Genomic DNA, 57,671 nt, shown 5'->3' with positions numbered 1-57,671 from the left:
AATTGCCAATAGTTTGAACGATCCTTTTCTTGTCGCTGTTTTGGATAAGGAAAATCATGACCGTTTGGTTGAAGAGGCGACAGCCTTATCTTTGATGGGTGGGCAACGTGCTGTATGGGTAAGAGATGCATCGGATAATTTAGCTAAAAAACTTGAAATTTTTTGCGCTTCTTATTTGAACAAAGAAAATTTATCTCATTTGGATTCAGTGATTGTTATTGAAGCGGGCAGTCTTTCCACTCGTTCTCCCTTGCGGATCTTGGCTGAAAAACATCCATTAATGGCGGCAATTGCGTGTTATGCAGAGACTGGACGCTCATTGGAAGAAACTGTTCATTCACTATTGGGGAAAAAGAAGATTTCCCCGGATGCATTCCGATATTTATTGGCAATGTTAGGTGGAGATCGAATTCTTATTCGTAATGAGATAGAAAAGCTATTACTTTTTGTTGGAGATGAGGCAGAAATTACAATTGAAGCTGTTGAACAGGTCTTGGGGGATAGTAATGAATATTCTGTAGAGGATATTTTATATGCGGTTATGACGGGGCAAACAATTGTTGCAGATCGTACGTTAAATCGGGGACTTAAGGAAGGGATTACCTTGATTGCGCTTATTCGTGGACTTTTATATTTAAATGATCGTATGATGCAGGTTAGAATTATGATGGAAGAAGATGGATTGTCCCTGAAATCTGCAATGGGAAAATTAAATCCACCAATTTTTTTCAAGCGTGCCAATGATTTTCAAAGGGCAATGACCTATTGGAATAAAGAACGATTATTGGATCTTGCCAGACAAGTTCAGTATCTGGAACTTTTAAACAAGCAAACTGCTGTGCCGGGTGAAACATTATGTCGACAGTTTATGTTGATGATTGCCCAGATGGTTAAGGATAAAAAAATGGTAATGAATTTAAAGGAACTCTTTTCAAATTTATAAAGACAGGGTAAAAGAGGCATAGTGTCTGCGTAGCTCAGCAGGATAGAGCACAGGATTCCTAAATATTGGGCATCTTATTTGGAAACAGTAAGATGAATCCACTCTAATTCGGGGAACGCTTCGATCAAGAACGATCATGCCAATCCCGAGCCAAGTCTGTTTTGAATTTAACAGAAAGGTGTAGAGACTGTACGGGTGGTACCTACGGAAATATTTCTATGGTAAAGAGACAGTCCAGCTTACAAACATTGATTGTAAATTTTACAATCAATGGCGATGAAAATCGTGGTGAGATGAATCCTGGGGCCGTGGGTTCGAATCCCGCCGCGGACACCATTTGAATATGCCAGATGTTGCCAATTCCTGACAAATCCCTTGTTTTTCCTAAAAAAATCCATATTTATCTATCATATTCTTGCCAGTTCATGACAGATTATGCGATAGAAAGTGGGTGCAAAAGTGGGTACAAATTATCTTAACCGATTCAGAACCGTTCAGTTGGATAGAATGGGAATTTATATCCTTGAATATTTTTTGGTTAAATAAAATTGGCAAGATTAGTTTGGTGATAATAATTATTTTATTGCCTAATGACAGCTGGTTATTATATTTTTAAGGGAATCTGTTCTTATCTGGATCAAAAAAGATTTTCTTAATATTTAAATGGAATTAACGTATAATGTAATAGTTTAAAATCAATAAATTTATATTATGCTGCTAAATTACAGAACGTTTTTAATAATCTTATTTTTTTACATAACTATAATAATAGCTATCGTTTTTTTGGATAGTCTCAAAAAGATTGACAATGCTGATTTACTTGTGGTTTTTGGTACCAAAATTCATGAGGATGGTACGCCAAGTGCTGGATTGAAAGCACGTTTAGATGAGACGGTGTTTGTATATCGTAAACATGTGGCCTCTTTAATTTTTGTTAGCGGGGGATTGGGAAAAGAAGGATATAATGAGGCTAAGGTTATGGCAGATTACTTACTTACCCAGAATATACCCCGTGAAGCGGTTATTCTTGATGAAAAAGGGGTTAATACAAGAGCAACTGTCAGAAGTGTGGTTGAATTATGCACCAAGCAACATTTTAAGTCAGTTATTGCAATATCTCAGTATTATCATCTACCCAGAATACAACTGGCTTTTAAACAGGCTGGCATGCCATTGAAAGGTCAATCTGCTCCGCGTTATAATTCATGGCGGGATATTTTTCTTTGAATAGAGAGATAGTAGCCTATTTGTTTTACTGGTTAAAATTAAAATAATTTTTGAAAATTGCGGGTAATGCAATAATGATCATCTGAAAATTTTTATAATAATTGCATTACATTTCTTCCAAACCGTTTTCGGAAGAGAAAAATTACAATAGAGCTTGTATTGTCTTACCGTCCATGATAACGCATCCTCGTGAATTAACTCTCCAATAGTGTAAATCATTAATCCATTTTCATAGCCAATAAAAATGCAGACATCATGTTCTTTTACTGTTTTCCGTGGATGAACAACAATTACATCGCCAACACGGAATAGGGGATACATAGCATGATTGCCGATTATAATTCCAAATGCATCTTTTTCAAGGTTAACCAGATGGGGTCGTGGAATATATTCTACAGGTGTATTTGTAATTAAGAAATAATTGTCAAGTTCCTTGATGGTGGCGAATATAGGAATGTCACTGTTTATTTTTTTCAAATAATTTGATGTCGATTTATGTTCATTTATGACATCATGAATATTTACCGTATTTATATCGCTATTGATATTTTCCTTGTGATTGTTGGAATGGGTCAATTCAAAGGCTCTTTTATTTTGATCTTTGTTAAGATCAGGATCCAGGTCAGCTATATTTACGCCCAATGCGCTGGCGATATATGGCAGATATTTGCTGCGTTTAATTCTGCCTTTTTCAATACTGTTAATTGTTTGCTGTTTACATCCTACAATATCAGCTAGGTTTTCTTGTGTATAGCTGTTTTTCAAACGATACCGTTCTACATTTTTACCTATAATATTTTTGTACCGTTTTTCATTATAATTGATCATAAAGATCAATTTATTTATTTTTCTCTAAAAATCTCTACTTTTTTTATTGTAAAAAACAATTTTATTTGTATTAATTACTATATTTACTATTTAATGTTTTGTAATAATGATAATTATAAATATGTTAATAATTTAAAAGAAATATAATTATAAAAGGATATAAAATGACTGAAAAATTATTTTTAAAAAAAGTATGTATTGATTTTGACCCTTTCCAAAAAAATAACCGTTTGGCAATTGTTCCGTATATTGATGAGGATATTAACGAATTGCAAAAAGAGCTATGGATTGAATTAATGTTAGGATCCTCACCATTATATATTCATTTTAAAAATATATCTTTTTGTAATAATCAGGCTATTTATGAGGCTGATGCTTATACAAATAATCGTCCTAAGACACAGGTTTATTGCGCCTCAACGATTGGTGAATAAATTATAATATTCAAATAAACATTATTTGTATGTATAGCTGTTTTATATCAAAATCTTATACCATTCGTTGGTTGAAATAGTATATATAAAAGGTTTATTGAAAATTTATATATACTATTATTTTAATATAGTAATCTATTCTTTTTATTAAAGAATTATTAATTATAATAAACAAATAATTTATATTTTAATTTATTTTTTATTATTGATAATAATTATATTGAATATAATTTATTATTTATGTATTTTACTCTTATAATTATTACCTCAATTAGTTTATTTACTTTTGTTAAATAATAATTTAATGCCTGAAATTATTGAGTGAATATTTTAATGAATAGACGATCGTTAGTTTTTAACGCTATATTGATCTATTGCTTAAGCTTTTTATGTTTACATAACAAGGCTTACGGTTTTGGTAATAACCAGTATTATAATTCATTGCAATATCAAGGATATCGTCAAAGGCAGGAATTAATGGATATGGAATTGCCTTTATCCAACGATATTTCTGTTAATCAGGGCGAGAAATTCAAGCCTCAGATCAAGGGTTGTGTAAAAATCAATAATATTGATATTGAAAATCCGTACAGTCTTTCAAAAGAAAAAATAGACCATATCATTAAAAAATGGAATCATCGTTGTTTAACTGTTTCGGATATAAATACAATCCTAAATATTTTAAATCAGGCTTATCTTAAAACTAATTTTTTGACGACAAGGGCATACCTGCCACAACAAGATTTATCTTCTGGTCATTTGCGTATTGTTATTATTGAAGGCAGGATTGAAAATTTCAATTTTACAGGAACTCCTGAACGATTTCATGAAATGACGGCTTTTCCATGGATTGCTGGTAATGTTTTGGATCTGAATGATTTGAAACAGGGACTGGATAACATGAATCGTTTACCTAATTGGAAAACCTCATTAAAAATCAATAAAGGTCATCAGGATAATACTTCTATTGTTGAGGTGAAAACTCCAAAAGCGGGTTTAATTCATGGCAAGGTGAGTACTGATAACAATGGGCAAAGCATTTCAGCCAGAACGATAGGTCGATCGAATTTTATTGTTACTGATCTTTTTGGTGTATTAGATATGTGGTCATTTGAATATGATCATTCGTTGAATAATCGACAGAGGTTGGGACATAATTCGTTTTTTTCCATGGAGGGTTCCGTTCCAATGGGTCCGTGGTTATTATGGTGTGGATGGTGGCGTTCAGATGATATGTATCATGATGGACCAAAAATCGCGCTGCATCGTGAAGATGTAACACAGAAGGATTTTCATGTCGGAATTTCCAGGGTTTTAACCAGGGATTTAATTGGTGTAACTTCTTTAATTATTTCCTATCAAACGAAATCTTTCATTAATTATAGAAATCATATTCGTGAAAATTATAAAAGCGCACGTTTGTCGATGCTAAATATAACTTTAAGTGAATATACCAAATTGTGGGATCGGGTATGGTATATTAACTTGGGAACTAAAATTGGATTAAATGGATTAATGACCAAGACCTGGATAAATAATTCAGGAAAATATGCACCACATACGCGATTTGTTAAATTTATCCTGGATATACAGGGAGATCAGCCTATAACAAAATCGCTGACTTGGCACACTTTTGTGCATGGTGAATATAGCGACAAAAGTCAATATGATAACGAGCAGATGCAGATTGGGGGACCATATACAGTAAGGGGATTTATACGTCAGAATTTGGCTGGTAATGCCGGTGTTTATATTCGGAACGATCTTTCTTGGACTTTACCAACGGATGATATGCATTGTGGAGATTATCAGGCTTTTTGCGATTTTTTTCTGGATAAGTCAGAGCTTTACGGTTCTTTGGATGCAGGAATGACACGAGCCGTCTATGCTACCCCTTATCATGTTGACAAGCCAAAAGTCGGTAATATCGGGAGTGGAGGAATAGGGCTAAGAAAAAAAGATGGAATTTTTATGTGGGATGCATCGGTGACGCATGCCTTTACCCCTTCTATTCTTGCCCCAGAAGGATGGATTGCTGGTTTTGCGTTTGGTATAAGCCTTTAAATTTTTTATAGATTAAGAATTTTCTTTAAAATATCATTGTTAAAGATGAATTTAACAAGATAAATGGATAAAGGAAATATATGTCTGCAGCCTTGACCCAGACCGAATTGATTGCTGTGTTGGTATCAATTATAGATTATATGCCTTATGTTATGACAATTCATAAGGGATCAACGCTTCCATCTGGTTCTTTTGAGCCGGGACATCAAAGTTTACAAGCTGGATTGCGCGCTTGGATTCATCAACAAACACGTTATCCCGTCGGTTTTTTGGAACAACTTTATACTTTTGCCGATCAAGACCGCATATATAATCAACCTCAAGTTCGAACCATTTCGATTAGCTATCTTGGACTTGTGCGTCATCAAGATTTCAGTCTAAACGAAACGGAATGGCATGGTTGGTATGAATATTTTCCATGGGAAAATGAATTAAAACCAGCTGTAAAAAATATACGAGAAACAATAATCGGGGCTTTATATGAATGGCAGAGCCGGAAAACGGAAGATACGGAACAAACAAAACGTCGTATTGAATTTTTATTTGGTCTCAATGGATATGTCTGGAATGAAGATCTTATTTTACAGCGCTATGAATTGTTATATGAGGCAGGCATGGTTCCGGAAGCAGGGAATAGATATCTAGAAAGGAAAGATTTTGCTGGTCAGGGTATGTTTGCTGATCATCGACGGATTTTAGCTACAGCAATTGCGCGGTTAAGGGCACAAATAAAATACAAGGCCCTGGTATTTGAACTAATGCCGACAGAATTCACTTTGTTGCAATTGCAAAAAACCATTGAACGTATCATAGGGCGTTCTTTGCACAAGTCTAATTTTAGGCGAATGATTGAACAACAGAATTTGATTGAGGAGACTGGTCATATTACTGACCAGTATCGTGGCAGACCTGCAAAACTTTTTAGGTACCAAAAGTCAATTGTTGATGCCAGAGCAATGTCCGGATCAAAATTGCCATTGGTAAGGAATTGACATTCTTTGTATTTTAAGGATAAAATGGCATATATATACTCAAATTGAGTATAAAAGGAGAGTGACATGCGGCAGGGACTACCTGATTATTTAGAAAATAAACTGGGCAGAATTGCTGCTGCCCCGGAACGAATGAGTTTAACAAAAAAAATTCAACGTGTTAACCAGCTAAAAAAAGAACGTAATGCGGTTATTCTGGCGCATAATTATCAAATTCCAAAAATTTTTCATACGGTTGCTGATATCGTTGGGGATAGTCTTGCTTTGGCACGGGAGGCTGAAAAAATTGACGCGGATGTCATTGTTGTGGCAGGCGTACATTTTATGGCAGAAACGACAAAATTACTCAATCCTGACAAAACAGTTCTTATTCCCGACTTGAAGGCTGGTTGTTCTTTGGCTGAATCTATTACGGCAGAGAATGTCATGGGATTACGTAAGAAATATCCAGGTATTCCTATTATTACGTATGTGAATACTTCAGCGGCGGTTAAAGCGGCTTCGGATATTTGTTGTACATCCGGAAATGCCAAAAAGGTTGTTGAAGCGCTTGGAGTTCCTAGGGTCATCATGATTCCTGATGAACATCTGGCAAAAAATGTTGCAAAACAAACCAACGTCGAGATTCTGACATGGAAGGGGCATTGTGAAGTTCATGAAAGATTTACATCACGGGAAGTCAAGCAGTTGAAAGCTGAATATCCAGAGGCTGCAATTCTGGTGCATCCTGAATCCCCTCCTGAGGTGATTGAAGCGGCTGATTTTTCTGGATCTACGGCTGAGATGTCAGATTTCATCAAGCAAAAAAGATCTGATGAAGTGATTTTGCTGACTGAATGTTCAATGAGTGACAATCTGGCGGTAGTACATCCAGATATCAAATTTATTCGTGTATGTAATCTATGTCCTCATATGCAGCGTATCACATTGGATAATATTTTGACTTCGTTGGAAGAAAATAAATATGAAATCACGATTGATCCATCTATTGCTGATAAGGCACGCCTTTCCATCAAAAGGATGTTAGAAATATGAAAAACATTATGCAGTCACCTGTTGTCGTGATTGGCAGTGGATTGGCTGGATTAATGACGGCATTACAACTTGCGCCATTGCCGGTTTTGCTTTTGACGCAGGGAAAGATAGGACAGGAGACATCCAGTATTTATGCGCAAGGTGGAATTGCGGCGGCCAGTCATGAAGAGAAAGACAGCTCCGCGCATATAGAGGATACTTTAAGGGCTGGAGCGGGATTATGTGATCAAAAAGCTGTCGCCACCATATTGGACGATGGAAGAAAGGCAATTGAAGTATTGGAGAAATATGGTGTTGTTTTTGATCATGATCGCCATGGCAGGCCTAGGCTCGGGTTAGAGGGTGCACATAGTCATCGGAGAATTTTTCATATTGATGGAGACGCTTCCGGGCGGGGCATTATCAAAGCGTTGACAGAGACGGTCTTGCGAACCCCCTCAATAACTGTAATGGAAAACACCATTGCGGTTCGTCTTCTAAAGGATAAAAATAAAATAAGGGGAGTAATAACCCAAATAGAAGGTCAATTCAGGTCAATCGTGACATCCACTATTGTGTTGGCCACCGGTGGTATTGGCGGGTTATTTGAGGAAAGTACAAATCCTCTGCAAAATTATGGTCAAGGTCTGATTTTGGCGGCTGATATTGGTGCTGTATTAGCTGATCTGGAATTTATTCAGTTTCATCCAACCGCACTTGATGTAAATATTTTTCCAAAGACTTTAATCAGCGAGGCGGTTCGTGGGGAAGGGGCTGTTTTGGTTAATAGTGATAACCAACGGTTTCTGGCCAATACAGAAGGACAGGAATTGGCATCCCGTGATGTTGTGGCAAGAGCAATTTATCATCAGACTATTCAGGGTAAAAAAGTTTATCTTGATGCCAGAAAGGCTTTAGGCAAAGGTTTCAAGACACGTTTTCCAACCATTGCACAGTTATGTCATCAAGTCGGTATTGACCCTTCAATGGATTTGATTCCTGTCAAACCCGTTGAACATTTTCATATGGGAGGCATTAAGACAAATTTGAATGGAGAAACAACGATAAAAGGTTTGTGGGCAGTGGGTGAGGTTGCTTCTACGGGTTTACATGGAGCAAATCGTTTGGCCAGTAATTCATTGCTGGAAGCTACAGTTATGGCCATGCGGGCAGCCAAGGCAATTTTGGATAATCATCCTTCCATTCAAAGTAATGATAATGAGATAGGTGAAACTGGGATTGTGATTTCTGACCGTTTACCTATTGTAAAAAAGATAATGCAGAAAGATTTAAATATCATTCGAGATGAGGATACTTTGAGATCGGCAATTCGGCAGTTTCTTACCCTGGTTAATGAATATGATGATCAATATGTCCTTAATCCAGAACAAATTGCCCTGATGATAGCAGTGAGTGCGTTCTTGCGGAAAGAATCTCGAGGGGCACACTATCGACAGGATTATCCTGCTACGCTTGAAAAAGCCAATCGATCTTTCATCAGTTTTGATCAGGCATATCAGTATGCCAAGACATTGTGATGTTATTATATGAAATTAGTTTGTATATTATAGATTTATCAGAATATAGAGGTGACTATGACGATTCCAGCTTTGCCCCATATCCTAATTGAACCCATTATTCGCAATGCGTTATTGGAAGATCTAGGGTTGGCTGGGGATATAACCACTAATGCAGTTATTGATGAAAATCACCACTCCAAAGTGGCGATGGTTTCAAGAGAGACTGGTATATTGTCAGGAGTGGATATCGCTTCAATGGCTTTTACCTTAATTAATCCATTAGTTAATGTAGATTTGAAGAAAAAGGATGGAGATATATTAAAGCCGGGAGATGTGATAGCAATTATTGAAGGGTCATCCCGTGCAATTCTGACAGGTGAGAGAACTGCCTTGAATTTCATGAGCCATCTATCTGGAATTGCCTCGGTAACTCATAAGATTGTCAAATCTATTGAAGGAACCAAAACACAAGTTGTTTGTACGAGAAAAACAACACCAGGCTTACGCCTGATGGAAAAATATGCTGTGCGGTGTGGTGGTGGAATGAACCATCGTTTTGCCTTATATGATGCAGTTTTGATTAAAGACAATCATATTGCAATCGCGGGTGGAATACGTAAGACGCTTGAACAGGCTAAAAAAAATGCAGGGCATATGGTTAAAATTGAAATAGAAGTGGATACGCTGGATCAATTAAAAGAAGCCATGGCATTGGGTGTTGATGCCGTTTTGCTAGATAATATGGATCCTGAAACTTTAAAAGAGGCGGTTGCGATTGTTAATCAACGTGCCATCATAGAAGCTTCGGGGCGTATCAATCCCGATACGGCTCGGACAATTGCTGAAAGCGGTGTTGACTTGATTTCTGTAGGTTGGATAACCCATAGTGCACCTATTCTCGATATAGGACTTGATTTTATTTCGTGATAGATGAACTAACAAAAGCTTTCCAGTAATAGAAAAGGATCATTTTATGCAAATGGAGGAATTCATTACATACTGTCAGGCCGGACATTCCATTTCCACTAACGAAAAAGAATTGATGCAGCTGTTATACCAATGTGCCTTTGAAGCGCAAAAAATAATAATGGAATTAAACAATAGCTTTCATACGCAAAAAGAAATCGTTGATATTTTCAGTAGTCTGACAGGAAAAACTGTAGATTCATCTTTTGTTTGTTTTCCTCCTTTTTATACTGATTTCGGTAAAAACATTCATATTGGTAAAAATGTATTTTTTAATACAGGATGTTCTTTTCAGGATAGGGGAGGAATCTTTATTGGTGATCACAGTGCTATAGGCATGAATGTTACGATTGCTACATTAAATCATGGTTTGGATATAAGAGATCGTGGTACGACATATCCATCTCCTGTTAAGATTGGAAAATATGTTTGGATAGGCTCGAACGTCACAATTTTGCCTGGTGTTACTATTCATGATTTTTCAATAATCGGTGCCGGTGCTGTTGTAACTAAAAATGTACCCTCTAAAAGTGTTTATGCAGGTGTGCCGGCAAAATGGATAAAAAGTATATAGAAAGATATATATGATGCATCTACCGCCATTGACCATAAAATTATTGAACAAATTCAAAATAACTGAAAATTACAATTTTGTATTATTGAACAGGAACACAATTCATTCTTTTTATTTTTAGCAAATTACAAGCCTGTAAGGCTGTTGCATAGCTTAATCCTCCTAATTTGGCTCGGTATAATGTTTTTCCGTTTTTCTGAACGGTTTCAATATTTGGATACGCCAGGACCAGTAAACTGGCGGCTTTTTGTTTTGCGATTGCAATTGCGTGATTAGCTAAATCTGCAGATGTAAAAGCTCCAACCTGAATATTCCAGTTACCTTTTGTTGATATATAATAATGTCTACTGCTAGGAGAGGTTCGAATAATAGAAGGGGCTTTGGGTTTTGTTGAATAATAAGCATTGGATGAAGTTGAATTGTTATGGACATTTGCATCATATGCAGGATGATAATTGGATGGAACAATCATGATTGGAGGTTCATTGGCATTATCTGATGCAATTGCATGTTCATTATCTTTGACAATGAATTTTTTAAGTTCGTTTTTACTTTCAGAAGGCATAACCTGTGCTGTTGTAACCATTTGAACGGGGCTATAGGTTTTCGGTGAATAATAAGCCTCAAGTGGTAATGGGGTACGAGTATTTTTTTTGGCGTAAGGTCCGCCAAAAATCGCAAAAGGTCCACTCATAGGTACTGAATTCCCCAGATTGGGAGTGACGGAAATCATGTAGTTTTTGGTTGCCTTTGGCAATGCGGTTCCTCTTTTTAGATAGGCATCCAAAGTTCCAGGTCCACCATGGTAAGCTGCAACAAAGCCGGGAGCACCGTATTTATTATACAAGGTGCGGATATATCCCGTTCCAGCCATGATATTATCATGCGGATCATATACGTCATTTCCCAAATTATAGCGTTTTGCTAAATCTTTATAAGTTGTTGACTTGATTTGCATCAATCCCTTTGCTCCATGAGGTGAAGTGACTGGCCGTTTGTTATAATATTGATATCCTCTCGTTTCTTGTAAAATGATGGCCCGTATCCATTGATCAGGAACATTGAAACGTTGTGAGGATTGATTGATATATGGACCCCACGGATCAAGAGGGGGACCCGGAGGGTTCCATTTTTTAGGATAGCCAGGCATGTAATTGCTATATCGTGAAGAAATGCCTCCTTTTCCATTATAAGAATGCTTTCCTCCACCACAGGCAGAGAGGCAAAGCAAAGAAAACAAAAGCAAAAATTGGATTGGAACATAAAAATTTTTGCAAATTGTTTCCTGCATGGTTTTTTGATTTCTTTGAAAAATACCGACTATAAAATTTAAGTTTCAGATGGTAACAGATATAATCATTTTTGTTAAAAACTATTCTATGATATTTGGTCAGAAATTGGAGATTATACAGTTTATTTTGAGTATTTCAGGTCGACATTGGAAAGGATATTTGTTTGGATAGCTGAATAAAAGCATCGAGATAATTAGTTAATTGGTCGGCCTTGCGTATTCCAATAAATAACTGTTTTGGAATTCCTTTTTTTCCCAGTTTGACAGGAAAGATTTCAAAGCGTTCTTTGTTTTCCTGTACCAACCAATGTGGTAGAGCCGTTACGCCTCGATTATTTTCAACCATTTGTAAAATTATATCCGTTGTTTCAATTGTTTTATGACGACGTGGCATTATACCCTTTGGTGCCATAAAGAGACTATATATGTCCAGTCGAGTTGGTTCTACAGGATAAGTTAAAAGAGTTTCTGAGGACATTTGTTCTGGAGTGATATACGGTAAATTTCGGAAGGGATGTGAAGGTCCAACAATTAAGATCTGTTCATAATTAAAGACAGGTTCAAAATGGAGGTCAGACTTAATAATCGGGTCAGGGGTTATTAAGATGTCTATTTCATAATTCAGTAGCGCCCCTAAACCACCGAATTTAAATTTTTGTTTGACATCGAGTTCAACTTGAGGCCACTGTTTTAAGTAGGGTGAGGTTACTTTAAGCAGCCATTGATAACAGGGATGACATTCCATGCCAATCTTTAGACTGCCAATACTCCCCTGCGCATATTGTTTCAATTTTGATTCATTATGTTCGATCTGAGGTAATATGCGATGGGCCAGCGTCAATAATTCCTGTCCCGCCTGAGTTAGCTGCATGTATTTTCCCTCCCGTCGCCATAGGCTGACCTGCAAATTTTGTTCGAGTTTCCGAATGGCGTGGCTTAAGGCGGATTGTGTCAAACACAAATTGACAGCCGCGGCAGTCATTGATTTTTGCGTTTCGATTTCCTGAATGATTTTTAAATGAATGATCTCAATCATGAATGCAAGATTATATCCTATGAATAAAGTTAATGGATCGATGAAATAATATCATTTTATTTTATGCTGTTATCTGAATAGGGTGTTTAGAGCAAAATCCGATGTTGAATAGGCAAGTAAAGGAATAAAAAATGGTAACAGTACATAATCTAGGATTTCCTCGAATTGGTGTAAAGCGAGAATTGAAATTTGCGCTTGAAGCGTACTGGCAAGGAAATATTTCCTCAGGTGAATTGGAACAAACAGTCCAAAATTTACGGCAGTGTCATTGGCAGAATCAAAGTAAACTCGATCTTGTTCCTGTTGGGGATTTTTCCTATTATGACCATGTTCTGGATACAAGTTTTCTTTTTGGTAATATTCCATCACGTATTCAACAACAGCAAGGGGAGAAATTAGATCATTATTTTCAGGTTGCACGTGGACGTTCCGGTGGAAAAAATTCTTGCCTTTGTCACGTTGCGGCAGGTGAGATGACTAAATGGTTTGATACAAATTATCATTACATTGTACCGGAATTTACCAAGGATACACGGTTTGTTTTAAATAGCCAGATTTTGCTAGATCAATTGAAGGAAGCGAAAAAGAAAGGTTTAAAAACAAAAGTTGTATTGTTAGGACCAGTTACCTATTTATGGTTGGGAAAAGAGCAGGATAAAAGCGACAAACTAGCTTTGTTACCTGCACTTTTGGAACAATATCAAGCATTATTGCAAGAGTTGGCAGAACAGGGGGAAAGCTGGGTTCAACTTGATGAACCAATTTTGATGACAGAGCTTGCAGAAGAGTGGAAAAAGGCACTTGTTTCTGCCTACAGGGTTTTGAAACAGGCACCAATCTATATTTTGTTAGCAACATATTTTGGAAAGTTAAAAGAAAATATAGCTTTATTGCCAGAATTGGGGGTGCAGGGGTTTCATATTGATGCCATAAATGCGCGTGATGAAATTCCTGCCATAATTAAACAGCTAAAAGATAAACAAGTCCTTTCATTGGGAGTTGTTAATGGGCGTAATATCTGGAAGACGGATTTGAATGCTACGCTTGAATGGCTAGAGCCTATCTATGCTATATTAAAAAAACGATTGTGGCTGGCCCCCTCATGTTCATTATTACATGTTCCTGTTGACCTGGAACGTGAAAGTAAAATGGATGCGGAAATTCGTTCATGGCTTTCTTTTGCAATACAAAAGCTTGATGAAATTACTGTTTTGGCTAAAGCTCTAAATGAAGGAAGAGAGTCAGTAAAAGAGGCATTATCTAGTAACCAGGCTTGTCTGAATAACAGGCGTCAGTCAAATAGAGTTCATAATGATAAAATTAAAAAACTATGTCAATCGATAACATCGGAATTGGGAAACCGAAAAAGTGCCTATGCCGATCGTATGGAATTACAGCAAAAAATCTTGAATTTGCCATTGTTGCCAACAACTACAATTGGTTCATTCCCACAAACTCAGAATATACGCCAGATCAGAAGTCAATTTCGTAAGGGTGAACTTTCTTTGAATGATTATGGCAATCGTATGAAAGAGGCGATTGCTTATTGTGTCGAACAGCAGGAATCACTGGGATTGGATGTTTTGGTTCATGGCGAGCCAGAACGGAATGATATGGTGGAATATTTTGGTGAATTGTTAAAAGGATATGTTTTTAGCCAACAAGGTTGGGTTCAATCTTACGGTTCCAGATGTGTAAAACCCCCGATTATCTTTGGAGACATTAGTCGTCCTGAACCAATGACGGTTGAATGGATTACTTACGCCCAATCTTTAACGGCACAACCGATGAAGGGCATGTTGACGGGACCTGTAACCATGTTGAACTGGTCATTTGTAAGAGATGACCAGCCACGTTCGGAAACCTGTTATCAATTGGCTATGGCGATACGTCAAGAAGTGTTGGATTTAGAAAAGGCAGGTATTCGCATTATTCAAATTGATGAGGCGGCTTTACGGGAAGGATTACCCTTGCGTCGTTCAGAATGGCAAAAATATCTGGACTGGGCAATTCGGTCTTTCAGAATAACAGCGAATGGAGTAAAGGATCAAACGCAGATTCATACCCATATGTGTTACTCGGAATTCAATGATATTATTGCTGCTATTGCCCAGATGGATGCTGATGTCATTACAATTGAAACCTCACGTTCTCACATGGAGCTGTTAAAAGCGTTTGAGAAATTTGAATATCCAAACAGCATTGGCCCAGGTGTTTATGATATTCATTCTCCCAATATTCCAACAGTAGAATCAATTGTTCATTTAATTCATCAGGCTGAAAATTATATCCCTGTTCAAAGGTTATGGATTAATCCAGATTGTGGTTTGAAAACACGTCAATGGTCAGAGGTTATTCCTTCATTGAAAAATATGGTACAGGCAGCGCAGATCTTGAGAGAGGAATATAAAAAAACACATTAAATAGTATCGAAAAGGACTGATCAATAAAAGATCAGTCCTTGATTGTTATTTAATATATTTCTAAAAATATATCGGAAGGATTGAAAGTAATTTTTTTGGCGAATTGAATAATAATAGATTTTGTTTTATGATTAACTATATTTAATGGTTCAATGTTATTTTCCTTTTTCAAGGAGGGGAGTAATTATGACTAAATTAACATCAAAACAACGTAAATCTTTACCAGATCAGGAATTTGCATTGCCTGATGAGCGTAAATATCCCTTGGATACAAAAAACAGAGCAAGGAATGCCAAAGCAAGGGCGTCTGAGGAATATCATAAAGGCAATTTAACAAAAGAACAGGAAGAAACCGTTGATCATAAAGCTGATCAGGTTTTGAAAGAGAAATAATATACAGAAGAATAAACCATATAGGGTTATAGATATTGGTTAATTATCGATTTCCTATCCAATAGAATCAATTAATCCTAGAGTTTCCAACTCTTTTCTCAGCTTTTTAGGTAATTCTGCTGATATATTTGTATGGCTTAATGGCAAATCCTTAGGCGCATCAGTGTTTTTAAGATAACGCCATCCCTGGAAAGGGCGAATTGGAATGGAAAAGGTACGAATTATTTCTGAATCAAGAATAATTTGAATGCAGGGATTTCCGTTTTCCCGTTGACCTGGCAGAAAATCAACAATTTTCTGTCGGCAACATAAAGTTCCGTTAATAACCCGGTATAGGGAACCATTTTTTAAGATTTCATCGGCCTGTTTCGGCATAAAACGTGTTAAAGTGTATAAATTTCCATTGTTATTCACTGCCATTTGTTCATTAATAATTTTCAAATGCGCAATATCTTGGATACCAACTGCAACCTTCATCATGTGTAACAAAATAATATTCCTATTTTACCAAGATGTCTAAAATAGCATTTAACCGCATGCTTCCTGTCGGGGTTGTTTTCAACCGTTTTTGGTCCCACAAGATATAATCTTCTTCTACAAGCGCTTCTAAGATTTTCATATCGATTGCATTGGTTAAAGTCATATTGCATTTTTTTTGAAAGGCAATAGAATCAACACCCTCTTTCAAACGTAAACCCATTAATATCATTTCACGGGCTTTGTCGATTGAATTCAAGGCTTCCTTGATAATTAGGGCGTTACCATTTTTTTGCACTAATTCAAGCCAAATTTTAGGATTTTTCTTACGTTCTGTAGCATATAAAACAGCATTTTCCGTAATTCTGCCGTGTGCTCCCGGCCCAATACCAATATAATCCTGATAACGCCAATAGGCAAGATTGTGCCTGCTTTCCGCACCAATTTTAGCATAATTAGAAATTTCGTAATTATACATACCATATTGATGTGTCATTTCTTCCGTGGCAATTAATAATTCACTACTTAATTTTTCATCAGGGAGAGATAATTTCCCCTGTTTTTCATATTTGGCAAAAACTGTTCCTGGTTCTATTGTCAACTGGTAGAGTGATAAATGATCATGAGCCAAATCCAGTGCCATTTTTAATTCTTTCTGCCATTCGGAAAGGGTTTGTTCCTCACGTGCATAGATAAGATCAAAGGAAATGCTCGGAAATAGGCGTTTGGCAAGTGTTAAGGCGTCAATTGCCTGCTTTGCATCATGTTGACGACCTAACCTTTGTAGTGCTTGTTGGTTAAGACTTTGGATACCAAGGGAAATGCGGTTAACACCTGCCTGTTGAAAATCTTTTAACTTTTGGATTTCAACACTGGTTGGATTGGCTTCAAGGGTGATTTCAAGGTCCTCAGTAACAGGTAAATGCTTGATGGCATAATCAATCAATTTATGCACTGTTATAGGATCCATTAAAGAGGGTGTGCCACCACCAAAAAAAATTGAGCTTAACTTATAATTTTCAATATTTGAAATAGCATGACGTAATTCCTGAAGCAAAGCATGTGCATAGGTTTCCTGTGGAATGATTTGGGCAACATGGCTATTGAAATCGCAATAGGGACATTTGGACAGGCAAAAAGGCCAATGGATATAAAGAGCCAAGGGATCAGGCTTATGTTTTCTTGTCTTTTTTTCCAAATTTACTAATTTTATTTCATTCATCAAACAGCAATACGGACTGAAAGTTCAACAACCCGATCAACGGGAATTCTTAAGAAATCGGTAATCGGGCTGGCATTACGTAACATGAACATGAATATATTCATTCGCCATTTACTCATTTTAGAAATAGGGGCTCTTACAATTTGTTCCCTTGTTGTAAAATATGAAGCTTGTAAAGTATCAAAGAATTTCAGGTTGGGTTGAGTTTTCATCAGTTCAAGAGCGCGGGGTAAATTAGGCATTTCCATAAATCCGTATCGAATTATCACTTGATAAATATTGGGTGCGAGTTGTCGCATTGCAATACGGTGCCCACGTTCCGCCTCTGGTTGTTTCAGATTTTCAATAGTTACAAAAAATACATGTTCATGTAAAACTTTGTTGTGCCGAATGTTATGTAATAGGGAACTTGGAACAGAAAGAGGGTCTGGTGTCATGAAAATGGCAATACCAGGAACCCTTGTTAAATGGGATTGAGGTAGGCGGTTTAAAAATGAGGCGATTGGTAAAGCACTTTGTGCCCGTTTATTATAAACCAGGGTGCGTCCTTTATTCCATGTCGTCATGAGGATGGTCAAACAAATTCCCAATAATAATGGGACCCACCCGCCTTGTGGAATCTTCAGGGCATTTGCCGAAAAGAAAGTGATATCAATGATAAAGAAAATTCCAAATGTACATGCGACTTTGTATATCGACCATTTGTAAGAACGGTTAAAAACCACAGAGGAAAGAATAGAGGTACAAGTAAAGGTTCCCGTAACTGCAATTCCGTATGCAGCGGCCAATGCATCAGAGGATTGGAAACTTAAAATCAATAAGAGGGACCCTATCATTAAGGCATTATTGACTTCAGGAATATAAATTTGTCCCTCTTCTCGTGCATTGGTATGTCGAATACGCAGCCTTGGAAAATATCCAAGTTGGGTTAATTGGCGTGCAAGTGAAAATCCTCCTGAAATTCCAGCCTGACTGGCGATAACAGTTGCAAATGTGGAAAGGATAACCAGAGGGATATTAAACCAATGAGGAGCCAAATAGAAAAACGGGTTTTCCAGAAATTTGGCATTGGAAAGAATGAGGGCACCTTGTCCAAGGTAATTTAAAGTCAGACAAGGAAGGACAAAACAGATCCAGCTGTAACGAATTGGACTTCTTCCAAAATGTCCCATATCAGCATATAAAGCTTCAGCACCTGTTACTGCCAAAACGACAGACCCAAGGGCAATAAACGCCATCCAACCGTGATGGATAATAAATAAAATCGCATGATGCGGAGAAAGAGCCAAAAGGATATAGGGATATTTCAGAACCTCATAGGCACCCAGAAAACCTATAGTCGCAAACCATATAAGCATGATTGGACCGAAAATTTTACCTATATGTTCAGTTCCCTTGCTTTGAAAACTGAATAATGCAACCAGGATTATAAGGGCAAGGGGGATGATGAAATTTTTTGTCTCTGGAAGAGAAACTTCCAGACCTTCAATTGCTGACAAAACTGAAATTGCCGGGGTAATCATTCCATCTCCAAAAAAAAGACAGGTTCCTGCAATACCGACAATTCCCAGAAATATTTTTCCTCTGGTTGTTTTTGATACACGTTGAGCCAAGGACATCAAGGCGAGGATTCCACCCTCTCCATTATGATCAGCGCGCATAACCAGCGTTACATATTTAATTGTAACGATTAATATTAATGCCCAGAAAATTAAGCTGACAACACCGAAAACCTCCCAGGACTTAATATTGCTGTGATGATTGGATACAACTAAAATTGTGGAACGTAGGGCGTAAATAGGGCTTGTCCCGATATCACCATAGACAACGCCCAGAACAGTCAACAAAATAGCCAAACTTAATGGTCTGATTTTATGTTCTGGTTGATCGGTTCCGAATTCTGTAACTTGGTTTTCCTGATCCAGAGATGGTAATACCGCAATTGTGTCTTGTTTATAAAGTGTATCTGATGGAGTTTCATCCTCATTTTCTATTTTTGAAGGGGTTTTTCCCTCGATGATATTGATATCATCCGTACTTACACTATCATTCTCTTCTTGGTTTGCTTCATTATCAGGGTTGATGTTTTCCTCATGAGAAGAAAGCATGATATATTACTCCACCTAGGTTGCGATTGCGGTAAATATTAAATTTGCAGCTGTTCATTATTGGAATGAATTATTTTTAGGATTTAAAGGGCGTGTTCCAAATACTCCAGTTCCCACCCTAACATACGTTGCTCCACATGCAATGGCTGTTTCAAAATCATTTGACATTCCCATTGATATTTCATTCAGATCAAATTTTCTGGCAAGATTGGCAAGTTTTCTAAAATGAGGAACAGGGTCTTCATGAACGGGGGGAATACCCATTACACCCTGAATTGAGGATCCAAACCGTTTCCAGCACAATGAAATAAAATGATCCGCATCTTCGGGATAAATTCCTGCCTTTTGCGGTTCTCTTCCTGTATTGATTTGGATGAAAAGGGTGGGGGACCGTCCTGTTTTCTGAATGGCTTTTTCAAGCGGGTCGAGAATTGACAGGCGGTCAACAGTTTCAATTGTATCCGCGATTTTAACGGCATCCAATAATTTATTGCTCTGGATGGGACCTATAATGTGCAGCTTAATATCTGGCTGTTCCGAAAAAATGGGTGCAAATTTCTTTTTTGCCTCTTGAATACGGTTTTCACCAAATATCAACTGTTTATCATTGAAAGCTGCATATATTGATTCCACGGGATGAAATTTTGAAACGGCAACAAGTCGAATATCATTTGGTTTACGTCCAGCTTTACAAGCAGCCTGTTGAATTTTATCCCGTATAGAATTTAAATTTCGGCTTATAATTTTTTGGATTGAATCATGCATTTAATAAATTATATAAAATTAGAAACACATTTTATCATACAGTATCGGTAAGTTATTTCAAATAGGATTATTTTCACTGAAGTATTCAAATTAATCCTCACGAATTGGATTTTATTCCCATTCCCGTTGTCTAAGCTGAAGAATGGAAGTGTTTTTCTTAATATACCTGTTTTTTAAGAAAGAATAAAAGTACCAATCCTTGAGAAAAAAAGGGGTGTATTCATATAGAAACTTTTCCATGCGGCTCCAGCGAATATTTTTATGTTTTGTGCGTCTTTCCGATGGAATACACCAATGTTTTGGAGAGTAATAAACTTTACCAATTTTTAAAAGTCTATGAATAACCTCATGATCTTCAAAGACATAAGGCCATAATTTTTGATCAAATCCCCCAATTTGCTTTAAACTTTTAGTACGAAAAGTCTGTGCATATCCTCCAGCATGACATTGCTTGGGCATTAATTTTGATTTTAAATATATTTTCCGACATCGTTTTTGACTTTTGCGATTTTTAAAGGGCTGATAAATATCACAAGCCATCACGGCAGAATATTCTGGGTGACTTTCAAAGATCTGATTACAAAATTCCAAATAATGTTGAGGATAGTAAGTATCAGCATCCATGGTTGCCACAAAAGGGGTGGTGACATGATTTAATCCAGTATGTAAGGCATTTGTTTTTCCAGGAAGTTTTTCATTGATAAACTGCACTTCAATTGCAGGATAAAAATCCATAAATTTTCTGGCTATCTTTTCAGAATTATCTGTGGAATGATTATTGACTAGTATAAGTTTAAATTTTTGATAATTTTGTAATGCTATACTTTCAAGAGTACCTGGAAGAAAAGTTGCTTCATTATAATACGGTAAAAGAATAGTCCAATTTTTCATTTAAATATAATTTCTGGGTTTATGTTGATAAAGTTTTTAAATATGAATTTAAATTCATTCGGGATTAAATTCTTTTATATTGGATTTATTTTTTTGGATAATTTATAATATTTTACTGTTAGAGTCTAAAGATAAATAATTAGTTAAGGTGAAATCTCGCAATTCTGGTAAAAATTGATTATCAGAAAAATGGAGCAGAGAATGTAGTAATTTTATTTATTGAAAGTGAATATATTTACTATTTAATTCATTTAAAACTATAATGATTTTAAGTAAGAAAAGTTATAATTTTTTGAAAAAAGATATATCAATTAAGAATCATCTGTCATCGAAAGAAAATATCCGATCTGACAGAAATAATGATCCTACTCGACAAATTGCTTTTGATACTGTTTGTCAGATATTTGACTGGAAACATCTTCCGTTAGAAACAGCATTAAAAAATGCTTTACCTGTTGATGTTGATCAAAGGGATAAGGCAGCAGCATATCGATTAATTGTCTGTATCTTGAGAAAAAAAGGAACATTAGAGGCGCTTGTAGAACCTTTTCTGAAACGATCGCCACCACAGCAGGTATTATGTATTATTTTGCTAGGGGTGGCTCAAATTCTTTTTTTGGAAACACCTGTACATGCCGCTATCTATACATCTGTAGAACTTGCGCGTCATAATGGATTTGCGAAGTTTACGGGTCTAGTCAATGCTGTTCTCAGGAGGATTTCTGAAAATGGACCAAGCATACTGAAGGATCTTGATCAAAATCGCTTGAATATCCCTGCATGGCTATGGAAGTCATGGAATCAGGCAGGATTTAATCCTCGTCAGTTGGCAACCCTGTTGGATAGTGAACCCCCTTTGGATATGCATTTTAAAACGAATGCTACTGTTCCAGAAGGAGGTGTGCAATTAATGAATAATCATTGGCGTTATTCTTGTCATGTAAAGGTTGAACAGCTTGACGGTTATCAGGAGGGGCAGTTCTGGATTCAGGATATAGCGGCATCTCTACCTGCCTATCTTTTGAATGTGAAGGAAAATGAAAAAGTTGCTGATTTATGTGCGGCACCCGGTGGTAAGACAGCACAATTAATTCAAGCAGGGGGAAATGTTGTTGCGGTTGAAAAAAAATCAATACGGTTAAAACGGTTGAAAGAAAATCTGAACCGGTTACAGATGGATGCAGTGTTGGTTCTTGGTGATGCTGGAAGTTTAAATTATCAAAATGAATTTGATGCGATATTACTGGATGCCCCCTGTTCTGCCACGGGTATTTTTAGACGACATCCAGATGTTTTGCATTTAAAAAAAGAAAATGAAATTCAAAGTCTTGTTAAGATTCAACGAAAGTTGATTGGTGCAGCGATCGGTTATCTAAAAAAAGGAGGACGATTAGTTTACAGTGTTTGCTCCCTACAGCGCTCCGAGGCAGAAGAGCAGGCAGAATTTTTTAGAAATTTACCTAGTGTTAGGGCTCTACCATTTACACAAAAAGAAATTCCATTTTTAACTGAAGCATTAACAGAAGAGGGATGGATTAGGACGCTTCCTTCTATGTGGCAAGAAAAAGGCGGAATGGATGGTTTTTTTATCGCACGTTTTGTAAAAGAAGACTAATTAAACATTATTTCAAGTGAAATATATCTTTGTATTGGTGGACACGATAAAATCAAATCGTGTTTTTTCTGTTCAATTCATAAATTTTATCATAAACTGCAGTTAATAGTTTGACATAGTATTTGAAAATTTTAGAAAGGCTGTAAATTGGATATAAGGGTTCCCTTGATTGCCCCCAGTGTTCTTTCGGCAGATTTCGCATGTTTGGGAGAGGAAATTAGGGCGGTTGACAAACATGGTGCTGACTGGATACATCTTGATGTTATGGATGGTCATTTTGTTCCCAATATGACTTTTGGCCCAGTAGTTCTCAAATCTTTGCGATCTTATAGCAAGTTGTTTTTTGATGTGCATTTTATGATTGAACCTGTCGATCCTTTTATCGAACCGTTTGTTCAGGCGGGTGCCGATCAAATTTCTTTTCATATCGAGGCGGGGCCTCATGCGCATCGTTCCTTGCAACATATCAAATCGTTTGGAATAAAAGCCGGGATTGTATTATGTCCGGCCACACCTGCCAATGCAATTTCCGAGGTTATAGACCTTGTAGATAATATTCTAATTATGACTGTAAATCCTGGTTTTGGTGGACAGAAATTTTTATCCAGTCAATTGGCGAAAATTCGTGCAATACATGAAATGGTTCAAAAGTCGGGTCGTTCCATTCATATCAGTGTTGATGGCGGGATTAATGTTCAAACTGCACCCCTGGTGATAGAAGCGGGAGCCAATGTTTTGATAGCTGGAACTTCAATTTATGGTCAACCTGATTATGGTCAGGCAATAGATGCATTGCGGGGAACTAAAAAGTAAAAAATTTGTTAAATTATGACTTTCACCCATTAGGAGAAATGATTCAGAGAAATAGGGAGGCTTAGGATGGCTTTTCAAGAAATGGTTAAAAAAATCCGACTTTCTCTGGTACGATTACCTGCCATTGGTTATGGACAGATTCCCGAAGTCCCAGCATATATTTTGCGAGATTTATGGACCGGAAATTCTGTTTATGGCATGCATCTTGTAAAAGGGGAATTTATTTACCAGGATTATGTTATTTCCCTATATCCCGGTCAATGGGGTGATAAAAACCTCTCCTGTGAAATTATTGGCAAACTGCATGGTTTTTCATGGTTACGGGATATGCGAGAGCTAGGGACAGAAAATGCGCGTCTTGCAGCAAGAAATTTGGTGACGGATTGGATTGGCAATTCACCTTCATCTTATGATTCTGTTGTTTACAGACCGATTACCCTTGCAGATCGTATAGTGAATTGGTTGGGGTTCTATGATTTTTTTGCGGCATCAGCAGAAAAATATTTTCATCAACAATTTATGCGTCGAATTATGAAAGAAGGAAGATATGTTGTTGCCATGCTTCCTTTGGACAATCATACACATGAAAATTTTACGTTATTAAAGGCCGCTCTGGCTCTTGCATTATGTATGCCGGAACAATTTGATTTAATACCAAAAATCAGTAAATTCCTGCAAAGTGAACTGGCTGAACAGATTCTTGAAGATGGAATACATATTGAACGAAACCCTGAAATACAACTGTATGTATTGAGAGATCTGACCGAAATTCGTTTGATGTACCAGTTGATCAATATGCGTCCCCCTTCCGAACTTATTCTAGTGCTTGATAATGTCAGTCGTGCTTTAAGGGCATTGAGACATGGTGATGGCAGGCTTGCACTATTTAATGGTTCCAGTGAGAATGAGGCACATTTTATTGATCGTGTTCTGAGTAATTCCACACAAAAACGTGTCGCCATGACGGATATGAAAGCGGGTGGATATATTCGTTGTTTTGCCAATCGTTCAACTCTGTTAATTGACAGTGGTGTTCCACCGAAAAAGGTAGATATAAAATATCTTGGTGCTTTATCCTTTGAATTTTCTGCTGGTAAACAGAGATTAATTGTTAATTGTGGAGCTGGAGGATCATCAGCCTGGCGATCTGCATTGGCGGGAACCGCGGCTCATTCTGTTCTAAAATTATCCAATACAGAAAGTGTTTTACTGGAGGATAATCAATTAAAAGATTTAAATTTTAAAGTTGAATCAATTCATGAAATGACTGAGGGTGCCCATTGGGTGGAATTAAGTCATAATGGCTGGCAAAAAGCATATGGAGTAATTTATCATCGTAAATTTTATCTTTCAGCGGATGGTCAGGATTTAAGAGGGGAGGAAACGCTCGATTTTGATCAGTCTTATCCTTTTACTATTCGTTTTCATCTACATCCTTCGGTTAAAGTTGAAGAAAAATTGGTTGAAATTCGGAAAAATGAGAAGGAAAAAATTTTTGTTTTATCGTTTCAACATCCTCAAGAAGGTAAACAAATTTGGTGGTTCCGTTTTTCCGATGCAGAGGGAAAAGTTGAAAATAGCGTCTACTTTGGTGAAAAAGTTCGACTTGCGACTAAACAGATTGTTTTATATAATCTGCATCAATCAAAAAAAAATGATGTTGAAGAGAATAGAGCTTCTATAACTAAATTTGAGAAACAAGACAAACAATCGGTTTTAAACGAAGAGCAAAAAGAAGAAGGGTCTGATTATGTGGCTATTTTCCATAATCAAAACGATGATGCAAAAATATGGCAAAGAAACACTGCGGATCATGTTTCTGTTGGAATGCCTGAAGATTTGTCGGAAAAAACTTCAGAAATTCAGAGGCAATCAGAAATAAATAGTTCTCTAAATCATTCAAATATTAAGAATCCTCAAAATGATAAAGAAAAAATAACTAAAATTCGATGGGCTCTGCGTCGTAAGGCATAAATGAATTTATGAAAATTTTGGAAATTGCACATGTTGATTTTGCCTTATATCAATTTTTACTTCCCTTAATGCGTAGGTTGCGTTCCTGTCACCATCAAGTCATTGGTGTTTGTGCAGAAGGAAAGTTATTGGAGAAAGTGAGACAAGAGGGATTTCAGATCCGAACCGTTCCTTTTGTCCGTTCTTTTTCGATCATAGGTCAGTTAAAAGCTTTTTGGATCCTTTACCGTATAATCAAGCTTGAAAAACCAGACATCGTTCATGCCCATATGCCCATAAGTGGCGTATTGGCACGTATAGCCGCTTTTTTATGTGGAACGCCTGTAATTATTTATACTTGTCACGGATATCTTTTTAATCAACCCGGGAAAGGTATAAAATCATGGATAAGACGTCTGTTATCCTTTGTTCTTGAATGGGGTTGTGGAAAAATTACGAATTTTTACATGACTGTCTCTCAGGAAGAGGCTCGAGATGCTAAAAGGTTGGGCATTCATTCCAATCCTATTTTTATAGGGAACGGTCGCGATCCAGCAAAATTCTTTTCTGATATTGCCCTGAAACAGAAATTTAGACAGGCAAACAAGATTCCACAGAATCATATAGTTTTTATAATAGTTTCCCGTCTTGTTCAACATAAAGGTTATCCAGAGTTAATCGTCGCTTTTTCTGCAATTGCAGAAAAGCTTCCAGAAGCTGAATTATGGATTGTAGGCGAAAGATTGCCTTCTGATTATGGTTTGGTATTGGATAAAATTTTTAATAAAGCACAAAAAAAATTGGGTAATCAAATACGTTTTTGGGGATATCGTCAAGACATAGATCAGTTGATGAAAGCTGCTGATGTTTTTGTTTTACCCAGTCATTTTGAAGGGTTACCAATGTCCATTATCGAGGCAATGTTAAGTGGTTTACCTGTTATAGGCACTTCAATACGGGGTTCCCGAGAACAAGTTCAGCATTCAGAAACAGGACTATTGATCCCGCCAGGTTCTATATCTTTGCTATCCAGGGCAATGGCCTGGCTTGCTTTTCATCCAGAACAAAGAAAAAAAATGGGAGAAAATGGGCGGGTCAGGGCTTTATCAATGTATACCGAAGCTATCTGTCTGGATCGTGTTATGAGTGTTTTTTCACAGATTGATGGGTTTGATAATCCCTTTTTATCCAAGCCTTGATCAAATCGAGGATAAAATCTTTTTCTGTCTGTGTTAAGGCCTGCCCCTTTTGAATCTTATACCATTTTTCAAGGCAGCTACGACAACAAGTTGCTGTGGCATGTTGGGCAATAAAAACAGGATGTCCTTTCCATGGCGTTTGTTTTCCATCATTTTTTGGAAAAGCAGGAGCCAGACGTTGATTGATGAAATCCGTAGCATGTTCAATTATTTTATCAAGGCCTTTATCGATTAGATATTTTCGTTCTTTTTCATGTAATGTAAATCTAGACCGGAATTTTGAATGATTAAGCCGATCCAAGATTAATTCTGTGGAAGAAGGAACCATTCTTGTGACTTTTTAATAAATAATTATTTCTGTGATTATCATAAATCAAATAAAATGAATATTATAATATTTGACAAAACTGTAAAATACGCATGATGTTATGACAATTAAAAAAAATACACGCAAAAAACGTGAACTCTTATAAATAACCAAGGATGCACCAATTTGTCCGCCTATAAAAGAACCAATACCCATTATAAATGCACTAAAATAGTTGATTTGTCCGCCTGACATGAAGATACTGAGTGCCGTAATATTTCCAGCGATATTTAACGGTTTTGCAATCATTGTCGCAGTGTTAATACGTAATTTGTAAATCTGCATTAATGAAATTGTCCAGATCGCTCCTGTTCCAGGTCCAAAAAAGCCATTATAAAATCCAATTACAGCCCCCATCCATGGCAGTATTTTCGGTTTTATGGGCAACTGTCTTTTTTCGAGATTGAAATGTAGGTTTGGAAATAAATAATAATAAAGCAATATTGCCAATAAAAGCCATGGGACTATTTTGTTCAGGGTCTGATCAGCGCTGTATTGTAATGTAATTGTACCTATGGCAGATCCGATTACAGTGAAAAACAGAGGGATGGCAAGCCCATGAAAACTTAGTTGTCCGCTTTTCCAAAATCGTAATGTGGCTGATAATTCACCAATTGCTGATTGCAATTTATTTGTACCTAATGCAGGAATTATATTAATACCGGTAAAAAGTAGAGCGGGTACGGTTATTAAACCTCCACCACCTGCAAGGGTATCAATTGTCCCGGCTATTAAACCGATGAAAAATAGAAAACAATCATAAAAATAAAAATGCATTTAGAGATGTCTGTTTAATTGATTATAAAAAATCAATAAACTCATGGGGAATATCAAGATAGAGTGAATCAGCGTTATCAGGATCAGGATTAGTGATCAAATAGTCATCCAAGGTTCCTGTGCCAATTTTTGATCTCTGCGATTTTAGAAACCTGATTAGAACATTGTCGGATATTAAATGTGAGGTTCCCAATCCATTTTTAATATCTTCTGGGTTTCTTGGAATTCTGCGTCTGAGTTTTGAACGTTCTAGGAGGTGGTTCTGATCAGCATATTTCAAATGAAACAGCCATAAATCGTGCGCAAAAAGGGTTTCATTTTGACATCGATGAAAACCGGGTTCCCATCGCGTCGGAACTGATGAAACTGAGGGTTTGCATGACCAACTTTTAATGGTGCCCTTGGAACGTTGTTTTAAAATGGGTCTTGACCAATCAACAGGTTTTCCAATCAAAGGATCAATGATTTCCACACCTACACATCGACATGTTTTGGCAGAACATTGTGCAAGATATTCATGTAAGGAAGTCCAACGAGATGGACGGGGGATTATAAATTCGTCTGTGTCAATACAAAGAACCCAGTCATAAAGTTTTAAAAGTTTATGCTGCCATTCGCTCATTATATTGACGCTATCTTGTTCATCCAAATACTTGCGACGTGGAATGTGCTCAACATAAATGTATTGTTCAGCTTTGACAGGCGGATCGCTGCCATCATCAAGTATGAATAAGTTATCTTTTCCTACTAGTCTGGCATAATGCCTGATCCATATGGGAAGCATGGTTGTTTCTTTATAGCATTTTGTAATGGCGGCAATGCGAAGGGGTGATGGAAAATTCATAATAAAATCATATTTAAAAAAAACTATTTTTTTAAAATATCATTTTTCTTTTGAATTGGACAGAATTGAATGTTTGCGTCCGTAATAATAATAGCCAAATACACCGATTACACTATAAATAAACATTAAGAGCAGTGGAAGTGGATTGTGATTAATTAGGGAATAAATCATGTCAATGATCAAGGGAAAAATCATGGTCAGGCAACATAGGATGCCGCAAACGGGAATATAGCCAATCCAGATATTTCTAATCTTGAATCCACCAAAGGGTACTTGAAAGGGTCGATGAATATTGGGATGAACATTCCGCTGCCATATAACCGTGAAACAGACAATACCAAATGCCAGAGAGGTTCCAAGGCTGATTAGGTCACTTATAATATCAATAGGTAAAAAAGCTGTTGTAATGGCGATGCTGAGGCTGAGGATAATGGTTCCTATCCAAGGTGTACAATGTTTAGGATGAAGTTTGCTAAAAATTGGTGGAAGCAATCCGTCCTGTGCCATGATGTAGAAAATGCGGCTTTGAGCATATAGCAAAACGAGCATTACTGAGCAAAGTCCGATAACTGCGCTAGATTTCAAAATCCAGGCCAGATTTGGCATGTTCATATAATCAATTGCCAGGGCCAGTGGATCAGAAATGTTTAATTTTCTATAAGGAACAACCCCGACTAAAATTAGCGCTACACCAATATAGATCATGGTTGAAACGAACAAGGAAGCTATGATTCCAAAGGGGACGTCTTTTTTAGGATTTTTGGCTTCTGATGCGGCTGTGGAAACAGCTTCAAAGCCTATATAGGCAAAAAAAATTGTTGAGGCTGCCCGAAAAATGCCCCTGATTCCAAAATTCATCGGACCTGTTGAGGAGGGGATAAAAGGTGTCAGGTTTTCCAGTTTAATATAGTGAAATCCCAAAATTATAAAAAGAATTAATACTCCGATTTTTAAACTGACGATTATTGCATTAATTGTTGTTGATTCGGAAACCCCATATAAGAGGAAGATGGCTGCGATCAGAACAGATCCTGCTCCAATAAGGTCAAGGGACTTAACAAATACAATTCCTTTTCCATATCCACCAATTGCAGGTTGAATCATGGGATTATGTAGCCATGAAGCGATATGAATATGGAAATCTTTTAGTAGGGATACACTATAACTCGAAAATCCTGAGGCAACTGATACAGCCGATATTCCATATTCCAACAACAGTAACCATCCAACAAGCCAAGCGAATTTTTCACCAAGTGATGTATAGGCATAACTGTAGGCCGATCCTGCAGTCGGCATAGTGGATGCCAGTTCACCATAGGAAAGGGCAGTAAATAAACATGCTATTGAAGCAATAATGAAGGATAAAAGAATTGCTGGTCCAGCAAAATTAGCCGCAGCTGTTCCTGTCATGACAAAAATGCCTGCGCCAATGGTAGAGCCGACCCCAATCATTGTTAAACGCCATGGACCCAAACATTGTTTTAGACCATGTTTTTTTGAATCAAGTGTAAGTTGTTCCAGTGATTTGCGTTTAGAGAAAAAGGCCATATTTTTTGTGTAAAGGGTTAGGTAATAAACCAAAAGAAAGACAACATTTTATGATAAAATAAAATTCAGATATTTTACCTAACATAAAATGTATCTAATTTGGGAAAATTAAAGAGATATAAAAAGAACAACGTTAATCTAAGGTTGATCAGATCTGTTCTTTAAAATTTTCTTAACGTAATTGGTAATTATTTTTTCGATCTGCTCAGTTTGATCGGCAAAAATATGATCGGCATTAGGGATTGTATTATAGGCAACTTTGATGCCTTTTTGAGTGTTAAGTTTTTCAACAAGTTTGTCAATTTCCTGCAATGGGACAATGCTGTCGGATTCTCCTGCGATCATCAAACCGCTGCAAGGGCAAGGTGCAAGAAAATTAAAATCATAGTGGTTTGCCAATGGCGCGATGCTGATCCATCCTTGTATTTCAGGACGACGCATCAAGAGCTGCATTCCAATAAAGGCTCCAAACGAATACCCCGCGATCCATAATTCCCTGGAATTTGTATTCGCCATCTGTAACCAGTCCAGGGCCGCTGCCGCATCGGATATTTCACCAATACCACCATCATATTGTCCCTGAGACCGTCCAACACCACGAGAATTATAACGTAGTACGGAAAAATTCATTTTTTGGAATGCACAATACATTGTATAGGCAATTCGGTTATTCATTGTCCCACCTTGCAGAGGATGGGGATGTAGGATTAAGGCAAGGGGGGCGTTAGGTTGACTGGAATGGTGATAGCGTCCTTCAAGACGACCTGCTGGGCCTGCAAACATTACCTCTGGCATAGAACGATCCGTTTATCTATTAAAACTGGCACAATTTGTAAGATTTAACAATAATATAAGTGAGTGTAGGAAAACAATAAAAACAGTTTATCTCTATAAAGATATTTCTTATAAAGTGAAAGTGTTTTTGTCTTATCTATAAAATATAAATGAAAAATCAATAGCGATATGGTGATCGGACAAGGTTAACATATCCTTTATCTTTGCTTATTTACCAGTAAATCTGTGAAAATATTTCTATTATAAGGTAACAGGGTTCATATTTGTATTTATATATTGTAAATTAAATACAGATTTAATTAAATTATTGTTGTAATGCAATAAATTATGCAGGTTATTTTTGGAATTCATGGTTTAATATAATAAATTGGATTATAAATGAAATGATACGACAATCTATATATCTAGATGCGAATGCCAGTGAGCCCATGCGCTCTTCAGTTATATCTGCAATGGTGGATATCATGCAGCAGACTGGTAATCCAACGTCTGTTCATCAAATGGGACGCAAGATTTATAATCAAATGGAAGATGCAAGAGAAACCTTGGTCGAATTATTCGGGGGGAGCGTTCAAAATTGTATTTTTACCTCTGGTGGGACAGAGGCAGATGTACTGGCTGTGCATGGTCAGATTGGTGAAGGCAATCAACAACGTCCTCTTTGGGTGGGAGCTACGGAACATCCTGCAATCATGCAGATTGACCTTTCAAAAAAAATTTTACCTGTAACACGGCAGGGCATTGTCGATCTTAACTTTTTAGAAGATGCACTAAAAAAAACGTCAATACCTCCCTTAGTGTGTTTAATGCTGGCCAATAATGAGACAGGTGTATTACATCCCATTCAACAGGCAGCAAAAATTTGTCATGATTATGGTGCAATTCTTCATGTAGACGCAGCTCAGGCTGCTGGACGTATAATGTTCAATTTGGAAGATATCGGAGCGGACAGCCTGATTCTTTCAGCTCACAAAATGGGAGGTCCAAAAGGAGTAGGCGCATTGTTATTGGCTGGTCATGAAAGAAATGCGAAAAAGATAAATCCTCTTTTTAGTGGAGGAGGACAGGAACAGGGAAGAAGGGGAGGAACTCTGGCTGTTCCGGCAATTATAGGGTTGATGACTGCCGCAAAAGAGGCCTGTAAAGAAGATCGTTCCAATATTTTAAAATTACGTAATTATTTGGAAAAAGAAGTGAAAAAATATGGAGCCGTCATTTGTGGCGAGGAAGCTGAACGTTTAGATAATACATCCTCTATAGCTTATGCTGGAGTTTCAGCGCAAAAATTATTTATGGCTTTGGATATGGCTGGTTTCTGTGTCTCAACGGGATCGGCATGTTTTTCAGGAAAATTATCGCGTTCACCTGTTTTATCAGCAATGGGGTTGGAAGAATTGGCTGATTGTACGATCCGTGTATCTTTACCATGGAATATCCAGCAAAAAGATGTTGAAACTTTTATTCATGTTTATGGCCAGTTGATTCAAAAGTTAAAGGATTCATAATCTATAGAAAATGGATTTTTCAGGAAAAAACAAGATAAAAGAAAAGGTGATTTACCTTGATTATCAATCGACCACACCGTGTGACGAACGTGTTGTTGAAGCGATGCTACCCTATTTTGTGCATAATTTTGCAAATGCCAATTCAGAGCATATATTGGGTAAATATGTTGCTGAAACCATTGATAAGATTCGTGCCGACATTGCCGAAATGCTCGGGGTGGTTTCTCAAGAAATTATTTTTACCTCTGGTGCGACTGAATCCAATAATATTGCCTTGCAGGGTAGTGTGCGTTATCTAATTGATCATTATCCCAAGACCAAACGGGTTATCACGATTGCGACTGAACATAAATCTGTTCTTGAAACAGTCCAGAATTTACAGTCTATTGGTGCTGATCCTTTTATTTTGCCAGTTCAATCCGATGGATTGATTGATCCTGATAGTTTGAAAGCGGCATTGCAGGTTCCAACAATATTAGTCAGTGTCATGGCCGCTAATAATGAAACAGGAGTTATACAGAACATTCCTTATTTGTCGGCATTGTCTCATGAATATGGCGCTCTTTTTCATTGTGATTTGTCTCAGGCTTGTGGAAAAATATCTGAAAAAATTCAGTTGCGTTCCTGGGGAATTGATCTTGCCTCAATTTCCGGGCATAAAATTTATGGGCCCAAAGGAATTGGCATTTTATATGTAAAACGTAAACCTCGGGTAAGGGTGGAACCTTTATTTTATGGAGGATATCAGGAACGAGGAATTCGATCAGGAACTTTGCCAGTTCCCTTGATTGTTGGTTTGGGTAAGGCATTTTCGCTATTCCAGAATGAGGGAAATGAAGAGATCAGGCGTTTGGCGTCTTATAAACATTTTTTGATAAATGAATTGCAGGCAAGAATTCCACAACTTAAAATTAATGGATCAATCGAATATGCCTTGTCAAATTGTGTTAATCTACAATTTCCAGAGGTTAAGGCCCTTGATCTTTTGGCAAGAATTCCTCATTTATGTTTATCAACAGGTTCAGCATGCAATCATGTTTCTATGCCATCCTATGTTTTACAATCCATGGGATTGTCAGAACAAGAAGTTTTATCTAGTATCCGTTTTTCTTTTGGTCGGATGACAACAAAACAAGAAGTCGTTGAAACCGTTCATGACCTTTATTCAGCATGGTATGATGTAAGAAAAGGGACATGAGTTAAAATCAGAATATTAATTGGTTTTTAAATAAGGAATTCTATAAAATGCCACATATAGTTTTTATTGAACAAGATGGAACACGTCGTGAGGTGGATGCTCCTGTAGGGCTTTCAGTATTGGAAATAGCGCATAAGCATGGAATTGATCTTGAAGGTGCTTGTGAGGGATCATTGGCTTGTGCGACCTGTCATGTAATTGTTGATGAATCATGGTGGGATAAATTAAAGCCCGCCGCAGAAGAGGAGGAGGAGATGCTGGATATGGCTTTTGGGTTGGAAAGAACCTCTCGATTGGGTTGTCAGATTATTATGACAGAAGAATTGGATGGCTTAGTTGTTCGTTTGCCAAAGTTATCCTGAACCAATGCGTATTATGATTGCAATGTCGGGCGGAGTGGACAGTTCCGTTACGGCGGCTCTTTTAAAAGAACAAGGACATGAGGTTTTTGGTGCCACCTTGCAGCTTTATGATGCGCGAGGTGTGGTTAAAAAAGGTGCCTGTTGTGCAGGTCAGGACATCAGGGATGCACGTAGGGTATCAGAAAAGCTGGGTATCCCGCATTACGTTATCGATGCGGAAGACCGTTTTCAAACAACGGTAATTGAACGTTTCGCACAATCTTACCAAAAGGGAGAAACGCCTGTTCCATGTATTGCCTGTAATCAGGGAGTCAAATTTACGGATTTATTGACAATGGCGCGAGAGCTTGGGGCAGAAGCGATGGCAACAGGTCATTATGTGCGTCGAATTGTGGGAAAAAATGGTCCAGAGTTGCATCGTCCAGTTGATTTAAGTCGAGACCAATCATGGTTTTTATTCGCCACCACACTTGAACAGCTTGAATATTTGCGTTTTCCTTTAGGGGACATGCCAAATAAAGATAAAGTTCGGGAAGAAGCCGAACGTTTTCATTTGGCTGTTGCTCAGAAGTCGGATAGCCAGGACATATGTTTCGTTACAGATAATTCTTATATAAAAATTGTTGAGAAATTGGCGCCAGAAGGTGTTATGCCAGGCGAGATAGTTGACGAGCAGGGCGTTGTGATTGGTCATCATGAAGGTATTGCTAAATATACCATTGGTCAAACAAAACGGTTGGGTAATCTTGCCATGCGGGATGGGCAGCGACAAATGGTGTTACGAATTGAATCCGAAAAAAGAAGAATCGTTATTGGTCCAAAACAAAACAATATTTGTCAAACATTCTATTTACGCGATTTGAACTGGCTTATTCCTGTGCCTACTGAATTTTTATATTGTAATGTTCAGATTCGTGCGCGGGATCAGGAACGACCTGCTAAAGTTATAATTGAAAAAAAGGATAGGGTAAGAGTAGAATTGGAAACGGCTGCTAACCCAGCACCTGGTCAGGCATGTGTTTTTTATCAAGGGACACGTGTTTTAGGAGGTGGATTTATTCTGTAAAAATTTAATTTGATATTACTTTAGGTTAAACTTTACTTTTAAAGTGAATTTCAGTTATTAAATCAGATATTATTTTAGTAAGTTAATAAATTATTTAACGTAGCGAGATTTTCCGTTGATGCACTGTTTTTATGTAGGTTCCAAACGATTTTCTTTGATTGTATGGCTGATAGCAATTTTTGCTTTGATATGTTTTTTCAACTTACGAAGTGCTAATGCGGAATTTCGAATTGGATGGAAAAATCAAGCTGATATCGCCAATTTTATTCAATTGGATAAAAAACATCAAAAAGTTGCCAGGGAAACAATAGCCTGGAAAAAATATGACGATGATTTTAAAGCCTTGCATAATTTGTCTATTGGTCAGGTTGATGCCGTTCCAGTAGATATGGTTACTTTTTTGTCAGTTATAACGGTTGGTTTGCAGGGACGTGTAATCGCAATTGATCGGCAATATGGTAAAGAAAGCGCCTTAATCGTAAAAAGCCAGAAACATATAGATACTCCTCAAGATCTGGTTGGTAAAAATATTGCGGTACCTTTCATGACAAGCAGTTATTATAGTCTGTTACGTTATTTGCAGCATAATGATATTCCTGTTGAAAAAATTCATCTAGTAAATATGAATTATAATGAAATTACACAAGCTTGGCAGAAAAATGAAATTGATGGGGCCTATGCTGACGGAACTACAGTTTTACCGTTCGTCAAGGATGGACATGTATTAGTAGATTCATCACAGTTGGCAAAATGGGGGTATCCAACATATCAGGTATGGGTTGTGATGGATGAGATTATTTCAGATCAACCTTTTTGGATGGAAAGTTTTGTAAAAAAAATATTGAAAAATATCGATGATAATAGGCGAAATATAGCCTATTTCACTCCTCAGTCTCCGGAGGTTGGCCAGCTTGCCCAATTATTAGATAAATCACCGGAAGTAGTTTGCAGCTTGTTAAAACAGCAGACTTATCTTGATAAAACTCAGCAATCTTTAATATTGTCACGTTATTTGTCGAAGGAGTTTGATGAAATTGGTTTGTTTATGAAGGCTCAGAAAATTATGCCTGATATTTTACCTGATTACCTGATTTATGTTTATGACAGTTTTATAAAAAATAACAAAAATAATTAATTGATTTTATATTTTTTTTTACATTAAATTGAAAAATATAAAGAAATTAATGTAGGATTAAAAAATTTATTAACTGTTCCAAGTGTAATATTTTAATAATAATTATCTTATTTTTGTTTTTTATCTGAATAAAATTAATAGATTACTAATTTGAATTTCATGTTTAAAAAAGAATATGTTGAGATTTAATGTTTTAAATAATATGAAATCTTTTATTATTGATGTATTTGATTTACGTTGTGATTTCCAGACTGTTATTTCATTGCGTAATGTTTTCTAATTAATTCCTGTTCTTAAACCGGAGAGCCTTTGGGTTATGGAATCTGTCCGTAAGTTTCTCAATAAGTCGACACTGTTCGCTGTTTTAATTTTGCCTGTTTTTTTAACGCACTTACGGGGTATAGCGGATGGGTTAATCAGTTATATAGCAATATGTTTTGTAATTTACTCTTTTATCAACAAACAATGGGACTGGGGAAAACAAAATTGGGTGATTATTGCATTTCTCTGGTGGGGGTGGATTTTATTGTGTACTATTCCCTTTGGATTGTTTCAATATAACATAATGATGATCCAGGCTTTAGTGTTAATTCGTTTTATTTTTTTTGCTGCGGCACTTCAGGTCTGGGTTTTAACTGATGAGAAATACAGGCGATGGCTATCTTATGTTTTGATTGCCTGTGCGATTTATATTATTTTGAATATGCTTTGCCAGCTTATTACAGGATATAATATTTTAGGAGCGCCACGTTATTTCGATGGTACACTGACAGGTCCATATCATCATCCTAGAGCGGCAGGGCCATTGGCCAGGTTACTGTTGCCAATTACTTTAAGTTTGAGTATTTATTGCATTTATCGTTTAAAAGGATGGCGGGGAAATCTGGTCGCTTTATTCATTATCTTATTTGCTACATTAATGATGGCTTTTGCCGGTCAAAGAATGCCATTTATTCTTTTTGTTTTCGGAATAGTTGTATCCTTGTATTGGTTACGTCCCTTACGGACAATCGTTTTGTCAATGTTAATTTGTATTCCATTGATACTGGGTGCAACATCATTTTTATCGCCTAAGAGCTATCATCATTTGGTGACTTTATTTATCCATCAAATGGCACATTTTTCCTCTGATAATTATGGATTGATCTATACACGGGCGATGATTATGGGATTGTCAAATCCCTGGACGGGTTTGGGATATGATGCCTATCGTCATTTTTGTGCCAATCCGATTTATTTTCATGGATTATCCTTTTGGGGAATTGCAATTGGACATGGGGATGGGAAAGGGGCAGAGATTTGTTTGCCCCATCCTCATAATCATTATATTGAAATGTTTGTAAATGCAGGAATTCCCGGATTAATCTTGTTTTGTTACATGGTATTTTTATGGTGGGTTAATTTGGTAAAGGGATTAACGTCCAAATTGCTATCATTGAAAGATGCGGTTGAAAATTCCTGGCGTGTTGGATTATTTGCTGCGGTTTTAGTTCACGAATGGCCATTTGCGGCTGGAGGAAGTTTCGGAAATTTACCCTTGGGAGGATGGTTTTTTCTACTTTTGGGACTAGGTTTATCTTATAGTTGGGATTATGGTAATCATAAGGCAGCATTGAAGGTTTATAATGGAATTGGATCATAAAGAAAAAAATAAAATACCTGTAACTGTTCTGACGGGTTATTTAGGAGCGGGGAAGACAACTTTACTAAACCGTATTCTAACGGAACAGCAAGATAAAAAATATGCCGTTATTGTTAATGAATATGGTGAATTAGGTATTGATAATGATTTAATAGTCGATGCGGATGAAGAAATATTTGAGATGAGCAACGGATGTGTCTGTTGTACAATTCGAGGCGATTTGGTTCGTATTCTTAACAAGCTTATTCAAAGACAAAGAAGTTTCGATGGAATAATTATTGAAACCACAGGGTTAGCTGATCCTGCGCCCGTAGCACAGACTTTTTTTGTTGATGAGGATATTCGTAACAAAACTCGTCTTGACGCGGTGATTGCCGTAATTGATGCGTTTCATGTGATGAAGACATTGGATGAAAGTAAGGAGGCAGTTAATCAAATTGCTTTTGCGGATGTAATCTTGTTGAATAAAGTTGATCTGGTTGATAGGGGATCATTAATTGCTATAAAAAAAAGAATTCGTACAATCAATCCGATGGTTGCTTTATATGAAATGGAAAAAGGGAATATTTCCCTTATGAAAATTCTGGATCTTGGGGGGTTTGATTTAAATAGAGCCTTGACGTTAGAGCCCAAATTCTTATCATCCCATGACCATGACCATGACCATGACCATGACCATGACCATGACCATGACCATGACCATGACCATGACCATGACCATGACCATGACCATGTACAACATTCTCATGGTGATGGTGTGACGAGTATTTCACTTATGGAAGATAAACCATTAGATGGAAAACGTTTTAATTTATGGATGTCCATGGTTCTTCAGAAATTTGGAAAGGATATATTGAGAACCAAAGGAATTATGAATTTTAAGCATGACGATCGATGTTTTGCATTTCAAGCTGTTCATATGATGGCAGAGGGAAATTTCATCCGTTCTTGGAAGACAAATGAGGATCGTTGTTCCAGATTGGTTTTTATTGGCCGGAATTTAGATGAGAAATCTCTACGTGAGGGATTTTTTAAATGTATAGATTAACAAATCTGTGACTGGAAAGTATGGAATGAATCAGCCGTTACAATTAATCGAAAGTCGGGGTTCTTTTAAAAAAGTGGAAGGCACGATTATCGCCTGTGCTACATCTTGGGATGAACAGTATAGTGCTTTTGCAACGGCAGATGGAGATTTATGGATTATTCCTTTGATTCACAATAATGATCCAGATTATTGGTATAAAGTTCAACCTCATGATGGAGGGATTTTATCTTTATCACAAGATTTGACCTTTTCAGGTTTTGTTACTTCTGGTGATGATAATAAACTAATAAGAATCATTCCCGGGAAGGAACCTCAACAATTATTAAAATCCAGACGTTGGATTGATAAAATCGTTTCTTGGACTGATAAGGAAAGGAAACAAAATAAAATCGCTTTTATTACAGGAAAAGAAATTCATTTATATAAAGATAATTTTACAGAGCCATATAGAATTTTTGAACATTCTTCTGGAGTTAGTGATTTGGTTTTCAGTTTGGATGGTGCAAAAATAGCCAGTTCTTATTATAATGGTGCCACTTTATGGTCTGCTGATTATAAAAATCCTGTAAAAATTAAGGATTTTACATGGAAAGGTAGTCATACAGGGATCACTTTACATCCTAAAGAAGAGGCGTTGGTAACATCAATGCAAGATCATGATTTACATGGTTGGCGTATTTCAGACGGACACAATATGCGAATGAGTGGATACCCAACCAAAGTAAAATCTCTAAATTTTTCATCTGATGGAAAATGGTTGGCAACCAGTGGAGCTGAACCGGTGGTTTTATGGCAGTTTTTTGGAGGCGGTCCAATGGGAAAACCTCCTGTGGAATTGCCTGGTATTCCTGGAAGTTGTTGTATGGTAGTGGCATGTCATCCTACCTATGATATGGTTGCTGCTGGATTTTTGGATGGTAGTATATTATTAATCGGAATCAGCGACGAGAAAGTTGTTCCGGTAAATTTAGGATCTAAAAAACCCATTGGAGAAATTACGGCTTTACAATTTAATAAAGAAGGCAGTTTATTAAATATTGGTACTGATGATGGCTATATTATTCTAATTGATTTATCTGAAAAAAAATAGTTGTAAAAAATAATCAGCCATATCCTTTTTTCTGTCCAGGATTTATTTATATGGATGAGATATCATGTTTCAGAACAAGTAGTTGATCAGAATTTAAAAAAATTATTCTGGTTCCACATGAATGTTTATTGAAACATTTCCAATTACTTTTTGTAAAGCGTGTTCAATACGATCACATATCTTATGGGCTTCTTTCACTCTCATGTCTCCAGACACAACCAAATGAAAATCAATAAAAATCAAATTGCCAACCTGACGAAAACGGACCATATGGAATTCTTTTGCTTCAGGGGCATTTGCCTGAATTATTTTATAAATACTGGAAATGGTTTGAGGGTCAGGAGCTTTATCCATCAAGCCATTAATAGAATTTTTTATGATGCCAAAGCCTATACGTAAAATATTAATAGCAATGAAAAAGCCCATGAGGGCATCAAGTGCAGCCCATTGAAACATTGGAATAAGTGTTAAACCTACAATTAATCCGATAGTTGTCCATACATCGGAAAGAACATGCTGTCCACCTGCTATAAGGACTGCAGAAAAATATTTTTTACCTACACGAATAAGTGTTATTGCCCAGAATAGATTAACAAGCCCAGCTGTTCCATTTAGAATAATTCCTTTTAAAGGCGCCATGGGAAATTGGGGATTTTTCCATCCTTGCCAGGCTTCGTAAAAAATTAAAATTGATGTTATTATTACTAATAAACCTTCGGCGGCGGCAGAAATATATTCGGCTTTATAGTGTCCATAAGTATGGTTTTTATCGGCTGGTTGGGTCGAAATGGTGATTGCGAATATTTCAAAAATAGCGGCTAACACATTGATTGTTGTTTCAAGCATGTCAGAATAAAAAGCAACACTGAGTGTTGTTTTCCATGCCAGATATTTAAGAAAAAAAACTACAAGACTAACCAGAAAACTCCCAAGACTAAATAGGATTTTCTTATTCTTTATTATTTTAAAGATCATAAAGTAATTATAAGTTTAAGGTTAAACAGTATTAATGTCCGCCAGATTGCAAAAACTGGCTTCATTTTTTTGTTCGATCTGGAAAGTTGAATGATTAATTCTAAATTTTTCCTTGAGGCGTTGTGCAACCATATTCAGAAACTGGTCAGAATGTTGATTGGTATTACTGACCAAATGAACGGTTAGGGCGGTTTCTGTTGTACTTAAAGCCCAGATGTGTAGATCATGTAAATCAATGATATTGGGAAGGGAGCGTAAATAGGTTTCCACGGCGAAAGCGTCAACATTGCTTGGGACACCGTCCATGGCAAGTGTAACTGAATCTTTCAATAAAGACCAAGTTCCCCAAATAATTATTGCAGCGACAATCAAGCTGGTAATGGGATCAAGCATATTCCAATGGGTGAAAAAAATAATAATCCCTGCCCCGGCAACACTCAACGATAAAAGGGCGTCATAGGCCATGTGCAAAAAGGCGCCCTTAATATTAAGATCCTCTTTTTGTCCGGAATGGAACATTAATGCGGTTATTCCATTTATAACAACACCGAGTAAGGCGACTAAAATTACTGTTTTACCTGTAACAGTTGCAGGTTTGTAAAAGCGTTCAATTGATTCCCAGATAATTCCTCCTGTAACAATAAGCAATAAAATTGCATTACTTAAAGAAGCCAAGATAGAGGTTCGACGATATCCGTAGGTAAAATTGGGAGAGGGTTTTTTTTTGCTTAAATATGAAGCCCCCCAAGCGGTGGCCAAGGCAAAAACATCTGATAGATTATGACCGGCATCAGCAATTAAGGCTAGGGAATTGGCAAAAATGCCCCATATGGTTTCGGCACAAATATAAATTAAGTTAAGGCTAATTCCTAGAGCAAAGGCCTTGCCAAAAGATTGTGGAACATGATGGTGATGACCGTGGATATGTTCATGTGCATGATCATGCAAGTGGGAATGATTGAATTGATGCATGTCATGCGTGGAATGATCCAAATTGCTCAAGATTAAATCCCTATAATTTTTTAGTTATAAAATAAGATTAACTATATTGTTAAACGCTTATTATAAAAAAATTAATTTGATTAGCCTAATTTTATTTTTAAAAATTTATCTAAATTATATTAAATCTGACAATCAAGTTTTAAATTGATTTTATATGTAAATACTGTGTTTTGTTTATTATAAAAAAATCCAAATATTAATCGGGAATGAATGTTAAGAAAATTTGTGTTTCTTCGTTAACGTAACCACAATGATAGTATACCTTATCACTATTATTTATAAAAGAATGAACAACGCAATTACCCGCCTCAATGTGAACAGGTAGTTGATTATTATCAGAAATTTGTTGAATGGCAGAATCTTTTCCATGAGCGGTCATCAAGGTCTGGGCTATTACTTGTGAGGTTGGTCATAAGGAACTTTATTAGGAATCTTGTCATTAAAAAATTTGACCATTATGATTAGGAAAAGCTATTGTACGACATTGTTGTTTATAAACTGCGATTATACTTCTCATAGACCAGTTTTTCATCTCAGGGAAAGAAAGATTTACAGTTGCAATATTTCCATAAACAGAAATTATCTTTCTCTTTGGTAGAATTATATAACTGTTACCATCAGGAAATTGGTTTGGTACAAAAAATGATAATAATATTTATAGGCTTAGATGCTCCCTTTGAATTTATTTTTGTGATTTTCAAATGGATGGGAAATATCTGAAAATCAGTGGAAACATGGGTAGGTAAAGAAATTAGACTATAAGCGCCAAATAAAAAAAGAGTATAAAAATTATAAATAATTATTGAGGGAAGGTATATCTAGAATAATGTTATTAACGTTTTTGAAAGAAAGATATAAGATATGGTTCTAGCTTAAGAAAATGTTACTTGTAATAGGTTGCTTTTGAAATTATATGATGTTTTATCATTTAAGTTTTTGATACCTCTCCTTAAATGTTGTAAACTTCCTGAAAGACTAACTTTATTAAAGACTGAAAATAAATTATTTTCAGTCTTTTTTTAATAGTTTTATATTGAATAAATCATGTATATCAATTTTTTAGTGCCAATAATGGTTTATAGTAGCGAGGATAATTAAATAAAATAAAATTCTTTATGTTATAATATTGAGCCTCACGAAAAGTTTTATAAAAATAACAAAATCACTGATTTTATATGGTTTACCAATTCATTAATTTGATTTAAAAAATACAGTTTGGTTTGTTTTTTCTAAATTAAAGACTTCGACAACGTTAATAATATGCAAGTTTAGAAAAAACAAACCGAAACAATATGAAAATAAATTAAAGAATGTTACTTTTCAGGCTTCCTTATTTCTAAAAATGCAGAAGCAAATTATAATTGATTAATATAAAATATTTTTTCTATTCTCCTTTTAAACTAAAATGTAAAATTGGACAGTCAAAATAAAATATTTAAAATGAAGTTAATAAAATATTTTACTATATAGAAGATTTATGTTGAATCAATTAAAAGATAAATGTTTTATATTACATTTTATTATCATGGTTAAATCACTACATTTACGAATTAACTGCCAAATAGCATTCAACAGATAAATGTTTCCACCCTTTGTACAAGTAATCATTACCAAAACAAAGCTGACTTTTTTCCACATGGTAATAAAAACCATAGTCTTATCATATAAAATATGATAAATATCACAGACAGTCATTGCAGAAATTCCTCTTCTGTTATGATTAGGTCGGGTCAGTATGTTGCAGCATCTGATCCGGCCGCTTCGACACTATCTGTCGAATGCTGATTACAAATATACAAAGAAAATTGGATTTATGAAACTTATTTTTTTTGTCCATGTAAAAATAAGATCATTAAATTTATTCAATGTTATTAATAATTTCATATATAAAATATTATATTTGAACAATATTCATTAAAATCAAGGTTTTTTAAAGTTGGTTTTTCCCAAGTTTATTATTCCTTTATTGAAATGTAATTTTTGCATAAAGAATTGGTAAAATAATATTCGATTCGAGATTTTGGTTTTATCTTATTTTTTTCTAACTTATATGCATAATTATTTATTATTTACATATATGTTACTTGATGATAGTGAATTTATTCTAGGTTATATTAAAAAAATGTACAAGAAATTTTAAATAACTGGAATGATAACGTGATTTTTATAAAAACTTCATGATTAATTTTCATAAAACAATAACTACATATTATGTATACTCAATTAAAGTCAAGAAATATTGCGAATTTTATTCCATAAATAAAATGGAAGTCTTTTTTATAAATAGAAAAGAATTTTATTCTTTCATTTATCTATTTTATAGAAAAATTATAGTTAAACTATAGTGATAATAAGATTTATTATTTGTAAAAATAAAGCATTTCTATAATTTTTATTTTGTGTATTTGGTATGGAGAATTAACGGGGATTATAAAATTTCATTTTTAAAAACTTTTTTATTATTATGTTTATATAGCTATTGGCTTAATTACAATTTAATTAAGTCAATTAATCATTATTTATATGACAAGATTGTTGATATGTATAATGAATTATTATTATGGACAGCATAAATATTTCGATACATTATGACATAATGTTTGATGTAAAGTGTGGATGGAGGACTTTGTGTCTTTGATTGGTTATTTCCCTGTTTTGTCAATCTATGGAAATTGTATTGAATATGGGTATTTGAACCCTATTTTAATGATTGTCTTTTAGGGATTGTTCAGGATATAAACAGCGACATCCTGCAATCAGGGATTTAAGAGGATAAGAACAATTAGGATGAAAAGAAAATCTGGTTTTAAAGATGATTAGAGTTACAGAAGTGAAACTGCCCTTGGATCATGATGAAGCAGATTTGAAACAGGCCTTGTATAATCGTCTCAAACAATTTCCCAGCGAGTATCAGGTAATAAGGCGGGGATATGATGCACGCCGACGGGGGGACATTCAACTGGTGTATACCATTGACTGTTCCATTGATAATGAAGAGGAATTTTTACGCAATCATTCCCTGGATCGCAATTTATCAAAAACACCAGAGGTTCGGTATCAGTTCGTGATGTCCCGGCAGACTGGTGAAAAAATTGCTAGTCAGGCCAGCTATGTTCGTCCTATCGTTATTGGTGCGGGGCCTTGCGGGTTTATGGCGGGATTGTTACTGGCACAGATGGGTTTGCGTCCTTTGATTCTTGAACGTGGGAAAGCGGTCAGGGAAAGAACGGTCGATACTTTTGCATTTTGGCGTCAGTCAAAATTCAATCCTGACAGCAATGTCCAATATGGAGAGGGAGGTGCGGGAACCTTTTCCGATGGAAAACTTCATACGCAGATCAGTGATCCGTATCATTATGGTCACAAGGTCTTGACAGAATTTGTCAGGGCAGGTGCGCCAGAGGAAATTCTTTACGTATCCAAACCTCATATTGGTACGTTTCGGTTGGTCAGTATGGTTGAGAAAATTCGTCAGGAAATAGAATCTTTTGGTGGTCAGTACCGGTTTAATACTTATGTGCAAAAGATTTTGATGAATAAAAATCGCCAGATTGTCGGGGTTCGATTGGTGGATGGGCAGGAAATACAGACAAATCACATTATTCTTGCGACTGGACACAGTGCGCGGGAGATGATGTATACCCTTTATGAGGATGGCGTGGAGATTCAGGCAAAACCTTTTTCTGTTGGTGTCAGAATTGAGCATCCGCAAACCCTGATTGATAAGGTCCGTTTTGGTTCACAGGCGGGACATCAGCTGTTGGGGGCGGCCGATTATAAATTGGTGCATCATGATGCAGACAAACGGGGGGTTTATTCCTTTTGTATGTGTCCGGGGGGAACGGTGATTGCGGCGGCCTCGGAAGAAAGGGGAATAGTGACAAACGGAATGAGCCAGTATTCCAGGGCGGAAAGAAATGCCAATGCTGCAATCGTGGTAGGTGTTAAGCCGGAGCGGGATTATGCAGGCCATCCCCTGGCGGGTATTGACTTCCAGAGAGATCTGGAGCGGAAAGCCTTTCAGCTGGGGGGTGCGAATTACAAAGCGCCGGTTCAGCGGGTGGAGGATTTTTTGCTTGGAAGGGCAACCCGGACATTGGGTTCGGTTGTTCCCTCTTATAAACCGGGGGTGGAACCCGATGATCTTGCGGAGATATTGCCTTCATTTGTTATCAATGGAATACGGGAGGCATTACCTGCATTTAATCGTAAATTGTCCGGATTCAATTTTGCTGATGCTGTAATGACCGGTGTGGAAACGCGAACATCCTCGCCAGTTCGTATTCCAAGAATGGATGATGGGCAAAGTGTCAATACTTCCGGACTTTATCCTGCGGGAGAGGGGGCTGGATATGCGGGCGGTATCATGTCTGCGGCCATTGACGGGATAAAGATTGCTGAAAAAGTTGCCCAGAATATCCACGACAATCATCAGTAGATCCGGGGATTACATCCCTACAGACAAACTGTTGGTTTGGGATGTGATCCGGATTCATCTTTGCAACCTTCATAATTAATGTTTCAATGTTCACTTTGATGATTTTTGAATATTGGGTTAAAGTCGGACGATGGAAATGATAAGACAATAAAGGAAAGAAATCTGCATAATGAAAATTCATGCCGCTCAATTGGCTGATCTTGATCAGATAATGGCCATTCAAATGTTATGTTATTATGCGATTGAGCCTGAATCACGGCTTTCTATGGCTTCAAAAATCATTGCCAGTCCTGATACCTGTTTTGTGGTGAAAGAGCGAGATATGGTCAGGGGGTATTTGCTGGCCATTCCCGTCATGTCGGGTGAAGCTCCCGCCCTGGATAGCGAAACTTGCGATTTGGCAGGAGGGGCGGATTGCCTTTATCTGCATGATTTGGCCGTTCATCCAGAATCAAGAGGGCTGGGAGTTGGATGTATTTTGGTGCGGCAATTCATGAATATTGCTCATAAGAAAAAATTCCGTCATGCATCCCTTGTTTCCATTCAGGATTCCTTCCGTTTTTGGCAGAAACAGGGATTTGAGGCAATTGTTCCCCCCGAAAAGTTGCAGAGTAAATTGATGACCTATGGTCAGGATGCAGTTTATATGGAAAAACTTCTGATTGGCATTCCTCAGGAGTAAAATAATTTTATGAAATCCCTGTTTTTTTATTGTATTGCGGCCTTTGCCGAGATTGCCGGTTGCTTTTCTTTTTGGGTATGGGCACGGTTGGGGAAGTCGCCCTTGTGGCTCGTACCCGGAATGGCCAGTTTGGCATTTTTTGCCCTGATACTGACGTTGGTGGAGGTTGATCTGGCGGGGCGTGCCTACGCTGTATATGGTGGAATTTATATTTTATGTTCCCTGTTCTGGTTATGGATTGTTGAAAATACACGACCGGATCGGTGGGATATTCTGGGAATGCTGATTTGTTTGGCTGGAGTATCCATTATCTTGTTCATGCCCAGGGGATGATCAATCGCAGGGATCAATGGAATGTGGTTTTGGGACAAAGCGGGTTGAATATCGAAATTTAAAAAAATCCCAGGCAAATAATAATAAAATGCCTGGGTAAAAAAGTGCTTAAAATAAATATCAACGTAATAAAAGATATTTCACAAAAGGTTATTAATGAATTCAGTTATAAGAAATTTCTCGATGAAAAAATCAGCCTATAAATTTGAACTCAAACAATGAAATACCAACTACTATGAGCTAATATATGAAATCACATGACTTTTATACAATTTATGACCGGTTGCGTCAATATTGATACCTATGATTTTCCTATAAAATTTAGTAAAATAAAAGAGATAACGCTTGGAAAACAAAGGTTTTTTTTTATAAAATGGCAAAATTTCAAAAAAAATTGATCGTTTTTGAAACAATAATAAATATTTCGGAATCGAAAAATAACAGGGTCTTTTATACTACAAGATTTTATTGAAAAATGATGGGAACTGATATCCAGATTTTCAATTTTATCCAGTGACAGGATTATGTTGGGTTTATCAAAAAAAATCTTGGAAAAAAAGATTTTATGAAATGAAAAGGGAAAAATCCGGAGACAAAATTCTGGTCAATACAACATTTGCATGAATGAAAATAACACTGTTTATAAAAATACGGAAAATACCTGAAAATCATTGAAAAATCTTATATATTCCCCCGGTAGAAAATGGCTTCTTCAGGGTCATGAAACCGAGGGAAATAAAATTTTTGTATTTTAAAAACAATTAAGCAAGGGAACGGCCACTTACGTGAATCCTGATGGAAATGGTAAATATACGGGTAAATTCATTCGTTGGTTCTCCTTAATAATTTAATGGAAATTAAATAAATGCGGCATCCAGCGAACAGACGGACCTGTTCCCCAAATGTGCAGTAAACCGCAGAATGAGAGGGTTGGTTTCTGAATAAAATTTATTTTTGCAAATAATTTTTTAAACGAATTAAAATTTGTCCCGTTCCCTTTATTGCGGATAAAAAGGTTATTCGTATCGGAATGGATTCTATATCTGAAATTCGAATTTATGAATTATTTCAAATATATATTAAAATCTGTTTAATTATTGTCCATTCAGTTTAATGGCGCAAATGTTATTTCTTCTAACAAAAATTTGATAATTTCGTGATTTGATCGTTTCATGTAGTTAATATATTGTTAAAGATCGTTATATTTATGGAGTATTTTATGATGAATAAATGGGTGGATTACGTAATTACCGAAGTAAGATACAATAATGAACGTTCACATATCGTTGCATTCAAGTGCTGGCGACATATCGGGGCCGAACTGATTGGCCCGGATATACGGTCAAGAGCTGATATCATTAATGCCATTGACAATGAGAACCTAGTTTTTATCACCGAATACAAAGGTGAAGATGGGAAATGGGAAAAGGGCGGTGATGTCGGTATTGTAACGGTTGGAAATGAAAAATTTCTGCGAACCGATGCCAATCCGGAAACCAGTGACAATCTGGGAAATTTGCCCGAATTGTAATGTTCACGTAAATATGTCCAATACATCCAGTTTATCCATTTATCGATTATTTTCATTTAAGCAAATTTTATTAATTTTACCTAGTTATAATGTTAAACAGTTGTGATTAGATCGTTGCGGTAAAATAATGTATTATTTAATATCATTAATTTAAGGAGTATTTATCATGAGTAAATGCACAAACTAAATTTTTACAGCATTAAGTTACAATATTGATCATTCTCATATTGTCAAATTACAAATCTGGGAATGTGATAAAAACTTTGTAACTAAAAGATAATTTAGGTAATTTACCTGAATTTTGATTTGATTTTAATGTAATTGTAATTTATTACTTTAATTTCTTAGGTTATTTAACGTTAATTTTATATTTATAGATTCAATATTATCATTGATACAAGGGATTTGTACCTAGCATTAATGGAAATATTTTTATCAATAAATTTCAGGCTGGATGATTTTGCTTATTAGGTATTCCTGAATCAGATTCTGGAATATCGAGTGAAAAAATCATTCAGTTTTTTTTATCCTTTTTGCACGGTCTGGTTTTCGCAAACCGTTATTCTTTTCCCCCTTTAATATTGTAATCCCATCCGGCCAATTTAAATAGCTAATATGAATATTTGGGAAAAAGGTTTGTTTTGATCTTTTGATATAGATGGATTAAAATTGATTTTTTCATTTTGAAATTTTATTACTATTGTGAGGGAAGAATTGACTGATAAGCAAAAGGATGATTCCTTGGACATGAAGATTGTCCAACGGGTCGCTAAATTATCTGCACTTGCCGTCAAGGAAAAAGAACTGGCAACCTATGCCCGGGATTTGGGAGGTATAATACACTGGGTTGAGCAGTTGAACGAGCTGGATGTTTCCGCGGTTGAACCAATGGTTGGGGCAGAAAATGCACAATTGAGAATGCGTGAGGATGAGGTTACCGATGGCAATTGCCGTGAGGCTGTTTTATCCAATGCTCCAGAACGTATCGCCGATTTTTATGCTGTTCCGAAAGTGGTTGAATAATGCTGACAGAAATGACGATTACAGACGCGGTGGAGGGCCTGCGTCAAAAGAAATTCAGCGCGGAGGAATTGACACGGGATCATCTGAAAGCGGTTGGTCAGTTAAACAGCCGGATCAATGCCTATATCACGGTAACGGAAGAGGTCGCCCTTGGTCAGGCCAAGGTGGCAGATGAAAAACTGGCTTCGGGGGATGCGCCGGTACTGACCGGTATTCCTTTGGCGATCAAGGATCTTTTTTGTACAAGGGACATTCCAACAACCGCCGCCAGCCGTATCTTGGAAAATTTTGTTCCACCTTATGAAAGTACGGTGACCTCGAATTTATTGAGGGATGGTGCCGTTTTTTTGGGCAAGACCAATCTTGATGAATTCGCGATGGGATCCGGCAACCTGAATTCGGCATTCGGTGCCGTTGAAAATCCATGGAAACGCAAAAATGATGATGCGTTTCTGGTTCCTGGCGGCTCTTCTGGTGGTTCCGCGGCTGCCGTGGCGGCGCGGATGGCTCTGGGGGCAACCGGAACAGATACGGGTGGCTCCATTCGTCAGCCGGCAGCATATTGCGGTATCACCGGAATCAAGCCAACCTATGGACGGTGCAGTCGTTGGGGCATTATTGCCTTTGCCAGCTCGCTTGATCAGGCTGGGCCCATGGCAAAAACCGTTGAGGATTGTGCGATCTTGTTGCAATCAATGGCCGGTTTTGATCCAAAAGACAGCACAAGCGTGGACAGGGCGGTTCCGGATTATCGTGCGGCCTGTAACCGTTCATTGAAGGGGTTGCGTGTGGGTATTCCAGAAGAATATCGCGCTCCTGGCATGTCATCTGAAATAGAGGCAATCTGGCAGCAGGGAATTGACTGGTTGAAAGAGGCCGGTTGCGAGATCGTGGATGTTTCCCTGCCTCATACTAAATACGGATTGGCCACCTATTATATCATTGCCCCTGCTGAAGCCTCATCCAATCTGGCCCGTTATGACGGGGTGCGCTATGGTCGCCGTGTCAGTGGAAAAAGTCTTGAGGAACTCTATGCGAATACACGCGGAGAGGGTTTTGGTACAGAGGTGAAACGCCGTATTTTGATGGGTACTTATGTGTTGTCGGCCGGTTATTACGATGCCTATTATCTCCGGGCGCAGAAGGTTCGCAAACTTATCTATCAGGATTTCATGAATGCCTATGAAAAGGTGGATGTTCTCTTGACACCAACGGCACCATCAGCCGCTTTTGCCAAAGGTGAAGGTGAACATCAGGATGATCCCGTACAAATGTATCTGAATGATATTTTCACCGTTCCCGCCAGTATGGCCGGAGTGCCTGGTCTGGCCTTGCCGGCCGGGTTAAATGACCAGGGTCTTCCCCTGGGTTTGCAGTTGCTGGGTCGTCCATTTGATGAGGAGACCCTGATTGCTGTTGGGTCAGCAATGGAAAAAGCTGCCAATTTCACATATAAACCCGCCATTCGTTCTGGAGTTTCCCTATGAGTTATGTGATTGAAGGGTCAACAGGATCCTGGGAAGTTGTTATTGGTCTTGAAGTCCATGCCCAGGTTATCAGTAAGGCCAAATTGTTTTCAGGTGCCTCCACGCATTTTGGTGGTGAACCCAATACGCAGGTCAGTCTTGTTGATGCCGCTTTTCCCGGTATGTTGCCCGTCATCAATCGTGAATGTGTTGATCAGGCCATTCGTACAGGATTTGGGTTAAATGCCCAGATTAATCTGGTAAGCCGTTTTGACCGCAAGAATTATTTTTATGCCGATTTGCCACAGGGATACCAGATTTCTCAATTTACGCATCCTATTGTTGGCAAGGGTGAAATCGAGATCGAACTGGATGACGGTACGGTCAAGAAGATTGGTATTACCCGTTTGCATCTTGAACAGGATGCGGGAAAATCCATTCATGACCTTGCCCCAAAAGAGACCTGTATTGATTTAAATCGTTCTGGTGTGGCTTTGATGGAGATTGTCAGTGAGCCGGATATGCGCTCACCGGAAGAGGCAGGTGCCTACTTACGCAAAATCCGTGCGATTGTGCGCTATTTGGGTACTTGTGATGGAAATATGGAGGAGGGATCAATGCGTGCGGATGTGAATGTGTCTGTCCGTAAGCCCGGTGAGGAATATCGTACGCGTTGCGAATTGAAAAATATCAACTCCATTCGGTATGTCATGCAGGCAATTGAAATTGAAGCCAAAAGACATGTGGAAATTTATGAAAATGGGGGAGAGGTGGATCAGGAAACCCGTTTATTCGATGTTGCTAGGGGGGAAACCCGTACGATGCGCAGCAAGGAAGACGCCCATGATTACCGTTATTTCCCAGATCCGGACTTGCTGCCTCTGGTCGTTGAGCAATCTCATGTTGACCATCTCAAGGCAACCCTGACTGAATTGCCGGATGCAAAACGAGACCGTTTTCAGAATGAGTATGGATTGCCCCGTTATGATGCCAATGTTCTGGTAGCTGAAAAAGACATTGCCGATTTTTTTGAAATTGTTGCAAAGGGTCGGGATGGGCGTTTGGCCGCTAATTGGGTCACAGGCGAACTGTTTGCCGTACTGAATAAAAAGGGTCTGTCAATCCAAGAAAGTCCTGTAAAGGCTGAGGCAATTGGTGTTTTGCTGGACTTGATCGCTGATAAAACCATCAATGGTAAGATTGCCAAGGAGGTTTTTGAGGATATGGTTGAAACAGGTGATATGCCTGCGGATATCGTGGAACGCAAAGGTTTGAGACAGGTAACGGATACTACGGCAATTGACAAAGTGATTGCCGATATTCTGTCAGTCAATGCAGATAAGGTTGAACAATATAAATCAGGTAAAGACAAGCTTTTTGGTTTCTTTGTCGGACAGGTTATGAAGGAAATGAAGGGGAAAGCCAATCCCGCAATAGTCAATGAGCTTTTAAAAAAGCATTTATCTTGATAAAAATTGAAAAAGGAAATTGACAGTCCTCGAATAAATGATTAGAAACGGTAAAAGCAAACGTCGTGTTATAGGCAGGCTCTTCTTGCGGAGGGGTGGCCGAGTGGCTGAAGGCGACGGTTTGCTAAACCGTTGTACGGTGTAAGCCGTACCGTGGGTTCGAATCCCATCCCCTCCGCCAGTTACATATGTTGAATATTGCCAATTACTGACAAATACCTTGTTTTTCCTAAAAAATCCATATTTACCTATCATATTCTTGCCAGTTCATGACAGATTATGCGATAAAAAGTGGGTACAAAAGTGGGTACAAATCGTGTTGACAGATTCAAAGGTTAATTCTGACAGTTAAAAAACATTATCCCACATTATAAAACATTTGAACGCATTTAATATTGGGGTATATTCTGGGGTATATGATTTTTCATCTTGGGGTATATCGATGTTAACGGATAAAGCCATAAAAACAGCCAAATATCAGGAAAAGGGTAGAAACAAGCTTTATGAACGCGGTTTATACCTGGTTATCACAAAAACCAATTCTTAAATATGGTGTTTAAAATATAATTTAATAAAAAAGATAAACTCTTTTGTTTGAAGATGTGAAAATCTTTTATTCATTACCCATAATAATTAAACATTTGAATGCATTTAATATTAAGGTATATTTTTTCTATCTTGGGGTATATCAATTTTAATGGATAAAGTTAAAAATATAGCTAGATATTGAGAAAAGTCTATATTTGAAATAAATCATTAAAAACACTTATGTGTTTTGGCGTTAAGAAGAAAGTAGCAAAAATTTCTTTAGAGGTTTTTCTATGAGATTATTTTAGAAAACTTGATCGTTAAATAAAAAATAGTGTCAAATACAATAACAACATCTTATTAAGTTGCTCAATCACTCGTGTTTTTATCTAAAGAAAAAGTTTAAATAAAGAACCTGATCTCATTTTATATAGTTGTATTTTAAGATACTTGATATGAACTGTAGTCATCCTGTGGGTAATGATGGTGGATATGACGTCAAGATTGCGACAGAAGACAGTTATTTGAGAAGCGCTGACGGTAAGAATTAATTTAAAAACAGCAGCTTGTTGTGAATCTGTAATTTATTGATCAAAATTTAATTTAATAGGATATTTGAATGGTTAATTATTCTCCAAAGGATCTGGATCTCTCCGCATGTACTGTTTGTACTGATGGAAAGAACACATCACAAAAGTTATCAACTTTGGCTAAATCTCTTGATGAAATAACTAGCCAGATTGTTGGAATTTCCAAAACATCTGTTGATACCAAGCATTCAGTTGAAAAGGTTGCCGAAAAAATAAAAGATATTGACACAGAAGTTTATTTTAATAAAAAAGATGCGTTTACGGCGGGTAATCCTACAATATTGGATAAAAATAAATCAAATATATTCGGTATTCAGGATGATGGTATCGTTAATCTGTTTTTTAGTCATAAAATTGACGAGAACGGCAATACATTTGTTGCACCAGTCAATTCAATTTATTTTAATTATGTTCTGAATAATACGATTATTGGGAGAGAAGCCATATGGACCACTGAAGATAAATTTTATAAAGCCTTTATGGGGCATGCATTTCATGCGGATAGTGATGGAAGTAGTGATCTTGGCATGAATGACCATGCCTGGAACAACATTTATTCAAAAACCGCGGTAAGTGTCACATCTGATGCGAGTGAAAAGAAGGTTCTTGCCAACCTTGGCGATGACAGGTATGCAGACAATCAAAAATTGCTGGATGCAATCTATAATCTGAATATCCATACCTACAAACTGAATGATTCCATCAATGAGAAAGGTGAGGACAAGGCGCGTCTGCATAACGGTTTTATTGCCCAGGATGTCGAAAGGGTTCTGACAGATGCGGGGCTGAACCCATCTGATTACGGTATGTGGATTCAGGACAGGGTTTTCAGGAATATTGAGGTCGATACCGGAAAAAAGGATGCCAGCGGGAAAGCTGTAACCAGAAGCGAGTACCAACCTGTCCTGGATGAGAATGGGAAACAGGCATATCGTCAATCCCTGCGATATGAAGAAGTAATTTGCGTATTGATACAATCCATGAAACAGAAGATCGACAGACTGGAAAAACAGGTCGCATTATTACAGGTAAAGAACGGTAAATAATAACAACCATCTACAATATTTTCGGTAGGGAACCAGACATCAGTCTGGATTATCCCGATTAGGATGATATTGCCTATCATGTCCAGGTGTAGAACATATACGTGATTTCTTTTGCAAGTCAGCAAACAAGCCAGATGCAGCGTATGACTATCGTGTTGCTACAATTCGGTGACGGAAATTGTGTTGTTGAATTTGATACACCCATTTACTGGCAGGACAGGCAACCTTTTATCGACACAAGGGCATCAATAATGACCATCATGGAAATTATGTTCGATGCTACATCTCAATTTTATGGAAGACTGATTTATGGCTGATCTAGCTAAACAACCCACAACAGGATTCGTCAATAACGGCAGCCTTGTCCAGTATGGAAATGACAATACGGCGGGTGACTGGGATTATATCGTGATATCGAAACCGAACAAAACATGGAGGGTTTCTATCAGGGGAGATATTCCAACAAGCAAGGACGGTGTGGACATGAGTGTATCCGTTTTCGAGGGAACAATACCCCTGTTTTCCTCGACAGGAACATGGAAACTGCAGGGACAGACAAGCCTGAACGCCACCAAGAAAAACTTCAAGATAAAGTTCAGGAATGCGGAGACAGGTAAAAAACTAAAGGTGAAAATAGGGGACTGGACACCCTTGAATGGTCTGGTTCTGAAGGGTTATGCGGCAGACAGAACCCTGTTGAGAGACACAATCACCACGGAAATATGGAGAAATCTTCATAGGGATGAAAAAGGCTGCCTTGCCCCTGAATCCGCCTATTCCTATTATGACAGGGACAATCTTGGAATGAGAACATCAGTGCTGTTTTCAACGGCCGGTTTTCCCTGTGAACTGTATCATGACGGGGAATTCTTTGGGATGTATATAATAAGGTCTGACAATGACAATGACCAGTACCTGATTGATTCATCAAACCCAGGGCATTTTCTTGCCCAGCCCGATCATGCCAGCACGTTCTGGACAGACGGTAACTACAATCCTCAAGAATGGGAGATATACTCGCCCGATCCGAACACGGATGACAGTGTCAGTTTCCTGAAAAGATTCCTGCGATGGTCTTCGGACTGTATCGCGGGCAGGGTGAGCATGAAAGAGACATATCGGGAATATATCGATCTTGAATGTTTCATTGACTATATCCTGCTCTGCGAGGTCTGTTTTTCCCCTGACAGTCTGGTGAACAATTTCATGCTGTGCAGCTGGAATGCCACGCCGGCATCGGGTGTCACGTATATATATCCCTACGATGAGGACCAGACATTCGGTATTGTCGATCAATATCTGAGTGCGGATGACAGTGATCCTTTCAGGATTGGATGGATAACCAAACGTGACAGGATGATTGACGGGCAGGATCCGATATTCTTTGAAACCATCCATAACAGTTTCACACCGGAAATACGGGCGAGATGGCGTTATCTGAGAGACACGGGAAAGATATCGGCTGAAACCTTCAACAGGATCATAAAGGATACAACCGATCTCATCAATCCTGACATGATGAGGAAAGACCTTGAATTATGGGCAATGGATGCAGATGTCGGAATAGGAAATGGCAAGGTTATTTCAGATGATGGAAAGAAATGGTCGGTCAGTTTCATCATGAATTTTGCCAAACGCCGTATCCAATGGCTGGATCAGCAATTCAAGTACTATAATTGATTATTCTTATTGAGAAGCCACCTTAACGGGTGGTTTTTTTATGTCTGGAAAAGGAAACACAGATGGAAAATATCATACTCATTATCAAGTCCGTATGCTCTTTTTTATGGAAAGGGAAAGGGTTGATCATGGCGGGACTGCTTTACCTGACAGGCCGAAGGGCCGCGAATAGAAACAACCTGATCAGGACACAGGATGAAGTCATCAAAAATGACCTGCAGACCCTTCAGACTGTTCAGGCAATGCAGCAGGCAGCCAATCATTCACCTGAGAATAAGGAAGAGCTGGAAGATGTGCTGGAGAAAGGGAAATTCTGATGAAAGCCATTATTTTACTCGCGGCGGTTTTTCTTGCGGCATGCTCGTCATCGCCACGCGTTGTCTACCGGATTGAATGCCCGCCGTTGAGGGATTACACGTCCCAGTCACAGGAAAAGCTGTCCAGCGAGATCAAGGCGTTAAAACCTGACAGCGAGATCGGCCGTTACCTGCTGGATTACAAAAGACAGCGTGACATGATCATGGCCTGCCAGAACACCAGAGATACCAGCCACCGCTAGGGTGGTTTTTTTATGTCTATATCCAAGGAAAAAACAAATGGATTTTTTTGCCGAGCTTCTACAATATATCATCAATGTCCTGCCCAGCAATACGGCGGGTGACGTTATCGCGGTTGTCACTTTCATCGTGACCCTGTGCACCCTTGTCATAAGGTTCTGGAAAGAGCCAGATCCAAAAAGCGGATTGCACAGGCTGTGGTCTTTCATTCATCTTCTGGCCTCTT

53 protein-coding genes and 1 tRNA gene (2 of these 54 cut by a window edge) are annotated in these 57,671 nt (G+C 37.4%); 38 read left to right on the top strand and 16 right to left on the bottom strand.

Annotated features, from left to right (window positions below):
• From holA to H3R33_RS08075, 3 genes are all read left to right on the top strand, one after another.
• Positions 1-943, top strand: the 3' portion of a protein-coding gene (holA, locus tag H3R33_RS08080; protein WP_198185414.1) for a DNA polymerase III subunit delta. 122 nt of this gene lie to the left of the window's left edge; only the last 943 of its 1,065 coding nucleotides appear in the window; its start codon lies beyond the left edge, outside the window; its stop codon occupies positions 941-943.
• A gap of 218 nt (positions 944-1,161) precedes the next feature.
• Positions 1,162-1,284 carry a hypothetical protein gene (locus H3R33_RS09165; protein WP_255412383.1) on the top strand — a complete coding sequence of 41 codons (123 nt, stop codon included), beginning with the start codon at positions 1,162-1,164 and terminating at the stop codon, positions 1,282-1,284.
• 442 nt (positions 1,285-1,726) lie between these two features.
• On the top strand, positions 1,727-2,170 hold the full coding sequence (locus tag H3R33_RS08075) for a YdcF family protein (RefSeq protein WP_198185483.1): 444 nt from the start codon (positions 1,727-1,729) through the stop codon (positions 2,168-2,170).
• Between the two features lie 78 nt (positions 2,171-2,248).
• Here the strand turns inward: H3R33_RS08075 and H3R33_RS08070 are convergent, their stop codons facing one another.
• Entirely contained in the window at positions 2,249-2,998 is a 750-nt protein-coding gene (locus H3R33_RS08070; RefSeq protein ID WP_122123063.1) for a helix-turn-helix transcriptional regulator, read from the bottom strand.
• A gap of 164 nt (positions 2,999-3,162) precedes the next feature.
• Here H3R33_RS08070 and H3R33_RS08065 point away from each other — a divergent pair, with 164 nt between their 5' ends.
• The 7 genes from H3R33_RS08065 to H3R33_RS08035 all read left to right on the top strand — a co-directional run bounded on the left by H3R33_RS08065 (position 3,163) and on the right by H3R33_RS08035 (position 10,562).
• Positions 3,163-3,432 carry a hypothetical protein gene (locus tag H3R33_RS08065; RefSeq protein ID WP_110439398.1) on the top strand — a complete coding sequence of 90 codons (270 nt, stop codon included), beginning with the start codon at positions 3,163-3,165 and terminating at the stop codon, positions 3,430-3,432.
• Between the two features lie 333 nt (positions 3,433-3,765).
• A complete protein-coding gene (locus H3R33_RS08060) occupies positions 3,766-5,496 on the top strand; it encodes a ShlB/FhaC/HecB family hemolysin secretion/activation protein (protein WP_198185482.1) in 1,731 nt (576 codons plus the stop codon).
• 80 nt (positions 5,497-5,576) lie between these two features.
• Complete coding sequence (locus tag H3R33_RS08055) at positions 5,577-6,488, top strand: NrtR DNA-binding winged helix domain-containing protein (RefSeq protein ID WP_122123065.1); 912 nt, start codon at positions 5,577-5,579, stop codon at positions 6,486-6,488.
• A 66-nt stretch (positions 6,489-6,554) separates the two neighbouring features.
• A complete protein-coding gene (gene nadA / locus H3R33_RS08050) occupies positions 6,555-7,523 on the top strand; it encodes a quinolinate synthase NadA (RefSeq protein ID WP_198185481.1) in 969 nt (322 codons plus the stop codon).
• Positions 7,520-9,040, top strand: a complete 1,521-nt coding sequence (locus H3R33_RS08045) for an L-aspartate oxidase (RefSeq protein WP_198185480.1) — start codon at positions 7,520-7,522, stop codon at positions 9,038-9,040. Before nadA ends, H3R33_RS08045 begins: the two co-directional genes overlap by 4 nt.
• 57 nt (positions 9,041-9,097) lie before the next feature.
• Positions 9,098-9,949, top strand: coding sequence for a carboxylating nicotinate-nucleotide diphosphorylase (gene nadC / locus H3R33_RS08040; protein WP_198185479.1), 852 nt, complete (start codon positions 9,098-9,100; stop codon positions 9,947-9,949).
• Positions 9,950-9,995: 46 nt separating this feature from the next.
• A complete protein-coding gene (locus tag H3R33_RS08035) occupies positions 9,996-10,562 on the top strand; it encodes a DapH/DapD/GlmU-related protein (RefSeq protein WP_155564993.1) in 567 nt (188 codons plus the stop codon).
• Between the two features lie 82 nt (positions 10,563-10,644).
• Here the strand turns inward: H3R33_RS08035 and H3R33_RS08030 are convergent, their stop codons facing one another.
• Positions 10,645-11,853 carry a lytic transglycosylase domain-containing protein gene (locus H3R33_RS08030; RefSeq protein WP_198185478.1) on the bottom strand — a complete coding sequence of 403 codons (1,209 nt, stop codon included), beginning with the start codon at positions 11,851-11,853 and terminating at the stop codon, positions 10,645-10,647.
• Positions 11,854-11,989: 136 nt separating this feature from the next.
• Positions 11,990-12,889, bottom strand: a complete 900-nt coding sequence (locus H3R33_RS08025; RefSeq protein WP_122123070.1) for a LysR family transcriptional regulator — start codon at positions 12,887-12,889, stop codon at positions 11,990-11,992.
• 131 nt (positions 12,890-13,020) lie between these two features.
• Between H3R33_RS08025 and metE the strand changes: the two genes are divergently transcribed.
• Positions 13,021-15,312, top strand: coding sequence for a 5-methyltetrahydropteroyltriglutamate--homocysteine S-methyltransferase (gene metE / locus H3R33_RS08020; RefSeq protein ID WP_198195098.1), 2,292 nt, complete (start codon positions 13,021-13,023; stop codon positions 15,310-15,312).
• A gap of 186 nt (positions 15,313-15,498) precedes the next feature.
• Positions 15,499-15,705: a hypothetical protein gene (locus tag H3R33_RS08015; RefSeq protein ID WP_198185476.1), complete on the top strand. Its 207-nt coding sequence runs from the start codon at positions 15,499-15,501 to the stop codon at positions 15,703-15,705.
• Positions 15,706-15,759: 54 nt separating this feature from the next.
• On the opposite strand, the gene H3R33_RS08010 is transcribed toward H3R33_RS08015, so the two are convergent.
• The 5 genes from H3R33_RS08010 to H3R33_RS07990 all read right to left on the bottom strand — a co-directional run bounded on the left by H3R33_RS08010 (position 15,760) and on the right by H3R33_RS07990 (position 21,168).
• On the bottom strand, positions 15,760-16,185 hold the full coding sequence (locus H3R33_RS08010) for a DUF1489 family protein (RefSeq protein WP_198185475.1): 426 nt from the start codon (positions 16,183-16,185) through the stop codon (positions 15,760-15,762).
• A 19-nt stretch (positions 16,186-16,204) separates the two neighbouring features.
• Positions 16,205-17,404: a radical SAM family heme chaperone HemW gene (gene hemW / locus H3R33_RS08005; RefSeq protein ID WP_198185474.1), complete on the bottom strand. Its 1,200-nt coding sequence runs from the start codon at positions 17,402-17,404 to the stop codon at positions 16,205-16,207.
• Complete coding sequence (locus H3R33_RS08000; RefSeq protein ID WP_122123075.1) at positions 17,404-19,512, bottom strand: potassium transporter Kup; 2,109 nt, start codon at positions 19,510-19,512, stop codon at positions 17,404-17,406. The genes hemW and H3R33_RS08000 overlap by 1 nt, the downstream gene beginning before the upstream one ends.
• Before the next feature lie 57 nt (positions 19,513-19,569).
• Positions 19,570-20,277, bottom strand: a complete 708-nt coding sequence (locus tag H3R33_RS07995) for a YggS family pyridoxal phosphate-dependent enzyme (RefSeq protein ID WP_198185473.1) — start codon at positions 20,275-20,277, stop codon at positions 19,570-19,572.
• Between the two features lie 111 nt (positions 20,278-20,388).
• On the bottom strand, positions 20,389-21,168 hold the full coding sequence (locus H3R33_RS07990; RefSeq protein ID WP_155566375.1) for a glycosyltransferase family A protein: 780 nt from the start codon (positions 21,166-21,168) through the stop codon (positions 20,389-20,391).
• 292 nt (positions 21,169-21,460) lie between these two features.
• Between H3R33_RS07990 and H3R33_RS07985 the strand changes: the two genes are divergently transcribed.
• The 4 genes from H3R33_RS07985 (at position 21,461) to H3R33_RS07970 (ending at position 26,748) form a co-directional block, all read left to right on the top strand.
• Positions 21,461-22,783: an RsmB/NOP family class I SAM-dependent RNA methyltransferase gene (locus tag H3R33_RS07985; RefSeq protein WP_232342214.1), complete on the top strand. Its 1,323-nt coding sequence runs from the start codon at positions 21,461-21,463 to the stop codon at positions 22,781-22,783.
• A gap of 147 nt (positions 22,784-22,930) precedes the next feature.
• The gene (rpe, locus tag H3R33_RS07980) at positions 22,931-23,596 is read left to right on the top strand and encodes a ribulose-phosphate 3-epimerase (protein ID WP_110439414.1); all 666 of its coding nucleotides are present in this window, start codon (positions 22,931-22,933) and stop codon (positions 23,594-23,596) included.
• 66 nt (positions 23,597-23,662) lie between these two features.
• Positions 23,663-25,570 carry a heparinase II/III family protein gene (locus tag H3R33_RS07975; RefSeq protein ID WP_198185471.1) on the top strand — a complete coding sequence of 636 codons (1,908 nt, stop codon included), beginning with the start codon at positions 23,663-23,665 and terminating at the stop codon, positions 25,568-25,570.
• Between the two features lie 8 nt (positions 25,571-25,578).
• Entirely contained in the window at positions 25,579-26,748 is a 1,170-nt protein-coding gene (locus tag H3R33_RS07970) for a glycosyltransferase family 4 protein (RefSeq protein WP_198185470.1), read from the top strand.
• On the opposite strand, the gene H3R33_RS07965 is transcribed toward H3R33_RS07970, so the two are convergent.
• The 5 genes from H3R33_RS07965 to H3R33_RS07945 form a co-directional block, all read right to left on the bottom strand.
• Positions 26,690-27,076: a DUF4186 domain-containing protein gene (locus tag H3R33_RS07965; RefSeq protein ID WP_155566380.1), complete on the bottom strand. Its 387-nt coding sequence runs from the start codon at positions 27,074-27,076 to the stop codon at positions 26,690-26,692. The genes H3R33_RS07970 and H3R33_RS07965 overlap by 59 nt on opposite strands.
• Positions 27,077-27,121: 45 nt before the next feature.
• Positions 27,122-27,892, bottom strand: coding sequence for a TSUP family transporter (locus H3R33_RS07960; protein ID WP_198185469.1), 771 nt, complete (start codon positions 27,890-27,892; stop codon positions 27,122-27,124).
• Positions 27,893-27,914: 22 nt separating this feature from the next.
• The gene (locus H3R33_RS07955) at positions 27,915-28,736 is read right to left on the bottom strand and encodes a glycosyltransferase family 2 protein (protein ID WP_198185468.1); all 822 of its coding nucleotides are present in this window, start codon (positions 28,734-28,736) and stop codon (positions 27,915-27,917) included.
• Positions 28,737-28,775: 39 nt separating this feature from the next.
• Positions 28,776-30,284: an APC family permease gene (locus H3R33_RS07950; RefSeq protein ID WP_198185467.1), complete on the bottom strand. Its 1,509-nt coding sequence runs from the start codon at positions 30,282-30,284 to the stop codon at positions 28,776-28,778.
• Positions 30,285-30,422: 138 nt separating this feature from the next.
• Positions 30,423-31,079 (bottom strand): alpha/beta hydrolase, encoded by a 657-nt coding sequence (locus tag H3R33_RS07945; RefSeq protein WP_198185466.1) that lies wholly within the window; start codon positions 31,077-31,079, stop codon positions 30,423-30,425.
• A gap of 383 nt (positions 31,080-31,462) precedes the next feature.
• On the opposite strand from H3R33_RS07945, the gene H3R33_RS07940 reads away from it, so the two are divergent.
• From H3R33_RS07940 to H3R33_RS07905, 8 genes are all read left to right on the top strand, one after another.
• The gene (locus tag H3R33_RS07940) at positions 31,463-32,584 is read left to right on the top strand and encodes a cysteine desulfurase family protein (RefSeq protein WP_110439422.1); all 1,122 of its coding nucleotides are present in this window, start codon (positions 31,463-31,465) and stop codon (positions 32,582-32,584) included.
• Between the two features lie 46 nt (positions 32,585-32,630).
• On the top strand, positions 32,631-33,782 hold the full coding sequence (locus H3R33_RS07935; protein ID WP_370552780.1) for a cysteine desulfurase family protein: 1,152 nt from the start codon (positions 32,631-32,633) through the stop codon (positions 33,780-33,782).
• A gap of 47 nt (positions 33,783-33,829) precedes the next feature.
• A complete protein-coding gene (locus tag H3R33_RS07930; RefSeq protein WP_110439424.1) occupies positions 33,830-34,144 on the top strand; it encodes a ferredoxin family 2Fe-2S iron-sulfur cluster binding protein in 315 nt (104 codons plus the stop codon).
• A gap of 4 nt (positions 34,145-34,148) precedes the next feature.
• Positions 34,149-35,210, top strand: a complete 1,062-nt coding sequence (gene mnmA, locus H3R33_RS07925; RefSeq protein ID WP_155566385.1) for a tRNA 2-thiouridine(34) synthase MnmA — start codon at positions 34,149-34,151, stop codon at positions 35,208-35,210.
• A gap of 118 nt (positions 35,211-35,328) precedes the next feature.
• Positions 35,329-36,345 carry an ABC transporter substrate-binding protein gene (locus tag H3R33_RS07920; protein ID WP_155566386.1) on the top strand — a complete coding sequence of 339 codons (1,017 nt, stop codon included), beginning with the start codon at positions 35,329-35,331 and terminating at the stop codon, positions 36,343-36,345.
• Positions 36,346-36,661: 316 nt separating this feature from the next.
• Positions 36,662-37,987 carry an O-antigen ligase gene (locus H3R33_RS07915; RefSeq protein ID WP_198185464.1) on the top strand — a complete coding sequence of 442 codons (1,326 nt, stop codon included), beginning with the start codon at positions 36,662-36,664 and terminating at the stop codon, positions 37,985-37,987.
• Positions 37,971-39,035 carry a GTP-binding protein gene (locus H3R33_RS07910; RefSeq protein WP_198185463.1) on the top strand — a complete coding sequence of 355 codons (1,065 nt, stop codon included), beginning with the start codon at positions 37,971-37,973 and terminating at the stop codon, positions 39,033-39,035. The genes H3R33_RS07915 and H3R33_RS07910 overlap by 17 nt, the downstream gene beginning before the upstream one ends.
• Positions 39,036-39,060: 25 nt before the next feature.
• Positions 39,061-40,125, top strand: coding sequence for a WD40 repeat domain-containing protein (locus H3R33_RS07905; RefSeq protein WP_198185462.1), 1,065 nt, complete (start codon positions 39,061-39,063; stop codon positions 40,123-40,125).
• A gap of 102 nt (positions 40,126-40,227) precedes the next feature.
• On the opposite strand, the gene H3R33_RS07900 is transcribed toward H3R33_RS07905, so the two are convergent.
• The 3 genes from H3R33_RS07900 to H3R33_RS07890 form a co-directional block, all read right to left on the bottom strand.
• Positions 40,228-41,100, bottom strand: coding sequence for a cation diffusion facilitator family transporter (locus H3R33_RS07900; RefSeq protein ID WP_198185461.1), 873 nt, complete (start codon positions 41,098-41,100; stop codon positions 40,228-40,230).
• A gap of 21 nt (positions 41,101-41,121) precedes the next feature.
• Positions 41,122-42,102: a cation diffusion facilitator family transporter gene (locus H3R33_RS07895; protein WP_230873390.1), complete on the bottom strand. Its 981-nt coding sequence runs from the start codon at positions 42,100-42,102 to the stop codon at positions 41,122-41,124.
• Between the two features lie 196 nt (positions 42,103-42,298).
• Positions 42,299-42,481: a hypothetical protein gene (locus H3R33_RS07890; RefSeq protein ID WP_198185460.1), complete on the bottom strand. Its 183-nt coding sequence runs from the start codon at positions 42,479-42,481 to the stop codon at positions 42,299-42,301.
• Positions 42,482-44,914: 2,433 nt separating this feature from the next.
• Between H3R33_RS07890 and H3R33_RS07885 the strand changes: the two genes are divergently transcribed.
• The 14 genes from H3R33_RS07885 to H3R33_RS07815 form a co-directional block, all read left to right on the top strand.
• Entirely contained in the window at positions 44,915-46,540 is a 1,626-nt protein-coding gene (locus H3R33_RS07885; protein WP_198185459.1) for an NAD(P)/FAD-dependent oxidoreductase, read from the top strand.
• Between the two features lie 169 nt (positions 46,541-46,709).
• On the top strand, positions 46,710-47,222 hold the full coding sequence (locus H3R33_RS07880) for a GNAT family N-acetyltransferase (RefSeq protein ID WP_198185458.1): 513 nt from the start codon (positions 46,710-46,712) through the stop codon (positions 47,220-47,222).
• A 9-nt stretch (positions 47,223-47,231) separates the two neighbouring features.
• The gene (locus tag H3R33_RS07875; protein WP_198185457.1) at positions 47,232-47,555 is read left to right on the top strand and encodes a YnfA family protein; all 324 of its coding nucleotides are present in this window, start codon (positions 47,232-47,234) and stop codon (positions 47,553-47,555) included.
• 1,219 nt (positions 47,556-48,774) lie between these two features.
• Positions 48,775-49,086 carry a DUF3892 domain-containing protein gene (locus tag H3R33_RS07870; protein ID WP_198185456.1) on the top strand — a complete coding sequence of 104 codons (312 nt, stop codon included), beginning with the start codon at positions 48,775-48,777 and terminating at the stop codon, positions 49,084-49,086.
• A gap of 747 nt (positions 49,087-49,833) precedes the next feature.
• Entirely contained in the window at positions 49,834-50,109 is a 276-nt protein-coding gene (gene gatC / locus H3R33_RS07865; protein ID WP_155567744.1) for an Asp-tRNA(Asn)/Glu-tRNA(Gln) amidotransferase subunit GatC, read from the top strand.
• Entirely contained in the window at positions 50,109-51,596 is a 1,488-nt protein-coding gene (gene gatA, locus H3R33_RS07860; RefSeq protein WP_198185455.1) for an Asp-tRNA(Asn)/Glu-tRNA(Gln) amidotransferase subunit GatA, read from the top strand. The genes gatC and gatA overlap by 1 nt, the downstream gene beginning before the upstream one ends.
• Positions 51,593-53,044 carry an Asp-tRNA(Asn)/Glu-tRNA(Gln) amidotransferase subunit GatB gene (gene gatB / locus H3R33_RS07855; protein ID WP_198185454.1) on the top strand — a complete coding sequence of 484 codons (1,452 nt, stop codon included), beginning with the start codon at positions 51,593-51,595 and terminating at the stop codon, positions 53,042-53,044. Before gatA ends, gatB begins: the two co-directional genes overlap by 4 nt.
• A gap of 89 nt (positions 53,045-53,133) precedes the next feature.
• Positions 53,134-53,225: transfer RNA gene (locus H3R33_RS07850), tRNA-Ser, on the top strand.
• Positions 53,226-54,191: 966 nt separating this feature from the next.
• Positions 54,192-55,208 carry a tail fiber domain-containing protein gene (locus H3R33_RS07840; protein WP_198185453.1) on the top strand — a complete coding sequence of 339 codons (1,017 nt, stop codon included), beginning with the start codon at positions 54,192-54,194 and terminating at the stop codon, positions 55,206-55,208.
• A 101-nt stretch (positions 55,209-55,309) separates the two neighbouring features.
• Positions 55,310-55,525: a hypothetical protein gene (locus H3R33_RS07835; protein ID WP_122123107.1), complete on the top strand. Its 216-nt coding sequence runs from the start codon at positions 55,310-55,312 to the stop codon at positions 55,523-55,525.
• Positions 55,518-56,888, top strand: a complete 1,371-nt coding sequence (locus H3R33_RS07830; protein WP_198185452.1) for a CotH kinase family protein — start codon at positions 55,518-55,520, stop codon at positions 56,886-56,888. The genes H3R33_RS07835 and H3R33_RS07830 overlap by 8 nt, the downstream gene beginning before the upstream one ends.
• A 62-nt stretch (positions 56,889-56,950) precedes the next feature.
• On the top strand, positions 56,951-57,205 hold the full coding sequence (locus H3R33_RS07825; protein WP_198198900.1) for a hypothetical protein: 255 nt from the start codon (positions 56,951-56,953) through the stop codon (positions 57,203-57,205).
• Positions 57,205-57,447, top strand: coding sequence for a hypothetical protein (locus tag H3R33_RS07820; RefSeq protein ID WP_198198898.1), 243 nt, complete (start codon positions 57,205-57,207; stop codon positions 57,445-57,447). The genes H3R33_RS07825 and H3R33_RS07820 overlap by 1 nt, the downstream gene beginning before the upstream one ends.
• Before the next feature lie 37 nt (positions 57,448-57,484).
• Positions 57,485-57,671, top strand: the 5' portion of a protein-coding gene (locus H3R33_RS07815; protein ID WP_198185758.1) for a hypothetical protein. It continues 86 nt past the right edge of the window; the window shows 187 of its 273 coding nt (coding positions 1-187); the start codon lies at positions 57,485-57,487; its stop codon lies off the right edge, out of view.

It is taken from the genome of Commensalibacter sp. B14384M2, assembly GCF_016101865.1.
GTDB lineage: Bacteria > Pseudomonadota > Alphaproteobacteria > Acetobacterales > Acetobacteraceae > Commensalibacter > Commensalibacter melissae.
This window is presented reverse-complemented; position numbering and strand designations above follow the sequence as displayed.

Excerpts from the sequence above, each read along its gene's own strand:
- H3R33_RS09165 (WP_255412383.1), top strand. The coding sequence starts at position 1,162 with ATGGTAAAGAGACAGTCCAGCTTACAAACATTGATTGTAAATTTTACA.
- H3R33_RS08070 (WP_122123063.1), bottom strand. The coding sequence starts at position 2,998 with ATGATCAATTATAATGAAAAACGGTACAAAAATATTATAGGTAAAAAT.
- H3R33_RS08065 (WP_110439398.1), top strand. The coding sequence starts at position 3,163 with ATGACTGAAAAATTATTTTTAAAAAAAGTATGTATTGATTTTGACCCT.
- H3R33_RS08060 (WP_198185482.1), top strand. The coding sequence starts at position 3,766 with ATGAATAGACGATCGTTAGTTTTTAACGCTATATTGATCTATTGCTTA.
- H3R33_RS08055 (WP_122123065.1), top strand. The coding sequence starts at position 5,577 with ATGTCTGCAGCCTTGACCCAGACCGAATTGATTGCTGTGTTGGTATCA.
- nadA (WP_198185481.1), top strand. The coding sequence starts at position 6,555 with ATGCGGCAGGGACTACCTGATTATTTAGAAAATAAACTGGGCAGAATT.
- H3R33_RS08045 (WP_198185480.1), top strand. The coding sequence starts at position 7,520 with ATGAAAAACATTATGCAGTCACCTGTTGTCGTGATTGGCAGTGGATTG.
- nadC (WP_198185479.1), top strand. The coding sequence starts at position 9,098 with ATGACGATTCCAGCTTTGCCCCATATCCTAATTGAACCCATTATTCGC.
- H3R33_RS08035 (WP_155564993.1), top strand. The coding sequence starts at position 9,996 with ATGCAAATGGAGGAATTCATTACATACTGTCAGGCCGGACATTCCATT.
- H3R33_RS08030 (WP_198185478.1), bottom strand. The coding sequence starts at position 11,853 with ATGCAGGAAACAATTTGCAAAAATTTTTATGTTCCAATCCAATTTTTG.
- H3R33_RS08025 (WP_122123070.1), bottom strand. The coding sequence starts at position 12,889 with ATGATTGAGATCATTCATTTAAAAATCATTCAGGAAATCGAAACGCAA.
- metE (WP_198195098.1), top strand. The coding sequence starts at position 13,021 with ATGGTAACAGTACATAATCTAGGATTTCCTCGAATTGGTGTAAAGCGA.
- H3R33_RS08015 (WP_198185476.1), top strand. The coding sequence starts at position 15,499 with ATGACTAAATTAACATCAAAACAACGTAAATCTTTACCAGATCAGGAA.
- H3R33_RS08010 (WP_198185475.1), bottom strand. The coding sequence starts at position 16,185 with ATGATGAAGGTTGCAGTTGGTATCCAAGATATTGCGCATTTGAAAATT.
- hemW (WP_198185474.1), bottom strand. The coding sequence starts at position 17,404 with ATGAATGAAATAAAATTAGTAAATTTGGAAAAAAAGACAAGAAAACAT.
- H3R33_RS08000 (WP_122123075.1), bottom strand. The coding sequence starts at position 19,512 with ATGCTTTCTTCTCATGAGGAAAACATCAACCCTGATAATGAAGCAAAC.
- H3R33_RS07995 (WP_198185473.1), bottom strand. The coding sequence starts at position 20,277 with ATGCATGATTCAATCCAAAAAATTATAAGCCGAAATTTAAATTCTATA.
- H3R33_RS07990 (WP_155566375.1), bottom strand. The coding sequence starts at position 21,168 with ATGAAAAATTGGACTATTCTTTTACCGTATTATAATGAAGCAACTTTT.
- H3R33_RS07975 (WP_198185471.1), top strand. The coding sequence starts at position 23,663 with ATGGCTTTTCAAGAAATGGTTAAAAAAATCCGACTTTCTCTGGTACGA.
- H3R33_RS07970 (WP_198185470.1), top strand. The coding sequence starts at position 25,579 with ATGAAAATTTTGGAAATTGCACATGTTGATTTTGCCTTATATCAATTT.
- H3R33_RS07965 (WP_155566380.1), bottom strand. The coding sequence starts at position 27,076 with ATGGTTCCTTCTTCCACAGAATTAATCTTGGATCGGCTTAATCATTCA.
- H3R33_RS07960 (WP_198185469.1), bottom strand. The coding sequence starts at position 27,892 with ATGCATTTTTATTTTTATGATTGTTTTCTATTTTTCATCGGTTTAATA.
- H3R33_RS07955 (WP_198185468.1), bottom strand. The coding sequence starts at position 28,736 with ATGAATTTTCCATCACCCCTTCGCATTGCCGCCATTACAAAATGCTAT.
- H3R33_RS07950 (WP_198185467.1), bottom strand. The coding sequence starts at position 30,284 with ATGGCCTTTTTCTCTAAACGCAAATCACTGGAACAACTTACACTTGAT.
- H3R33_RS07945 (WP_198185466.1), bottom strand. The coding sequence starts at position 31,079 with ATGCCAGAGGTAATGTTTGCAGGCCCAGCAGGTCGTCTTGAAGGACGC.
- H3R33_RS07940 (WP_110439422.1), top strand. The coding sequence starts at position 31,463 with ATGATACGACAATCTATATATCTAGATGCGAATGCCAGTGAGCCCATG.
- H3R33_RS07930 (WP_110439424.1), top strand. The coding sequence starts at position 33,830 with ATGCCACATATAGTTTTTATTGAACAAGATGGAACACGTCGTGAGGTG.
- mnmA (WP_155566385.1), top strand. The coding sequence starts at position 34,149 with ATGCGTATTATGATTGCAATGTCGGGCGGAGTGGACAGTTCCGTTACG.
- H3R33_RS07920 (WP_155566386.1), top strand. The coding sequence starts at position 35,329 with ATGCACTGTTTTTATGTAGGTTCCAAACGATTTTCTTTGATTGTATGG.
- H3R33_RS07915 (WP_198185464.1), top strand. The coding sequence starts at position 36,662 with ATGGAATCTGTCCGTAAGTTTCTCAATAAGTCGACACTGTTCGCTGTT.
- H3R33_RS07910 (WP_198185463.1), top strand. The coding sequence starts at position 37,971 with ATGGAATTGGATCATAAAGAAAAAAATAAAATACCTGTAACTGTTCTG.
- H3R33_RS07905 (WP_198185462.1), top strand. The coding sequence starts at position 39,061 with ATGAATCAGCCGTTACAATTAATCGAAAGTCGGGGTTCTTTTAAAAAA.
- H3R33_RS07900 (WP_198185461.1), bottom strand. The coding sequence starts at position 41,100 with ATGATCTTTAAAATAATAAAGAATAAGAAAATCCTATTTAGTCTTGGG.
- H3R33_RS07890 (WP_198185460.1), bottom strand. The coding sequence starts at position 42,481 with ATGACCGCTCATGGAAAAGATTCTGCCATTCAACAAATTTCTGATAAT.
- H3R33_RS07885 (WP_198185459.1), top strand. The coding sequence starts at position 44,915 with ATGATTAGAGTTACAGAAGTGAAACTGCCCTTGGATCATGATGAAGCA.
- H3R33_RS07880 (WP_198185458.1), top strand. The coding sequence starts at position 46,710 with ATGAAAATTCATGCCGCTCAATTGGCTGATCTTGATCAGATAATGGCC.
- H3R33_RS07875 (WP_198185457.1), top strand. The coding sequence starts at position 47,232 with ATGAAATCCCTGTTTTTTTATTGTATTGCGGCCTTTGCCGAGATTGCC.
- H3R33_RS07870 (WP_198185456.1), top strand. The coding sequence starts at position 48,775 with ATGATGAATAAATGGGTGGATTACGTAATTACCGAAGTAAGATACAAT.
- gatC (WP_155567744.1), top strand. The coding sequence starts at position 49,834 with ATGAAGATTGTCCAACGGGTCGCTAAATTATCTGCACTTGCCGTCAAG.
- gatA (WP_198185455.1), top strand. The coding sequence starts at position 50,109 with ATGCTGACAGAAATGACGATTACAGACGCGGTGGAGGGCCTGCGTCAA.
- gatB (WP_198185454.1), top strand. The coding sequence starts at position 51,593 with ATGAGTTATGTGATTGAAGGGTCAACAGGATCCTGGGAAGTTGTTATT.
- H3R33_RS07840 (WP_198185453.1), top strand. The coding sequence starts at position 54,192 with ATGGTTAATTATTCTCCAAAGGATCTGGATCTCTCCGCATGTACTGTT.
- H3R33_RS07830 (WP_198185452.1), top strand. The coding sequence starts at position 55,518 with ATGGCTGATCTAGCTAAACAACCCACAACAGGATTCGTCAATAACGGC.
- H3R33_RS07825 (WP_198198900.1), top strand. The coding sequence starts at position 56,951 with ATGGAAAATATCATACTCATTATCAAGTCCGTATGCTCTTTTTTATGG.
- H3R33_RS07820 (WP_198198898.1), top strand. The coding sequence starts at position 57,205 with ATGAAAGCCATTATTTTACTCGCGGCGGTTTTTCTTGCGGCATGCTCG.